The sequence below is a fragment of the Nocardia cyriacigeorgica genome (genome assembly GCF_010868145.1).
Lineage (GTDB): Bacteria > Actinomycetota > Actinomycetes > Mycobacteriales > Mycobacteriaceae > Nocardia > Nocardia cyriacigeorgica_D.
Window position 1 is genome coordinate 1 of the sequence record NZ_JAAGUY010000020.1, and the last position, 56,689, is coordinate 56,689.

The 56,689-nt window shown below is 67.5% G+C and carries 57 protein-coding genes (1 of these 57 cut by a window edge); 31 read left to right on the forward strand and 26 right to left on the reverse strand.

What is annotated here, in order from left to right:
* Positions 1-219: 219 nt before the first annotated feature.
* Complete coding sequence (locus GV792_RS20815) at positions 220-1,002, reverse strand: Fpg/Nei family DNA glycosylase (protein WP_163825963.1); 783 nt, start codon at positions 1,000-1,002, stop codon at positions 220-222.
* Positions 1,003-1,026: 24 nt separating this feature from the next.
* Complete coding sequence (locus GV792_RS20820; RefSeq protein ID WP_163825964.1) at positions 1,027-5,625, reverse strand: ATP-dependent helicase; 4,599 nt, start codon at positions 5,623-5,625, stop codon at positions 1,027-1,029.
* 68 nt (positions 5,626-5,693) lie between these two features.
* On the opposite strand from GV792_RS20820, the gene GV792_RS20825 reads away from it, so the two are divergent.
* Positions 5,694-6,239, forward strand: a complete 546-nt coding sequence (locus GV792_RS20825) for a histidine phosphatase family protein (protein ID WP_163825965.1) — start codon at positions 5,694-5,696, stop codon at positions 6,237-6,239.
* A gap of 42 nt (positions 6,240-6,281) precedes the next feature.
* On the opposite strand, the gene GV792_RS20830 is transcribed toward GV792_RS20825, so the two are convergent.
* A complete protein-coding gene (locus GV792_RS20830; protein WP_163825966.1) occupies positions 6,282-6,902 on the reverse strand; it encodes a TetR/AcrR family transcriptional regulator in 621 nt (206 codons plus the stop codon).
* A 68-nt stretch (positions 6,903-6,970) separates the two neighbouring features.
* Between GV792_RS20830 and GV792_RS20835 the strand changes: the two genes are divergently transcribed.
* Positions 6,971-7,918, forward strand: coding sequence for a patatin-like phospholipase family protein (locus GV792_RS20835; protein WP_163825967.1), 948 nt, complete (start codon positions 6,971-6,973; stop codon positions 7,916-7,918).
* 57 nt (positions 7,919-7,975) lie between these two features.
* Positions 7,976-8,812, forward strand: a complete 837-nt coding sequence (locus GV792_RS20840; RefSeq protein WP_163825968.1) for an SDR family oxidoreductase — start codon at positions 7,976-7,978, stop codon at positions 8,810-8,812.
* Between the two features lie 6 nt (positions 8,813-8,818).
* On the opposite strand, the gene amaB is transcribed toward GV792_RS20840, so the two are convergent.
* On the reverse strand, positions 8,819-10,348 hold the full coding sequence (gene amaB / locus GV792_RS20845) for an L-piperidine-6-carboxylate dehydrogenase (protein WP_163825969.1): 1,530 nt from the start codon (positions 10,346-10,348) through the stop codon (positions 8,819-8,821).
* Positions 10,349-10,458: 110 nt separating this feature from the next.
* Here amaB and GV792_RS20850 point away from each other — a divergent pair, with 110 nt between their 5' ends.
* The 3 genes from GV792_RS20850 to GV792_RS20860 all read left to right on the forward strand — a co-directional run bounded on the left by GV792_RS20850 (position 10,459) and on the right by GV792_RS20860 (position 13,640).
* Positions 10,459-10,911: an Lrp/AsnC family transcriptional regulator gene (locus GV792_RS20850; protein WP_163825970.1), complete on the forward strand. Its 453-nt coding sequence runs from the start codon at positions 10,459-10,461 to the stop codon at positions 10,909-10,911.
* A gap of 64 nt (positions 10,912-10,975) precedes the next feature.
* Complete coding sequence (lat, locus tag GV792_RS20855) at positions 10,976-12,325, forward strand: L-lysine 6-transaminase (protein WP_178124436.1); 1,350 nt, start codon at positions 10,976-10,978, stop codon at positions 12,323-12,325.
* Positions 12,326-12,449: 124 nt separating this feature from the next.
* A complete protein-coding gene (locus GV792_RS20860; protein ID WP_309139139.1) occupies positions 12,450-13,640 on the forward strand; it encodes a YVTN family beta-propeller repeat protein in 1,191 nt (396 codons plus the stop codon).
* Between the two features lie 73 nt (positions 13,641-13,713).
* Here GV792_RS20860 and GV792_RS20865 read toward each other — a convergent pair whose 3' ends face one another.
* From GV792_RS20865 to GV792_RS20880, 4 genes are all read right to left on the reverse strand, one after another.
* Complete coding sequence (locus GV792_RS20865; RefSeq protein WP_163825971.1) at positions 13,714-14,061, reverse strand: hypothetical protein; 348 nt, start codon at positions 14,059-14,061, stop codon at positions 13,714-13,716.
* 128 nt (positions 14,062-14,189) lie between these two features.
* A complete protein-coding gene (locus GV792_RS20870; RefSeq protein ID WP_163825972.1) occupies positions 14,190-15,131 on the reverse strand; it encodes a patatin-like phospholipase family protein in 942 nt (313 codons plus the stop codon).
* A gap of 286 nt (positions 15,132-15,417) precedes the next feature.
* Positions 15,418-17,220 (reverse strand): acetyl/propionyl/methylcrotonyl-CoA carboxylase subunit alpha, encoded by a 1,803-nt coding sequence (locus GV792_RS20875; protein WP_163825973.1) that lies wholly within the window; start codon positions 17,218-17,220, stop codon positions 15,418-15,420.
* A gap of 151 nt (positions 17,221-17,371) precedes the next feature.
* Positions 17,372-18,277 (reverse strand): sulfurtransferase, encoded by a 906-nt coding sequence (locus GV792_RS20880; protein WP_163825974.1) that lies wholly within the window; start codon positions 18,275-18,277, stop codon positions 17,372-17,374.
* A gap of 167 nt (positions 18,278-18,444) precedes the next feature.
* On the opposite strand from GV792_RS20880, the gene GV792_RS20885 reads away from it, so the two are divergent.
* Positions 18,445-19,200: a helix-turn-helix transcriptional regulator gene (locus tag GV792_RS20885; protein ID WP_163825975.1), complete on the forward strand. Its 756-nt coding sequence runs from the start codon at positions 18,445-18,447 to the stop codon at positions 19,198-19,200.
* Here GV792_RS20885 and GV792_RS20890 read toward each other — a convergent pair.
* From GV792_RS20890 to GV792_RS20900, 3 genes are all read right to left on the reverse strand, one after another.
* Positions 19,123-19,761 carry a nucleoside triphosphate pyrophosphatase gene (locus GV792_RS20890; protein WP_163825976.1) on the reverse strand — a complete coding sequence of 213 codons (639 nt, stop codon included), beginning with the start codon at positions 19,759-19,761 and terminating at the stop codon, positions 19,123-19,125. The genes GV792_RS20885 and GV792_RS20890 overlap by 78 nt on opposite strands.
* A 27-nt stretch (positions 19,762-19,788) precedes the next feature.
* On the reverse strand, positions 19,789-20,121 hold the full coding sequence (locus GV792_RS20895) for an acyl-CoA carboxylase subunit epsilon (protein WP_163825977.1): 333 nt from the start codon (positions 20,119-20,121) through the stop codon (positions 19,789-19,791).
* A gap of 128 nt (positions 20,122-20,249) precedes the next feature.
* Positions 20,250-21,890: an acyl-CoA carboxylase subunit beta gene (locus GV792_RS20900; protein WP_163825978.1), complete on the reverse strand. Its 1,641-nt coding sequence runs from the start codon at positions 21,888-21,890 to the stop codon at positions 20,250-20,252.
* 403 nt (positions 21,891-22,293) lie between these two features.
* Between GV792_RS20900 and GV792_RS20905 the strand changes: the two genes are divergently transcribed.
* The 4 genes from GV792_RS20905 (at position 22,294) to GV792_RS20920 (ending at position 25,888) form a co-directional block, all read left to right on the forward strand.
* The gene (locus GV792_RS20905) at positions 22,294-23,091 is read left to right on the forward strand and encodes a biotin--[acetyl-CoA-carboxylase] ligase (RefSeq protein ID WP_309138577.1); all 798 of its coding nucleotides are present in this window, start codon (positions 22,294-22,296) and stop codon (positions 23,089-23,091) included.
* 236 nt (positions 23,092-23,327) lie between these two features.
* On the forward strand, positions 23,328-23,858 hold the full coding sequence (locus GV792_RS20910) for a PH domain-containing protein (RefSeq protein WP_163825979.1): 531 nt from the start codon (positions 23,328-23,330) through the stop codon (positions 23,856-23,858).
* 40 nt (positions 23,859-23,898) lie between these two features.
* Positions 23,899-24,576, forward strand: a complete 678-nt coding sequence (locus tag GV792_RS20915; protein WP_036533618.1) for a response regulator transcription factor — start codon at positions 23,899-23,901, stop codon at positions 24,574-24,576.
* Position 24,577: 1 nt separating this feature from the next.
* A complete protein-coding gene (locus tag GV792_RS20920; RefSeq protein ID WP_163825980.1) occupies positions 24,578-25,888 on the forward strand; it encodes an ATP-binding protein in 1,311 nt (436 codons plus the stop codon).
* Between the two features lie 15 nt (positions 25,889-25,903).
* Here the strand turns inward: GV792_RS20920 and GV792_RS20925 are convergent, their stop codons facing one another.
* On the reverse strand, positions 25,904-26,449 hold the full coding sequence (locus tag GV792_RS20925) for a GtrA family protein (RefSeq protein ID WP_163825981.1): 546 nt from the start codon (positions 26,447-26,449) through the stop codon (positions 25,904-25,906).
* 39 nt (positions 26,450-26,488) lie between these two features.
* Here GV792_RS20925 and GV792_RS20930 point away from each other — a divergent pair, with 39 nt between their 5' ends.
* The 5 genes from GV792_RS20930 to GV792_RS20950 all read left to right on the forward strand — a co-directional run bounded on the left by GV792_RS20930 (position 26,489) and on the right by GV792_RS20950 (position 31,736).
* A complete protein-coding gene (locus GV792_RS20930) occupies positions 26,489-27,709 on the forward strand; it encodes a 5-(carboxyamino)imidazole ribonucleotide synthase (RefSeq protein WP_256668283.1) in 1,221 nt (406 codons plus the stop codon).
* Positions 27,702-28,211: a 5-(carboxyamino)imidazole ribonucleotide mutase gene (purE, locus tag GV792_RS20935; RefSeq protein ID WP_163825982.1), complete on the forward strand. Its 510-nt coding sequence runs from the start codon at positions 27,702-27,704 to the stop codon at positions 28,209-28,211. The genes GV792_RS20930 and purE overlap by 8 nt, the downstream gene beginning before the upstream one ends.
* Before the next feature lie 261 nt (positions 28,212-28,472).
* Positions 28,473-29,690: a hypothetical protein gene (locus GV792_RS20940; protein ID WP_163825983.1), complete on the forward strand. Its 1,218-nt coding sequence runs from the start codon at positions 28,473-28,475 to the stop codon at positions 29,688-29,690.
* 42 nt (positions 29,691-29,732) lie between these two features.
* Positions 29,733-30,416 carry a TetR/AcrR family transcriptional regulator gene (locus GV792_RS20945; protein ID WP_163825984.1) on the forward strand — a complete coding sequence of 228 codons (684 nt, stop codon included), beginning with the start codon at positions 29,733-29,735 and terminating at the stop codon, positions 30,414-30,416.
* Between the two features lie 159 nt (positions 30,417-30,575).
* Entirely contained in the window at positions 30,576-31,736 is a 1,161-nt protein-coding gene (locus GV792_RS20950) for an acyl-CoA dehydrogenase family protein (protein ID WP_163825985.1), read from the forward strand.
* Between the two features lie 177 nt (positions 31,737-31,913).
* Here GV792_RS20950 and GV792_RS20955 read toward each other — a convergent pair whose 3' ends face one another.
* Positions 31,914-32,345 carry an SRPBCC family protein gene (locus tag GV792_RS20955; RefSeq protein WP_218580051.1) on the reverse strand — a complete coding sequence of 144 codons (432 nt, stop codon included), beginning with the start codon at positions 32,343-32,345 and terminating at the stop codon, positions 31,914-31,916.
* Positions 32,346-32,595: 250 nt separating this feature from the next.
* On the opposite strand from GV792_RS20955, the gene GV792_RS20960 reads away from it, so the two are divergent.
* Positions 32,596-33,786 carry a serine hydrolase domain-containing protein gene (locus tag GV792_RS20960; protein WP_175583078.1) on the forward strand — a complete coding sequence of 397 codons (1,191 nt, stop codon included), beginning with the start codon at positions 32,596-32,598 and terminating at the stop codon, positions 33,784-33,786.
* A 23-nt stretch (positions 33,787-33,809) separates the two neighbouring features.
* Here the strand turns inward: GV792_RS20960 and GV792_RS20965 are convergent, their stop codons facing one another.
* The gene (locus tag GV792_RS20965; protein ID WP_369008994.1) at positions 33,810-34,148 is read right to left on the reverse strand and encodes a GNAT family N-acetyltransferase; all 339 of its coding nucleotides are present in this window, start codon (positions 34,146-34,148) and stop codon (positions 33,810-33,812) included.
* Complete coding sequence (locus GV792_RS20970) at positions 34,148-35,512, reverse strand: FAD-binding oxidoreductase (RefSeq protein WP_163826054.1); 1,365 nt, start codon at positions 35,510-35,512, stop codon at positions 34,148-34,150. The genes GV792_RS20965 and GV792_RS20970 overlap by 1 nt, the downstream gene beginning before the upstream one ends.
* Before the next feature lie 128 nt (positions 35,513-35,640).
* On the opposite strand from GV792_RS20970, the gene GV792_RS20975 reads away from it, so the two are divergent.
* Positions 35,641-35,961 (forward strand): hypothetical protein, encoded by a 321-nt coding sequence (locus GV792_RS20975; protein WP_256673861.1) that lies wholly within the window; start codon positions 35,641-35,643, stop codon positions 35,959-35,961.
* 58 nt (positions 35,962-36,019) lie between these two features.
* Complete coding sequence (locus tag GV792_RS20980) at positions 36,020-36,520, forward strand: GtrA family protein (RefSeq protein WP_163825988.1); 501 nt, start codon at positions 36,020-36,022, stop codon at positions 36,518-36,520.
* A gap of 1 nt (position 36,521) precedes the next feature.
* Here the strand turns inward: GV792_RS20980 and GV792_RS20985 are convergent, their stop codons facing one another.
* The 3 genes from GV792_RS20985 to GV792_RS20995 are packed head-to-tail and all read right to left on the reverse strand — an operon-like array spanning position 36,522 to position 38,501.
* Positions 36,522-37,160, reverse strand: a complete 639-nt coding sequence (locus GV792_RS20985) for a Type 1 glutamine amidotransferase-like domain-containing protein (protein WP_163825989.1) — start codon at positions 37,158-37,160, stop codon at positions 36,522-36,524.
* A gap of 4 nt (positions 37,161-37,164) precedes the next feature.
* Positions 37,165-38,001 (reverse strand): maleylpyruvate isomerase family mycothiol-dependent enzyme, encoded by an 837-nt coding sequence (locus GV792_RS20990; RefSeq protein WP_163825990.1) that lies wholly within the window; start codon positions 37,999-38,001, stop codon positions 37,165-37,167.
* Positions 37,998-38,501: an HIT family protein gene (locus tag GV792_RS20995; protein WP_163825991.1), complete on the reverse strand. Its 504-nt coding sequence runs from the start codon at positions 38,499-38,501 to the stop codon at positions 37,998-38,000. Before GV792_RS20995 ends, GV792_RS20990 begins: the two co-directional genes overlap by 4 nt.
* A 359-nt stretch (positions 38,502-38,860) precedes the next feature.
* Between GV792_RS20995 and GV792_RS21000 the strand changes: the two genes are divergently transcribed.
* From GV792_RS21000 to GV792_RS21010, 3 genes are read left to right on the forward strand one after another with little or no spacing between them, the layout of a single operon-like run.
* Positions 38,861-39,979: a Re/Si-specific NAD(P)(+) transhydrogenase subunit alpha gene (locus GV792_RS21000; RefSeq protein WP_175583079.1), complete on the forward strand. Its 1,119-nt coding sequence runs from the start codon at positions 38,861-38,863 to the stop codon at positions 39,977-39,979.
* Positions 39,979-40,293: an NAD(P) transhydrogenase subunit alpha gene (locus GV792_RS21005; RefSeq protein WP_163825992.1), complete on the forward strand. Its 315-nt coding sequence runs from the start codon at positions 39,979-39,981 to the stop codon at positions 40,291-40,293. Before GV792_RS21000 ends, GV792_RS21005 begins: the two co-directional genes overlap by 1 nt.
* A gap of 4 nt (positions 40,294-40,297) precedes the next feature.
* Positions 40,298-41,719: an NAD(P)(+) transhydrogenase (Re/Si-specific) subunit beta gene (locus GV792_RS21010; protein WP_163825993.1), complete on the forward strand. Its 1,422-nt coding sequence runs from the start codon at positions 40,298-40,300 to the stop codon at positions 41,717-41,719.
* Positions 41,720-41,809: 90 nt separating this feature from the next.
* Here GV792_RS21010 and GV792_RS21015 read toward each other — a convergent pair whose 3' ends face one another.
* The gene (locus tag GV792_RS21015; protein WP_163825994.1) at positions 41,810-42,352 is read right to left on the reverse strand and encodes a TetR/AcrR family transcriptional regulator; all 543 of its coding nucleotides are present in this window, start codon (positions 42,350-42,352) and stop codon (positions 41,810-41,812) included.
* Between the two features lie 90 nt (positions 42,353-42,442).
* On the opposite strand from GV792_RS21015, the gene GV792_RS21020 reads away from it, so the two are divergent.
* The 3 genes from GV792_RS21020 (at position 42,443) to GV792_RS21030 (ending at position 45,114) form a co-directional block, all read left to right on the forward strand.
* Positions 42,443-43,360, forward strand: a complete 918-nt coding sequence (locus tag GV792_RS21020) for a TIGR03620 family F420-dependent LLM class oxidoreductase (RefSeq protein WP_163825995.1) — start codon at positions 42,443-42,445, stop codon at positions 43,358-43,360.
* A 54-nt stretch (positions 43,361-43,414) separates the two neighbouring features.
* A complete protein-coding gene (locus GV792_RS21025; RefSeq protein WP_163825996.1) occupies positions 43,415-44,569 on the forward strand; it encodes a DUF5925 domain-containing protein in 1,155 nt (384 codons plus the stop codon).
* Between the two features lie 95 nt (positions 44,570-44,664).
* Entirely contained in the window at positions 44,665-45,114 is a 450-nt protein-coding gene (locus GV792_RS21030; protein WP_163825997.1) for a nitroreductase family deazaflavin-dependent oxidoreductase, read from the forward strand.
* Between the two features lie 23 nt (positions 45,115-45,137).
* Here the strand turns inward: GV792_RS21030 and GV792_RS21035 are convergent, their stop codons facing one another.
* Both GV792_RS21035 and GV792_RS21040 read right to left on the reverse strand, forming a co-directional pair.
* The gene (locus tag GV792_RS21035) at positions 45,138-46,352 is read right to left on the reverse strand and encodes an MFS transporter (protein ID WP_163825998.1); all 1,215 of its coding nucleotides are present in this window, start codon (positions 46,350-46,352) and stop codon (positions 45,138-45,140) included.
* A complete protein-coding gene (locus GV792_RS21040; protein ID WP_163825999.1) occupies positions 46,349-46,939 on the reverse strand; it encodes a hypothetical protein in 591 nt (196 codons plus the stop codon). Before GV792_RS21040 ends, GV792_RS21035 begins: the two co-directional genes overlap by 4 nt.
* A 117-nt stretch (positions 46,940-47,056) precedes the next feature.
* On the opposite strand from GV792_RS21040, the gene GV792_RS21045 reads away from it, so the two are divergent.
* Both GV792_RS21045 and GV792_RS21050 read left to right on the forward strand, forming a co-directional pair.
* A complete protein-coding gene (locus GV792_RS21045; RefSeq protein ID WP_163826000.1) occupies positions 47,057-48,010 on the forward strand; it encodes an AraC family transcriptional regulator in 954 nt (317 codons plus the stop codon).
* Complete coding sequence (locus GV792_RS21050; RefSeq protein WP_163826001.1) at positions 48,007-48,432, forward strand: acyl-CoA thioesterase; 426 nt, start codon at positions 48,007-48,009, stop codon at positions 48,430-48,432. Before GV792_RS21045 ends, GV792_RS21050 begins: the two co-directional genes overlap by 4 nt.
* A gap of 22 nt (positions 48,433-48,454) precedes the next feature.
* Here the strand turns inward: GV792_RS21050 and GV792_RS21055 are convergent, their stop codons facing one another.
* The 4 genes from GV792_RS21055 to GV792_RS21070 form a co-directional block, all read right to left on the reverse strand.
* Positions 48,455-49,270 carry an SDR family oxidoreductase gene (locus GV792_RS21055; protein ID WP_163826002.1) on the reverse strand — a complete coding sequence of 272 codons (816 nt, stop codon included), beginning with the start codon at positions 49,268-49,270 and terminating at the stop codon, positions 48,455-48,457.
* Positions 49,271-49,433: 163 nt separating this feature from the next.
* Complete coding sequence (locus tag GV792_RS21060; RefSeq protein ID WP_163826003.1) at positions 49,434-50,090, reverse strand: maleylpyruvate isomerase family mycothiol-dependent enzyme; 657 nt, start codon at positions 50,088-50,090, stop codon at positions 49,434-49,436.
* A gap of 147 nt (positions 50,091-50,237) precedes the next feature.
* On the reverse strand, positions 50,238-50,732 hold the full coding sequence (locus tag GV792_RS21065; protein ID WP_163826004.1) for an Lrp/AsnC family transcriptional regulator: 495 nt from the start codon (positions 50,730-50,732) through the stop codon (positions 50,238-50,240).
* A 125-nt stretch (positions 50,733-50,857) separates the two neighbouring features.
* A complete protein-coding gene (locus tag GV792_RS21070) occupies positions 50,858-51,079 on the reverse strand; it encodes a hypothetical protein (RefSeq protein ID WP_163826005.1) in 222 nt (73 codons plus the stop codon).
* 610 nt (positions 51,080-51,689) lie between these two features.
* Here GV792_RS21070 and pdhA point away from each other — a divergent pair.
* From pdhA to GV792_RS21085, 3 genes are read left to right on the forward strand one after another with little or no spacing between them, the layout of a single operon-like run.
* A complete protein-coding gene (gene pdhA, locus GV792_RS21075; protein WP_163826057.1) occupies positions 51,690-52,787 on the forward strand; it encodes a pyruvate dehydrogenase (acetyl-transferring) E1 component subunit alpha in 1,098 nt (365 codons plus the stop codon).
* The gene (locus GV792_RS21080; protein ID WP_163826006.1) at positions 52,784-53,758 is read left to right on the forward strand and encodes an alpha-ketoacid dehydrogenase subunit beta; all 975 of its coding nucleotides are present in this window, start codon (positions 52,784-52,786) and stop codon (positions 53,756-53,758) included. Before pdhA ends, GV792_RS21080 begins: the two co-directional genes overlap by 4 nt.
* 20 nt (positions 53,759-53,778) lie before the next feature.
* Positions 53,779-55,167 carry a dihydrolipoamide acetyltransferase family protein gene (locus tag GV792_RS21085; protein ID WP_163826007.1) on the forward strand — a complete coding sequence of 463 codons (1,389 nt, stop codon included), beginning with the start codon at positions 53,779-53,781 and terminating at the stop codon, positions 55,165-55,167.
* Here the strand turns inward: GV792_RS21085 and GV792_RS21090 are convergent.
* Positions 55,164-56,381, reverse strand: a complete 1,218-nt coding sequence (locus GV792_RS21090; RefSeq protein ID WP_163826008.1) for a benzoate/H(+) symporter BenE family transporter — start codon at positions 56,379-56,381, stop codon at positions 55,164-55,166. The genes GV792_RS21085 and GV792_RS21090 overlap by 4 nt on opposite strands.
* A 188-nt stretch (positions 56,382-56,569) precedes the next feature.
* Here GV792_RS21090 and GV792_RS21095 point away from each other — a divergent pair, with 188 nt between their 5' ends.
* Positions 56,570-56,689: the start of a sulfurtransferase gene (locus GV792_RS21095; RefSeq protein ID WP_163826009.1), read on the forward strand. 696 nt of this gene lie beyond the right edge of the window; the window shows 120 of its 816 coding nt (coding positions 1-120); its start codon is at positions 56,570-56,572; its stop codon lies off the right edge, out of view.

Below are 56,689 nucleotides of genomic sequence, written 5' to 3' on the forward strand. Positions count from 1 at the left end.
GGGGAGGGGGTCGGGCCGGTCGCGTGGAGCAGCAGATAGCTGAACAGCAGGGTGGCCAGAACGGCGAGCACAGTGGTCAGCACGCGCCCGGCGATGGCGGCCAGGCGCTGCCGCGTCGTCGGTGCCCGCATAAGGTGCTCGCTTTCGATCGGTCGGCGAAATCGACTACGCCGTCCTTGTCGTGCGAACTCGTTGAATCATTAGCAATTGAATGGCAAATCACAACGAAAGCGCAGGTTGGCAGCGCGGGCAGAAGTAGATACCGCGTTCGCGGTGTGAGACCCGATCCGACTCCGGTGCGGTCTCGCCGAGCAGCTCGACCCTGATCGGGGTGCCGCAGCGCTGGCATGGCCTGCGAGTGCGGCCGTAGGCCAACGGCCGCCACGGCGGTTGGTGCGCGGCCGCGGTGAGGACCCGGTGGGCCTCGTTGACCAGCGCGAGCAGGTCCGGCACGGCGGCGACCGGGGTGGCCGGGTGCACGCGGCGCAGGAAGCACACCTCGCTGCGATAGATATTGCCGATGCCCGCCAGATTGCGCTGATCGAGCAGGGCGATCCCGATGGGCTCATCGGGATGGTTCCGCAGCCGGGCCACTGCCTCGGCCGGATCCCAGTCGGGGCCGAGCAGGTCGGGGCCGAGATGGTCGATCGCGCGTTGCTCCTCGCCGCGGCGCAGCACCTCGACAATGCCGAGGGAGAATCCGACCGCCTCCACGTCCGCGGTGGCCAGCACCACGCGCGCGGTGACGCGCGGCTGGGTCCATCGCTGGCCACAATGGAACACCCGCCAGCTGCCCTCCATCTTCAGATGGGTGTGGATGCTGACCGTCTCGGTGCGGATGAACAGGTGCTTGCCGTAGCTGCCCACACTGTCCACCGTCTGTCCACGGAGGTCGACCGTCGCGTAGCGGGGGACGCGGAAATCGCTGCGCGTCAATACCTCGCCGTCCAGCGCGGCACGCAGGCGTTGTGCGGTGAGGTAGACGGTGTCACCCTCGGGCATCGCCCGCACCGGAGGGTTCGGTGGTCACGGGCGCCCTCGCAGGCGCAGGCCGCGCGGTGTGGCGGCGAAGCCGGCCTCGGTGAGGAAGGTGGCAAAGGTATTGCCGTGCACGGATTCACCATCGACCCGGTCGATCACCAGTGAATCGACCCTGCGCTCGTGTACAAGGGCGGCCAGCGCCCGTGTCGCTCGTTGCCGGGCGGCCGGGTCCTCGGTGAAGGTGAGCAACGTCTTGCCGCCACGTTCCAGATACAGCACCAGTTCGCCGTCGACCAGCACCACCAGTGCGCCCGCCTTACGACCCGGGCGGTGCCCGGACTCGCCGTCGCCCTTTGGCCAGGGCAGTGCGGCACCATAAGGATTGGCCGGATCGCAGGCCGCCAGTGCCAGGGCCTCGCTCTCCGCTCCGCGCCCGGTGCGGTCGGTGTCGAAGGACCGCAGGCGGTCGACCACATCGGTGGTGGAGAACTGGGCGCCGCCGAGCGAATCGATGAAATAGCCGCGACGACACCGGCCGCGGTCCTCGAATTCGGTGAGCACCCGATACATCAGCGCGAAACCACCGGGCACGCCTTCGCTCTGTACCGAACCCCTGGTCAGGACCCCGTAGCGCTCCAGGAGCAGATCGGCGGTGGCGTGCGCGCGGATCGTATTGTCGGTCAGCCGGTCCGGCAGCAGCGACCAGCGGCCGGCGACCGTCGGAGGCCCGGAGCGGGTGGGCAGCGTTTGACGCGGGAGGTAGGCCCGGCCACGTGGGGTGCGACGTGGGGAGCGGTGCGCGGTCGGTGTGCGAGTGGAGCCCGCCAGTCGAGCCCGGACCGGGGCGTAGGTATCGCCGGAGACGAGTCCGGCCCACACCAGCTCCCACAGGGCGTCGGCGACGGCGGCGTCGTCGAGAAGGCCGGTGGAGTCCGACAGCTGCCGGAAGAAGTAGGCGCCGCCGCCGTGCAGCATCTGCGGCACCCGCATCACGGGTGGTCCGGGCCGCATCGCGGTATCCGGTGCCGTCCCGTCGGCAAGTGGCAGCGCTGCGGGTGTCCACGCCGGCAGCTGTGCGCCGAGCGCGGTGAGCAGACGTAGGTGTGGCTCGGTGAGTTCGATGTCGTCGGCCGGAGGCAGGGTGACAGGTGCCTGGTCGGCCGGATGTAGCGCGATCCAGCCGTCCTTGGCATTGATCGCGCCGTGCCCGGACCAGCGCACCTCACCGGTGGCCATGAGTTCGTCCAGCATGGCGGGGGAGTAGTCGCGCACCCGGGCGGGAAGCACCAGTGACTCCAGCGCGGACGCCGGCATCGGTACGCCCGCAAGCTGTTCCACCGCCGCGGCGACGCCGTCGATGCCACGCAGCTCCCCGGTGCCCAGATGCTGCCAGGCGGGCAGGAAACGACCGAAGGTGGCGGTGGACACCGGCTCCACCTCGTGCCGTGCGGCGGCGAGGCTGCGTCTGCGCAACCGGCGAAGCACCTGGGCGTCGCACCATTCCGAGCCGGCGGCGGCGGGCGTGAATTCGCCTTCCACCACCCGTTTTTCGGTGGCGAGCCGATGCAGGGCACCACCGGCGACGGCGATACCGAGACCGAACCGGGCCGCGACCGCCTCCACTGCGAACGGTCCGTGGGTGCGGGCGTAGCGCGCCACCAGGTCGCCGAGTGGGTCGGCGACCGGCTCGATGAAAGCCGCGGGGGTACCGATGGGCAGCGGTACACCGAGTGCATCACGCAACCGCGCCGCGTCCTCGACGGCCGCCCACCAGGTACGCCCGGCGAAGGACACCTCCAGCGCGCGCCGGGCCAGCACCAGCTCCGCGGCCCACGGCGCCGGATCCTCGCGGCAGCGTTCGGTGGCCTCTGCGGCGGTGAGCGGGCCGAGCAGCCGCAGCAGATCGGCAAGGCCCTCGGCATCGCGCGCCAGCCGTTCCGGTGTGAGCCGCTGCAATTCGCGTTCGGTCTGCTCGATGACCGAAGCGTCGAGCAGTTCGCGCAGTTCCACTCGGCCGAGTAGTTCGGCCAGCAGGCTCGAATCCAGTGACAATGCCGCCGCACGCCGCTCGGCCAGCGGACTGTCGCCGTCGTACATGAACTGGCCGATGTAATCGAAGAGCAGCGCATTGGCGAACGGTGACGGCGTGGCCGTCTCCACCTCGATCAGCCGCACCTGCCGCCGCGCCAGCCGGCCGAGCAGATCGCTCAACGCCGGCAGGTCGTAGACGTCGCGCAGGCATTCGCGCACCGTCTCCAGCAGGATCGGGAAATCCGGGAACTTGCGCGCCACGTCCAGTAGCTGCGCCGACCGCTGGCGTTGCTGCCACAGTGGTGCGCGTTTTCCGGGATCGCGCCGCGGCAGTAGCAGCGCGCGGGCCGCGCATTCACGGAACCTGGCGGCGAACAGCGCGGAACCGCCGACCTGTTCGGTGACGATCTCGTCGATCTCGTCCGGTTCGAAGGCGAACAGTTCGGCACCGGGAGGGTCGTCGGTGGTGTCCGGTAGCCGCACCACGATGCCGTCATCGGAGGCGTTCGGCGCGACGTCGACCCCGAATCTTTCCCGCAGCCTGGCACCGACCGCGAGTGCCAACGGCGCGTGCACCGGGAGCCCGTAAGGAGAGTGCAGCACAAGGCGCCAGTCGCCGAGTTCGTCGCGGAATCGCTCAACGATCAGGGTGCGGTCGGTCGGCAGGCGGCCGGTCGCGGCGCGTTGATCATCCAGGAGCGCAATGAGATTGGAGGTGGCGTTCGCGTCGAGCCCGGCCGTGCCGACCAGCTCCGTGACACCGTCGTGCGCCGGATCGCTCCCCTGCCCTGCCCGCCGGATGAACTCTCCGAGCGCCGCACCCAATTCGGCGGGCCGCCCGAGGCCGTCGCCGTGCCAGAATGGCAGCCGCCCCGGCAAGCCGAACGCTGGCGTCACCAGCACCCGGTCGAAAGTGATCTCCTCGATGCGCCAGCTGGTCGCGCCGAGGGCGAAGACATCGCCGACGCGCGATTCGTAGACCATCTCCTCATCGAGTTCGCCTACACGGGAAGCCTTTTCGCCCACCATGTACACCGCGAACATGCCGCGGTCGGGAATCGCACCGCCCGAGGTGACCGCCAACCGCTGCGCACCCGGCCTGCCGGTCAGCGTGCCCGCGTCGCGATCCCAGACCAGGCGCGGACGCAACTCGGCGAATTCGTCGGAGGGGTACCGGCCGGACAGCAGGTCGAGGACCGATTCATAGGCCGAACGCGGCAGCGTCGCATAACTTCCGGTGCCGCGGACAACCTCGAACCAGGTGTCGACGTCGACCGGGTCGAGCGCGCACATCGCGACCGTCTGCTGGGCCAGGATGTCGAGCGGATGGGCCGGGATCTGGATGGCCTCGATCTGCCCGGTGGTCATGCGTTGCGCGGCGACCGCGCAATGGATGACATCGGTGCGGTGTTTGGGAAACAGCACCCCGCGCGAGATCTCGCCGACCTGATGACCGGCTCGCCCGATTCGTTGCAGCCCACTGGCCACCGACGGCGGCGCCTCCACCTGAACCACCAGATCGACGGCACCCATATCGATGCCGAGCTCGAGGCTGCTGGTGGCGACAACACAGCGCAGCCGCCCGCTCTTCAGATCGTCCTCGATCAGCGCCCGCTGTTCCTTGCTGACCGAGCCGTGGTGTGCGCGGGCCAGTAGCGGTGCCGCACCGTGGACCACCTCGGTGGACGGTCCGAGCTGCGCGGGCGGCGCGTGTTCGGTCTCGACCGGATCGCCGGTGCGTTCGGCGAACGTCTCGTTCAGACGCGCGGTGAGCCGTTCGGCCAGCCTGCGAGAATTGGCGAACACGATCGACGACCGGTGTGCGAGCACCAGATCCACGATCGCCTCGTCCACATGCGGCCAGATCGACCCCGGCTGATCCGATTCGCCGGGCTCGGTCATATCCGTGACCGGCACCCGCACCGATAGGTCGAAGGTCTTGGGTGCGGGTGGGGACACGATGGTGAGCGGCGCGTTGCCGACCAGGAAGCGCCCGACCTCCTCGGGTGGGCGCACGGTGGCCGAGAGCCCGATCCGTTGCACCGGGCGTTCGGTGAGCAGGTCGAGCCGGGCCAGCGACAACGCCAGATGGGAGCCGCGCTTGGACCCGGCGATGGCGTGCACCTCGTCCACGATCACCGTCCGCACCGTCCGCAGTGTGTCCCTGGCGGCGGAGGTGAGCATGAGGAACAGCGATTCCGGCGTGGTGATCAGGACGTCGGGCGGCGTGCGCTGCATGGAGCGGCGTTCGCTCGCAGTGGTATCGCCGGAACGCACGCCGACGCTGATGTGTGGCGGGTCGAGGCCGAGCCGTTTCGCGGTCTGGGTGATGCCGACCAGTGGGGCACGCAGATTGCGCTCCACATCGACGGCGAGCGCCTTCAACGGCGACACATACAGCACCGTGGTGCCCGGCTCGTCCGATTTCTCCCCGGTGGCCAGCTGATCGATCGCCCACAGGAACGCGGACAATGTCTTACCCGAACCCGTGGGCGCGATGACCAGGGTGTGCTCACCGGCCGCGATCGCCCGCCAGGCGCCGAGCTGGGCCTCCGTCGGCGCGGGGAATGCGCCGTCGAACCACTCCCGGGTCGCGGTGGAGAACTCGGTCATGAGATCAGTGTGCACCCCGGCACCGACACGGACGCCGCGACCAGCATCGATCCCCGTACCCTGCACCTGTGCCCGGCGTCCTGAGACTCGACCTCATCGGCCACGGCGTGACCGAGGCCATGCGCCGCGCGCGCTTCCCCGACGACGAACCGCTCACCGAATCCGGTCGCAATGCCCTCGAGCCGTATCGGCCGCCCGCTGAGGCGAGGGTTCTGATCGCCCCGGAGCGCCGTGCCGTCGGCACGGCGCAGCAGCTCGGACTGTCGGGCAGTACGGAGCCGGCCCTGCGTGATCTCGATGCGGGACGCTGGCGGGGTCGCGAGCTTGCCGCTCTCTCACCCGACGAGGCGAAGGCCTGGCTCACCGATCCGGGGTTCCGCGGGCACGGCGGCGACTCGATCAGTGACGTGATCGACCGTGTCGGGTCATGGCTCGGCGTAGTCGCCGACAGTGGCCGATCCACGGTCGCCATCACGCATCCGGCGGTGATCCGGGCCGCACTGCTGGTGGCACTGGATGCACCGGCGGCGTCCTTCTGGCGACTGGACGTCCCGCCGGGGCAGGCTGTTCGGCTGCACCATCGCGGCGCCTGGACGGTGCGATTCGGCCGTTGAACCGCGCGAACGCCAGTCGGTTGGTTTCCTCCGCGCGAGGTGTCAGCCGTGGCTGCGCACCGGTGTCGACGGTGTTCCCGCGGTGAGCAGCATTCGCACCGCATCGGTGATCAACCGCGCCGACAGGGACGGATCGACGGCGCGCTGGATGCCGAGGCCGATCCCCATGCTCAGCACCGCGCCCGCGGCTTCCTCCGCGGACAGCGGCAATTCGATGCCAGCGGAATCGGCGAGGATCTGGACCTGTGCGGCGACCGCGCCGCGCACGGCATCGAGGCTCGACACCAGCTCGGCGCGCAGTTGCGGATCATCCCGTGCGACGATCGCGAACTCGAATTCGAGCATGGTCCACCCGACATCGCCCAGCGTGCGTTCGGCCCATTCCTGTAGCCGTTCGAGCTGGTCGTCCAGGCTGGTCCCGGCCGCGAGCAGGGTGGTGATCTCGCCGAACTTCGTCTCGTGGATCAAGTCGAGTACTTCGAGGCACAGCTGTTTCTTGGTGCGGAAGTTCGAATACACCGCTCCTTTGGAGAAACCCGCTGCCTCGGCGACCCGGTCCAGGCTGGTCCGGGCATAGCCGTCGGTCAGGAAGAGATCGCGTGCGGTCGCGATCAGGTCGGCGCGGGTGCGCGCCTGACTTTCGGACCGGGTCAGTCGTGCCATACCCCGATTCTAGATACCCCAGGAATTCGGATACCGACAGTATCTGAAATCTGCTAGTGTCTGAAAATATGAGTAACAACAACAGGTCACAACGCCGTGGCCTGGCCATCGGATGCGGTGGCACGCTCGGCGCCGCCTGGATCGTCGCCGCGCTCGCCGCGGTACGGGACACATTGGAGTGGGATCCGCGCACCGCGGATGTCCTGATCGGCACGTCGGCAGGTGCCGAGCTGGTCACCATGCTCGGCAGCGGCATCGGCGTCGACGAACTGGTGTCGATGCAGCGTGGCGCCACCTCGAATCCGATCCTGGCCGCGCACATGCGCGATGAGCCCGGCCGTTTTCCGCCCTTGCCACGGCTTCGGTGGCATCCCTCACGACTGGCGGTGCGCGGCCCCGACTCCGGGCAGCGGCTGCTGACCGCGGGCAGCACGCTCCTTCCGGTCGGTGGGGGTGATGCGAGCTGGTTGCAGCGCCTCGCCGAGGCCGTCGCACCGAATCAGAATTGGGTGTCACATCCGGCGACCTGGCTCGTGGGTATGGACACCGCGACCGGCGAGCGCGTCCCCTTCGGCGCCCCCGATGCGCCCGCCGCCACATTGGGCGAGGCATTGCGTGCCTCCTGGGCGATTCCCGGCTGGTACCCGCCGGTGACGATCGGCTCCCGCCGATTCGTCGACGGCGGCGCGGGATCCACCGCCTCGGTGGATCTACTCGCCGGACAGCAGCTCGACGAAGTGATCGTGCTCGCCCCGATGGCGTCGGCCGAGCGCATCCCGGCCGCTGGCCCCTGGCATCTGCTCGAACGCCAATTGCGCGACCGGATGAGCGCTCAGCTCGCCGCCGAGATCGTCACCCTGCGCGCCACCGGGACCAGGGTGCTGCTGCTCGGCGCGACCGCCGACGATCTCGCGGTGATGGGTCCCAACTTCATGGACGGCCGTCGCCGTCTCGCCACCTTCGAACACAGCCTGCGCAGCACCCGCCGCGCTCTGGAACACGCCGCGCTCGTCTGAGCGATCGGGCCGTCAGGCGGTTGCGCCGCCGATAGACACATTCTGAGGAGAACAGAGATGGGAATTCTCGGCCACGGATACCCCGGCATCGACCTGTCCGCCGCGACGGTACTGATCACCGGCGCCGGTCGCGGCATCGGCCAGGCCACGGCAGAAATGTTCGCCGCCAAGGGATCCGACGTGGTGATCGCCGACGTCGATCTCGTCGCGGCCGAGGCGGCGGCGGCCGCGATCGGTGCGCGCGCCTTCGGCCTCGATGTACGGTCGCGGCCCGACTGGGACGCTGTCGTCGCCGAGGTCGGTGCGGTCGACATCCTCGTCAACAATGCCGGTGTCATGCCCGCGGGCGCCTTCCTCGACGAATCCGACGAGGTCGGCCACGCCACCATCGACATCAATGTCTGGGGCCTGATCCACGGCATGCGTGCGGTGGTACCAGGCATGATCGAGCGCGGTCGCGGCCATGTGGTCAATGTGGCCTCTCTCGCAGGCAAGATCCCGGTGCCGGGCCTGGCGGTATACAACGCCAGTAAGTTCGCCGCGGTCGGGCTCACGGCCGCCACCCGGTTGGAATTCGCCGAGCACGGCATCAGCGTCAGCGCGGTGCTGCCCTCGGCGGTGCGGACCCGCCTGTCCTCGGGACTCACCCTCGGCCGCGGTATGCCCACCGTCGATCCGACCGACGTGGCCGAGGCGATCGTGCAGACCTGCCGCACCCGCCGTGCCGAGGTCGCCGTGCCCAACTATCTCGGCCCGATCGATATCGCGCTGGCCGCGGCGCCGGAACGGGCGGTCCGCTTGGTACGCAACCTCTTCGACGGCAACCGCGCCCTGCACCCGTCCGACGAGCAGACCAGGGCCGCTTATGAGGCCCAGGTCCGTTCGATCACCTGAGCGGGCTCAGCCGAACTCGATGCCCTGTGCCAGCGGCAGGTCGTCGGAGTAGTTGATGGTGTTGGTGGCGCGGCGCATATAGGCCTTCCAGGAATCGGACCCGGATTCGCGCCCGCCACCGGTCTGCTTCTCGCCGCCGAAAGCGCCGCCGATCTCCGCGCCGGATGTACCGATATTGACATTGGCGATGCCGCAGTCGGAGCCGTCGGCGGCGAGGAAGCGTTCGGCCTCGCGCTGGTCGGTGGTGAACACCGACGACGAAAGCCCCTGCGGCACTGCATTGTGCAGTTCGACCGCGCCATCGAAATCGTGGTAGGTGAGCACGTACAGGATCGGCGCGAAGGTCTCCTCCCGCACGACCGCAGTCTGGGTGGGCATGCGGATGATCGCCGGGCGCACGTAGTAGGCGTTGTCGCCGAAACCGTCCACTCGTTCACCACCACAGATCAATTCGCCGCCGTCGGCCAGCGCGCGATCGATCGCGGCGGTCATACCCGCATAGGCCTTCCCGTCGATCAGCGGCCCGACCAGTACACCGGGCTCGAGCGGACTGCCGACGCGCAGTTGTAGATACGCGCCCTCCAGCAGGTCCAGCAGCGGGCCCGCCACATCGGCGTGCACGATGAGCCGTCGGAGCGAGGTGCACCGCTGTCCGGCCGTGCCCGCTGCCGCGAAAACGATGCCGCGCGCCGCGAGCTCGAGATCCGCCGACTCGGTGACGATGGCCGCGTTGTTGCCGCCCAGCTCCAGCAAGCAGCGACCGAGGCGCGCCGCGACTCGGGGCGCGACCGTGCGGCCCATCCGCACCGAACCCGTCGCGCTCAGCAGCGCCACCCGTTCGTCATCGACGAGCCGTTCGCCCGCCTCCGTGCCGCCGAGGATCAACTGATGGACCTGCGGATCGGCGCCGACGTCCGCTGCGGCGCGGCGCAGCAGTGCGTGGCAGGCCAGGCCGGTCAGCGGGGTGGTCTCCGACGGCTTCCAGACGACGGTGTCACCACAGACCAACGCGATCGCGGTATTCCAGGCCCACACCGCGACCGGGAAGTTGAACGCCGAGATCACCCCGACCACGCCCAGCGGATGCCAGGTCTCCATCAGCCGGTGGCCGGGACGTTCCGACGGCATGGTCCGTCCGTAGAGCTGGCGGGACAGCCCAACGGCGAACTCGCAGACATCGATCATCTCCTGCACTTCACCGACCGCCTCGGCGCCGATCTTGCCCGCCTCCAGCGTGACAAGCTCGCCCAGCAGCTCCTTATGGGCTTCGAGGAGAACGGCCAGCCTGCGGACCAGTGCGCCGCGCACCGGTGCGGGCACCGTGCGCCAGGTCCGAAACGCCGTGGCGGCCCGGTCGATCGCGGCCGCGACGTCGTCGGGGGAGTCCGGGCGCAGGGTGGCCAGCTGGCCGCCGGTGATGGGGGTGCGAGCCACCAGTGTGCCGGGGATGGGCGGTTCGGCGCCGAGCGCGTCGAGCAGTGCTTCGGCGCGGCCGGGAAGTACGCGGGCCGAATGTTCGCCGACGATATAGGTCATCTGGGTCCTCCGCTTCGACGTGGGTGACCGGTGGGCTCGGCGCTCCGGTCGCGGAATGAACGATTACAAGTTTTCTGCACGGGCCGCGTTGGCTGCGTTAGCCTTCGCTGATGGCGGAAACACCGGCAAAACCCGTTCTCGACGATATCGATCGGCTACTGATACGCGAGCTGATGGCCGATGGCCGGGCCACCCTGTCGAATCTGGCCGAGAAGGCGAGCCTGTCGGTGTCGGCCGTGCAGTCGCGGGTGCGCAGGTTGGAAGCGCGGGGCGTGATCCGGGGCTATACCGCGAACGTCGATCCCGAGGCGCTCGGTCATCTGCTGTCGGCATTCGTCGCGATCACTCCTCTCGACCCGTCGCAACCCGATGACGCGCCCGCATTGTTGCAGCAGGTGCCCGGAATCGAGGCGTGCCACTCGGTAGCGGGCGATGAGAGTTATGTGCTGCTGGTTCGAGTGGCTTCGCCCCGTCATCTGGAGCAGCTGTTGCAGGAGATCCGGGCGACCGCCAATGTCCGCACGCGAAGCACGATCATCTTGCAGACATTCTACGACAGGTAGCGCTTGACCGGAGTTTCTCCGTTTTGTTGTAGCGATTTCGCTAAATCTTTCGTACCCTGCGGATGTGACCATCGAACTGGAGCGCACCCGCTCGGATGGTGACGAGGTATCGGTCACCACCGCCACCCGGGTCCACGAGATCTTGTCGGCGAGCATCCTCGCCGATGGCTTCGAGCTGGTTCTCGACCTGCGACGATCGCAGGGCCGCCACCTCGTCGACGAACGCGACGGCACCACCTACCTGGACATGTTCGGCTTCTTCGCCTCCAATGCCCTCGGCATGAACCATCCGGCTCTCGCCGAGGACGAGGCATTCGTCGCCGAGCTCGCCACCGCCGCCCTCAACAAGCCGAGCAACTCCGACATCTACACCGTGGCCATGGCCCGCTTCGTGGAGACCTTCGTCCGGGTGCTCGGCGACCCCGGGCTCCCGCATCTGTTCTTCATCGACGGCGGCGGCCTCGCGGTGGAGAACGCGCTCAAGGTGGCCTTCGACTGGAAGAGCAGACATAACGAAAGCCACGGCCGGTCACCGCGACTGGGCACCAAGGTGATGCATCTGACCGGCGCCTTCCACGGCCGCACCGGCTACACCCTGTCGCTGACCAATACCGACCCGGCCAAAACGGCACGTTTCCCTGCCTTCGACTGGCCGCGCATCGACGCGCCGTATCTGGGTGCGGGCCGCGATATCGCGGTCGCGGAGCAGCACGCGCTCGACCAGGCTGCCAGAGCCTTTGCCGAGAACCCGCACGACATCGCGTGTTTCATCGCCGAACCCATCCAGGGCGAGGGCGGCGACCGGCATCTGCGCCCCGAGTTCCTCCAGGCGATGCAGCAGTTGTGCCACGACAACGACGCGCTGTTCGTGCTCGACGAGGTACAGACCGGGGTCGGTATGACCGGAACGACCTGGGCCTACCAGCAATTGGGGCTCGCACCCGACGCCGTGGCGTTCGGTAAGAAGACCCAGGTCTGCGGCGTGATGGCCGGCGGCCGCGTCGACGAGGTACCCGACAACGTGTTCGCCGTCAGCTCCCGGCTCAACTCCACATGGGGCGGCAATCTCACCGATATGGTGCGCACCCGCCGCATCCTCGAGGTGATCGAACACGACGGGCTCGTCGACCGATCCAGGCTGCTCGGCACCCATCTGCTGGACCGGCTCACCGCCCTGGCACAGCGACATCCGGCCCTCACCGAACCGCGCGGTCGCGGCCTCATGTGTGCGATGGACCTGCCGGACACCCGGTTCCGTGACGACGTGCTGACCCAACTGCGCGAACGCGAACATGTGCTCATCCTCGGCACCGGTGAACGCGGCATCCGGTTCCGTCCGCCGTTGACGGTCACCGCCGAGGAGCTCGACGCCGCGGTAGCGGCTGTGGACCGGGTGCTGACCGACCTCGACTGAGCACGATTCGGCTCGAACGGGTTTCGGCCTGTTTCGGCGCGGATAGCTGCGCTACCGGCTGGTTATCCTTAGGGTCGCTGCCATGTCCTCCCGTCAGCACTTCATTCAGTCGCGGGTACCGTGCGTGAATCGTCGTCGGGCACCCCTGGCCGCCTCGCTCGCGGTGGTTGCCGCCGTCGCCGGCTGCTCCACCAGCGAAGCGGGCTCCGTTCAGCACATCGACACCCCCACCGGCGCCACGACCTCGGCGCCGCCGCCACCCCATCTGGCCAACCTGCTACCGGGTATGCCGCCGCCGCTGTCGGATACCGACGTCTACGCGGCCAACCGGGAACTCGATCCGTCGGTCGCCGACCACCGGCCGCTGGTTTATGTGCCCAACAGTGAATCGAATTCGGTCACCGTGATCGACCCGGCGACCTTCCAGGTGGTCGATAGCTTCTCCGCGGGCGGGCTTGAACCGCAGCATGTGGTCCCCTCCTATGACATGCAGACGCTGTATGTCACCAATGATCTGCCCATCGGCGGCGGCAGCCTGCTGCCGATCGACCCGCGGACCGGTACACCGGGGCAACCGATTCCGGTGCGCGATCCGTACAACATGTACTACACCCCGGACGGCAAGTTCGCTCTCGTCGTCGCCGAGGCGGACAAGTCGCTGGACTTCTACGACCCGAAGACCTGGCAGAAGCTGCACGGCGTCCCGGTGCCCGACTGCGCGGGCGTCGACCATATGGACTTCACGGCCGACGGGCGGTTCGCACTGGCCAGCTGCGAATTCATCGGCCGGATGCTAGTTTTCGACATCGCCGAGCGCAAGCCGATCAGGACGATCGATTTGCCCGGCGGCCGGTCCGGCAAACCACAGGACGTGAAGCTCTCGCCGGACGGCACCCAGTTCTTCGTCGCCGATATGGTGGCCAACGGTATGTACGTCTTCGACGCCCTGACCTTCGAGAACACCGGTTTCATCCCCACCGGCCACGGTGCACACGGGCTGTACATCACCCGTGATTCGAAGCAGATGATCATCACCAACCGGCACGAGGGCAGCATCTCGGTCTGGGATTTCGCCGAGGACAAACTGGTCAACACTTGGTTCCTGCCCGGCGGCGGCAGCCCGGATATGGGCAACATCTCCGCCGACGGCCGCGTCTTCTGGGTCTCGGGCCGCCACCATGGCGAGGTCTATGCCATCGACATCATCGACTGGAAGCTGCTGGCCCGTATCCCGGTGGGCAAGGGCGCGCACGGGCTGACGGTGTGGCCGCAGCCGGGGCGCTACTCGACCGGGCATACGGGTGTGATGCGCTGAACCCTCGATCGAACGGGCAGAGCCGGGCCGGGACGGATGCTTCGGCAGTCCCGGACTCGGCGTGGCACGTTGTTCAGTCGGCCGGGCGCGGGTTCAGCCCGAGCGCGCCCTCGGTGAACCGCCGCACCGCTGTCAGCCCGGCGTCGAGGGCCTCGTCGTAGCCGCGCCGGGACCAGCCGGTGATCTGGGCGGAACCGTCGGTGCCGGGCGTGACGCCGATTTCGGCGACGAGTTCGGCGGTCGTCGGCTCGCACACAGCCCATGAGTAGTGCGTTTCGTCGTCCCACTGCCCGTTGCGGCGATGCACGTACTCGGCATCGGTGATCCCGCCCTCGGCCAGCGCCGGACGATCGTCGATACGTTCATCGGCCCGGAGTGCGCGCAGGTACCAGGAGCCCGCGTTGATCTCGATCGGTTCCATCAGCTCTCTTCGGTCTCGGGCGCCGAGCAGCGGCGTCGGCGGTATCGGTCGCGACCACCGTCGGCGACCCGTGCAAGGTTAGCCCCGGGACATCAGCGGCTGTCCGATGGCAGCCGTCCGCACACCGGTCAGCCGCGATCGAGCTGTGCCACCACATCGGCCAGCGCGACGTGCGCTGCCCGCCGCCCGATCTCGAGCGCGCGTGCCAGTAGCTCGGTATCGCGGGCCGCGCTGTCGACGGCGGGCGAGCCTGCGGGCGGGTGGATCTGCAGGACGGCATCGCCCAGGCCGGTCAGCACTCGATCTTCCACCGATTGCTGCTGCGGGCGCTCCAGCCAGGCCCGGTAGGCGCCCGGCGCACGCACCCGCAGATAGGTGCCACCGACCACGGAGTGGATCCGCGATGCGGCCGGACGTCGCTCGTCCACGCGCCGGGTGCGCAGCACCACCGCGTGGGTCGCGCCCGAACGCAGTGCGGTGCGGATCGGCACGGTCTCGGCCAGTCCGCCGTCGAGGTAGCACGCATCGCCGAGCGGGACCGGTGGCCCGGCCAGGATCGGTAGCCCCGCGGAGGCTCGCAGCGCGGTCATGAGGGTGCGCTTGTCCACGATGTGGCGGCTCAGATCGACCGCGAGCCCGGTGCGGACATCGGTGGCCACCGGATGAAAGGTGGTGGGGTTGGCCAGGATCGCGGGGAAATCCATCGGCTCGATCCCGTCGTAGACCTGATGCACCAGATACCGCAGATCGAAGGCCGGACGTCCACGCAGCAGCCTGGCCGGGTCGATGGCGCGGCGCATGATCGCCGGATCGGTCCACGACCGCATACCGGGCTCGGCCCGTCCGCACAGCAGCCACGCGCCGTTGATGGCGCCGGCGGAGGTGCCATAGACGGCGTCGAACACCGCGGCCAACCCCAGTTGTTCGAGCCCGTGCACCATGCCGCTGGAATACACACCGCGGCTGCCGCCGCCCTCGACGACGAGCACCAGCCGGTGCCCGTCGGTACGGCTACCGGACTCGACGCGGGTACGAATGACCTCCGCGACGGCGGGGGTAGAGCTGGTCACCCGACCACGATACTGTGTTCATTTGCCGCTGGCGCGGCGTGTTCGCGGCCCCCTTGTGTCTCGCGTTTGCGCGACCGCTGCTTGCCTACGGCGTGCGCAGCGGCCGCACAAACGCGAGACGGGCCGCGAACGGGGCTCCCTCGGGGTCGCCCCTCCGTTGCCCACAGCTTGGTTGCGTTTTGCCGCGTGCTGCTCAGATTCGGTGGTGTGGTTATTACAGAGACGGGCCGCGAACGGGGCTTCGACGTCGCCCGCTCGCGGCCCGGTGTTCTCGGGTCCCTGAGTCTTACTTGATCTCGGCCAACACGGTGCCCTGGGTGATGGCGGCGCCGGCTTCCACGGCCAGCCCGGTGACAACACCGGCCTTGTGCGCGTTGACCGGGTTCTCCATCTTCATGGCCTCGAGCACGACGATCAGGTCGCCCGCCTCGACGGTCTGGCCTTCCTCGACCGCGACCTTGACGACGGTGCCCTGCATCGGCGCGGTGACCGAGTCACCCGATGCCGCGCCGCCGCCCGTGCCGCCACGCTTGCGCGCCTTCGGCTTCTTGCGGATCACGCCTGCGCCGTTACCGCCCGCACCGGCCGCACCCGCACCGACGGTGAAGTTTCCGGGGAGCGAGACCTCGACACGACGGCCACCGACCTCGACGACCACCTTCTGCCGCGGGCCTTCCTCGTCCTCGTCGAGAGGAGCACCGCCGGTGTAGGGCTCGACGGTGTTCTTCCACTCGGTTTCGATCCACTTGGTGTAGACGTCGAACTTCTCACCGTCACCGATGAACGCCGGATCTTCGACGATCGCGCGGTGGAACGGGATGACGGTGGCCAGGCCCTCGACGTGGAACTCGGCCAGCGCGCGCCGTGCCCGCTCCAGCGCCTCGGTGCGGTTCGCGCCGGTGACGATCAGCTTGGCAAGCATCGAGTCGAACTGACCGCCGATCACGCTGCCCTGCACCACACCGGAGTCCACGCGCACACCCGGGCCGGTGGGCTCGGAGTACACGGTGACCGGGCCGGGGGCGGGCAGGAAGCCGCGACCGGCGTCCTCGCCGTTGATCCGGAACTCGAACGAGTGTCCGCGCGGGGTCGGGTCTTCCTTGATCGACAGCTCTTCGCCGTTGGCGATGCGGAACTGTTGGCGCACGAGATCGATGCCAGCGGTCTCCTCGGTGACCGGGTGCTCGACCTGCAGGCGGGTGTTGACCTCGAGGAACGACACGGTGTCGCCCTGCACCAGGTACTCCACTGTGCCCGCGCCGTAGTAGTGGGCTTCCTTGCAGATGGCCTTGGCCGAGGCGTGGATCCGCGCCCGCTGATCGTCGGTGAGGAACGGCGCGGGCGCCTCCTCGACCAGCTTCTGGAACCGGCGCTGCAGCGAGCAGTCACGGGTACCCGCGACCACGACATTGCCGTGCTTGTCGGCGATAACCTGTGCCTCGACGTGGCGAGCCTTGTCCAGGTACTGCTCGACGAAGCATTCACCACGACCGAAGGCGGCGACCGCCTCGCGGGTGGCCGACTCGAACAGCTCAGGGATCTCCTCGATGGTGTGGGCGACCTTCATGCCGCGGCCACCACCACCGAAGGCGGCCTTGATGGCCACCGGGACGCCGTACTTCTTCGCGAACTCGACGACCTCGTCGGCGTTCTTGACCGGGTCCTTGGTGCCCGCCGCCATCGGCGCCTTGGCGCGCTCGGCGATGTGGCGTGCGGTGACCTTGTCACCGAGGTCCCGAATGGACTGCGGCGACGGTCCGATCCAGATCAACCCGGCGTCGAGGACTGCCTGGGCGAAGTCGGCATTCTCGGAAAGGAATCCGTAGCCGGGGTGGATGGCGTCCGCACCGGACTTGGCGGCGGCATCGAGGATCTTGTCGAACACCAGGTACGACTCTGCCGACGTCTGTCCACCGAGGGCGAAGGCCTCATCGGCGAGCTTGACGAACGGGGCATCGGCATCGGGTTCGGCGTACACCGCGACGCTCCCGATACCGGCATCCTTGGCCGCCCGGATCACGCGCACGGCGATCTCGCCTCGATTAGCTACGAGTACCTTCGTGATCTGCGCGCTGGCATGGCTGGGCACTGAGCCTCCTGTGCAATCTTCTCTGTGGTCGCCCCTGGTCGACAACTTTTCGTCTGGAGCGAGTGTAGGCAGTCTGCCAATAGACGCCGAACTCGGATAGTCCTACCGAAGAGTAGGTCGTGGATCACACCCGCCGCGAGGCGGGGCTGTTCTACCTGGTGCGAGCACGTCGACCGGCTCCAGCCGGCGCGGTTCCCGGCTCGGATCCGCGGGCGATCGGCATGCGCACCGAGTTCCCCCATTCGGTCCACGACCCGTCGTAATTACGCACCGATTCGAAGCCGAGCAGATACTTCAGCACGAACCAGGTGTGACTGGAGCGCTCGCCGACCCTGCTGTACACGACCAGCGCGTCTTCGGCGGCCAGGTCGCGGTAGAGCGCGTCGAGCTCGGCGCGGGGGCGGAAGCGCCCGTCGGAGTTGAACGCTTCGGTCCACGGGATGTTCATCGCGGTCGGGATATGGCCGCCGCGCAGGGCGAGATCATCGGGTTCCGACAACGCCTCGCCGCTGTACTCCTCCGGTGACCGCACATCGACCAGCGGCTTGCCGAGGTGGCCGAGCACATCCGAACGAAACGCGCGGTCGGTGTCGTCGTCGCGGCGCACCGTCGGGTACTCGCTGCGTCCGATGCGGGGCGGTTCGAAGGTGGTGTCGCGTTCCTCGCCGATCCAGGCCTCACGGCCGCCGTCGAGCAGCCGGACGTCCTCGTGGCCGAACAGCGTGAGCACCCACAGGGTGTGCGCGGCCTGCGCGTTGCCGCGATCGCCGTAGACGACCACGGTGTCGTCGCGGTCGATGCCCTTGGCGCGCATGAGTTCGGTGAACCGGGCGCCATCGATGTAGTCGCGGGTGACGGGGTCGTTGAGGTCACCGCGCCAGTCGATCTTGGTGGCTCCGGGGACGTGCCCGATGTCATAGAGCAGGATATCTTCGTTCGACTCGATGATCTTCAGCCCGGGAGCGCCGATGTTTGCCGACAGCCACTCCGTGGTTACTAGTCGTTGTGGGTGTGAATAGGCACCGAATGCGGAAGTTGGGTCCGGGGCAACGGGCACGTCGAGGATCCTTCACGCGAGGTAGGCGGCGGTAGGGCGGTTTCGGGTCGCACAGTGCATGCTATGTGTGACCCGAAGATGAATCTCGTTTCAGATCACAAATCGGCTGAATGGGCGAATAAGTCGCACGAGCATCCGATAAAGTCTCTCGGGAGGAGGGGTGAGCTATGTCCGATTCATGGCCGCGGCGGCGACTGCTCGCGATCCTACGTGGCGCAAGCGAGCCCCTCGACGCCCAGGAGCTGGCCAAGATCACCGGACAGCACGTCACCACCGTCCGCTTCCACCTCGATGTGCTCACTCGCGAGTCCCTGGTTCGCCAGTTCCAGCAGCCCCCACGAGGCCGTGGACGCCCCCGGATCGGCTACCGCGCTGTGCAGCGAACGGTCGGTTATCAAGAACTGGCCCAGGTGCTCGCCGATCAGCTCGGTCCCGATGCGCGCCGCCGTGCCGAAGCCGCGGTTGCGGCCGGGCGAGCGTGGGGCGCCAGGCTCGATGTGGTGGAACAACCTGCCGAAACGCTGGCCGATGCCAAAGACCTGGCCATGTCATTGATGTCGGAACTCGGGTTCGCGCCCGAACGCGATCCCGCGGGCGACACCGACGAGAAGGTCACCATCCGGCTGACCGCGTGCCCGCTGCGCGAACTTGCCCGCACTCACTCCGAGGTGGTCTGTGGTGTGCATCAGGGGTTGATTCAGGAAGTGCTCGACCGCAACGGCGCACGGGAGCGGGTCGAGGTCACGCTCGATCCATTCGTGGAGGCCGAGGTCTGCGAGCTGCGGCTGGCCCTGTTCGCTGTCGGGCGTGATCGCTACGACGACGGCCCGCGCCCCGAGCCGTCGTCAGTACTCGGACGGCTGACGCCACAGGTCCGCGACACCGACCCCGACGTCGTCGAGCAGCCTGCGCAGAAGTGGTAGCCCGATCCCGATCACGCTCGATGGATCACCGTCGATACGGTCGACGAACCAGCCGCCGAGTCCGTCGAGGGTGAACGCACCCGCGACCTGCAGCGGCTCACCGGTGGCGATATAGGCGTCGAGCGCCTCGGGTTCGGGCTTGGCGAAATGAATCGTGGTGGAACTACAGTCCACCGCCTCGGCCGTCACGGCCCCATCGAGCAGCCGTAAAACGCAATGTCCAGTGATGAGATCGGCACTGCGCCCGGCCATGGCATTCCAGCGGGCCCGTGCGACCTCGGGCGTGTGTGGTTTGCCCTGAAGCAAGCCGTCGATCAACAGCATGGAATCGCAGCCGACCACCACACAGTCGGCCGCGAACTCGGGAACCGTCGCGGCGACGACAGCGGCCTTCGCCTTGGCCAATTCGACGACCACACCCTGCGGCGGGGTATCGGCGGGCAGTGCGTCGGCCACGGCGTCTTCGTCCACGTCCGAGATTCGGACGATGGGGTCGATACCCGCCGAACGCAACACCGTGCGCCGGGCAGGGGACGCTGACGCAAGGACCAGTTCGGTCACGGTGGATCCCCTCCCGGCACCGGTAGGTCAGCGCAGATGCGACAGCTGCGGGAACGCGTACGGCGAGAACGGCGAGGTGCCGCGGTGCATCATGGTCGGCCTGCCCCAGAAATCATTCGGTCCCTGCGGGCCCTCGGCCGAGCCGCTACCCGCCGCCGCGGTCAGCACACACACCAGCGCCGCGATCTCCTCATCGGTGGGCGCACCCTTCTCGATGATCAGGAAGGGCTTGTCGCCTGCGACCGCAGCCAGGGCAGCATCGACGTCGGCGCCGACCACCGCGGCGTCATCGGTAAGCGAGTCGACAGCGAGGTCGAGTTCGGCGGCGGTCAACACATCTTCATCTGCCACAATCGTCACGGTGCCAGATCCTCTCTCTTTTCTTGACCAGACGGGGGTGGTGTCCGGTCAAGAGACGCAATCATCGTCGGATTCACTCATTGCATCAATGCAACCAGTGTGCGCGGCTCAACGAGGGTATCGCTGATTCACAGCGGAATGTTGCCGTGTTTCTTCGGCGGGAGGGTCACCATCTTGCGTTCGAGCAGTCGCAGCGCGGAGACGATCTGACCGCGAGTGTGCGACGGCGGGATGACCGCATCCACGTATCCGCGCTCGGCGGCGACGTACGGGTTCACCAACGTGTCCTCGTACTCGTTCTGGAGCTCGAGCCGCAGCGCATCGACGTCGGCGCCCTCTTTGGCGGCCTCCTGCAACTGCTTGCGATAGACGAATCCGACGGCCCCCGAGGCGCCCATGACGGCGATCTGCGCGGTGGGCCACGCCAGGTTCACATCGGCACCCATATGCTTGGAACCCATGACGTCGTAGGCGCCGCCGTAGGCCTTGCGAGTGATGATCGTGATTTTGCCCACAGTGGCCTCACCGTAGGCGTAGAGCAGCTTCGCGCCGCGCCGGATGATGCCGTTGTATTCCTGTCCGGTACCGGGCAGGAAGCCGGGAACGTCGACCAGCGTGATGATCGGAATGTTGAACGCGTCGCAGGTACGCACGAAGCGCGCGGCCTTCTCCGAGGCATCGATATCGAGGCAGCCGGCGAACTGGGTCGGCTGGTTCGCGACGATGCCGACGCTGCGGCCGTCGACCCGGCCGAAGCCGACGATGATGTTCATCGCGCGCTCGGCCTGCACCTCGAGGAACTCGTCGTCGTCGAGCAGGCGACGGATGACCTCGTGCATGTCGTAGGGCTGATTCGGCGAGTCCGGGATCAGCGTGTCCAGCTCGAGGTCTTCTTCGGTGAGCGAGTCCTCGATGGCGCCGTCGATCGGATCGGTGGCGGGGAAGCGCGGTGCCTCGGCGCGGTTGTTGCTCGGCAGGTAGGACAGCAGATCCTTGACGTAGTCGAGGGCGTCCTGCTCACCGGAGGCGACGTAGTGCGCGACACCGGACTTGGTCATGTGGGTGTGCGCGCCACCCAGCTCCTCCATGGTGACTTCCTCACCGGTGACCGTCTTGATGACGTCGGGGCCGGTGACGAACATCTGGCTGGTCTGGTCGACCATCACCACGAAGTCGGTCAGTGCGGGGGAGTACACGTGGCCACCGGCGGCGGGGCCCATGATCAGCGAGATCTGCGGGATCACGCCGGAAGCCTGGATGTTGCGGTGGAAGATCTCGCCGTAGAGGCCGAGCGAGACGACGCCCTCCTGGATGCGGGCGCCCGCGCCCTCGTTGATACCGATCAGCGGACGGCCGGTCTTGATCGCCAGGTCCATGACCTTGACGATCTTTTCGCCGTAGACCTCGCCGAGGCTGCCACCGAAGACGGTGACGTCCTGGCTGAAGATGCACACGTCGCGGCCGTCGATGGTGCCGTAACCGGTGACGACGCCGTCGCCGAGCGGACGGTTGTTCTCCAGGCCGAAGTTCACGCTGCGGTGCCGTGCCAGGGCGTCCAGCTCGACGAAGGAGCCCTCGTCGAGCAGGGCGATGATGCGTTCGCGGGCGGTCATCTTGCCCTTGGCGTGGACCTTGTCGACTGCGGCCTCACCCATCGGGTGCTGGGCCTCTTCGAGCCGATTCCGCAGGTCAGCCAGCTTGCCGGCGGTGGTGTGGATATCTGGGGCACCCGCCGGACCCGGCGAAGGCTGCTGCTGGACACTCGTCATGGGTCGGAGTGTAACCAGTACCAGGACCGGCTGTTAACCCAGGACGGTCTACCAGTCAGTAGAAAACCGCAGGTGGGCGCGGGTCGGTACAGAAAATCGGTTTCTTTCCCGATGGGCTTCGCAATACCCTGTGAGCGTTCGTTTTTCGAGCTCAGGGGAGGAGATCGAGCATGTGGGAATGGGGTAGAACCGTGGCCGAACACGCCGCGGTGGCAGCGTTCACCCAACCGGTCGCGGAGCCGGAGCCGAAGTACACCCAAGGCGAGGCCACCGCAGAATCCGGATTCACCGAGGAAGCCTCGGAAGCCGAGATCGAGGGCCGGCGCGCGCTGCCGCGGGCCGGCGCGTCCGGCCGATTTCGACCTCGCGAGGTAGAGCCGTCTTCTACGAGTAGCCTGCGGTGGTGCAGAGGCCACCGTTGGATGCAGAGCAGTTGCGGCGCAGCATCGCCGGTAACGCGGAGTTGTCGTTCTACCGTGGAATCGAGGTGGTGGAGACGACCGGATCGACCAACGCGGATCTGATCGCCAGGGCCGCCGATCCGCAGGTCGACCGGATCGCGCTGCTGGCCGAAACACAGGAGCACGGACGCGGCAGGCACGCCCGGGTCTGGGTGAGTCCGCCGCGCGCGCAGATCTCCCTGTCGGTGCTGGTGCGGCTGCGGGGTATCGATCCGAATGCGCTCGGCTGGCTACCCCTGTTGACAGGTGTCGCCGTGGTGGATGCGCTGCGGACGACCGCGTCGGTGCCCGCGATGCTCAAATGGCCCAATGACGTCCTGATCGAGGGCCGCAAGGTCGCGGGCATCCTCGCGGAAGTGGCGGCGAGCGGCGCGGACCCCGCGGTGGTGGTCGGCGTCGGGGTGAACGTGAGCCTCACCGAGGACGAGCTTCCGGTACCGAACGCGACCTCGCTGGCACTGTCGGGTGCCGCGGCCACCGACCGCACCGCACTGGCGCGGTCGATGCTGACCGAGTTCGCCCGCCGGCTCACGGCCTGGCAGGGCGCGGGATGGGCGGTGGACGGGCTCGCCGCCGACTATCGCGAACGGTGCGCGACTCTCGGCGCCCGGGTACGCGCCGACCTGCCAGGAGGGCGGGCGCTGACCGGAATCGCGACCGATGTCGACGCGGCGGGCCGGCTGCTCATCGGCGATCAGCCGGTCTCGGCAGGCGACGTCACCCACCTGCGGCCGGAATAGCCGGCCCCTCACACCCGTCTTGGTCACACGCGCCTCCAGTGTGATTGGGGGGCAGACGTATCCGATCCATCTACCGGGTTCTATACGCCGTCGGGCGGGCAAGAGGTGTGAGGCGGGGGAAACCGGGTCGAGCGGCTCGATCACGGTGTGCGCCACCGTGCGTCGGCTGACGTTCGTGCAGCACAACGACGTTGCGCGTCGGTCATTTCGGCATCTCGAGCGGTAGGGTTCGGCATATGGGTTATCCGGAGGACGTCCTGGCGCCCGACGAAGAGCTGATTCTGCATCGTCATCCGCATTGGAAGATGCTGTTCTGGCCGGTTGTGACGTTGATCGTCGCCACCGCGCTCGCCGGCTTCGCCGGTGGTCTCGCCTGGCGCAACACCGAGTCGCCGGGCCGGTCGATCCTGCTGCTGGTGATCTTCCTGCTGTGGTTGTTCATCATCATATGGCGTTGTGTCGTACCGCTGATCAGCTGGAAGTCGACGCATTTCATCATCACCCAGCGCCGGGTGCTCGTCCGTCAGGGCGTGATCACCCATACCGGCATCGATATCCCGATGAGCCGGATCTCCAGCGTCCAGTTCCGGCACGGATTGTTCGATCGGCTGCTCGGCACCGGCACCCTGATCATCGGATCGTCGTCGGAGGAACCGCTCGAGTACGACGACATCCCGGCGGTGCAGCAGGTGCATGCCCTGCTCTACCACCAGGTGTTCGAGGTCGAGCGTCGTGGCCACCACGACGATTCGCACGGCTATCGGTGAGCTGCGCGTCGGTTGCCGCGCGGGTCCGTAATCTTGCTCTATGACCGCTGTACTGCTGGCCGAGGACGATGAGGCCATCGCCGCACCGCTGTCGCGGGCACTGGGCAGGGAAGGCTATTCGGTCACCGTCGAACGCTTCGGTCCCGCAGTGCTGCGCCGCGCACTCGAGGGCAACCATGATCTGCTGATCCTCGACCTCGGATTGCCGGGTATGGACGGTCTAGAGGTGTGCCGTCAGGTGCGGGCGCGCGGTGCCGACCTGGCGGTGTTGATGCTGACCGCCCGCACCGACGAGGTGGACTTCGTCGTGGGACTCGACGCGGGCGCCGACGACTACGTCGGGAAACCGTTCCGTCTGGCCGAACTGTTGGCCCGGGTGCGAGCCCTGCTGCGGCGCAGCGGAATCGGTGACGATACCGTCGAGGTCGGCGGTATCCGGCTGGAGCCCGCGGCCCGTCGGGTATTGGTCAACGGGGTCGAGGTCGGCCTGGCGAACAAGGAGTACGAGCTGCTCAAGGTGCTGATCGACCGGGCCGGGCAGGTGGTCTCGCGCGAGACGATCCTGCGTGAGGTCTGGGGTGATGCCGAACTGCGCGGTTCCAAGACGCTCGATATGCATATGTCCTGGCTCCGTCGCAAGATCGGCGACGAGGGCCCGATGGCCGAGCGGCGCATCGTCACCGTGCGCGGTGTCGGCTTCCGGCTGAATACCGACTGACGTGCGGCGTCGGATTCTGCGGTCGATGCTGACCGTGCTCATGCTCACCACGGTGGCACTCGGTGTTCCACTCACCTACACCGCGTGGCTGTGGGTCGAAGACATCACCAGAAACGATCTGCAGAGCCGTCTCGAGCGGATCGCGGTCGAGGTCATCGCCCAGGAGCGCGACGACGGCCGGGTCCACGATGGGCTCGATCTGCGCACGGTGCGGCCGCTGGTGCCCGAGGACGGCCGGCTCACCATCGTCTACCCGGCGCCGCACGACAACGCCTCACAGGTCGATATCGGGGCCGAGCGGGTCCGCGACCCATTGCTGGAATCGCTGTCCATGGGTGCGTCCGGATCGTTGCGGCTCGAGGTGCCCTCCGCGCCGATGCATGCCAGACAGCGTCAGGCCGTTGCCGTCGTCGGGCTGGCCGTGCTGGCCTCCCTCGGCGCGGCGGTGGCGGTGGCGGTGGTGACCGCGCGCCGGGTCGCCGACCCGTTGCGCGATGTCGCGGCGCGCGCGGCCCGGCTGGCGATGGGCGATTTCCGGCCCGATCCGCGCAGGCACGGCATCGCCGAGCTGGATCGGGTGTCCGATGTGCTCGATTCGGCGACGGTCGAGATCGCCGGGCGCCTGCAACGTGAGCATGCGCTGGTCGCCGATGTCTCTCATCAGCTGCGCAGCAGGTTGACCGCGGTGCGGTTGCGGCTGGACGAGCTGTCCGCCCACCGTGACCCGGATGTGGTGCACGAGGCCGAGGAGGCGATGGCGCAGGTCGACCGGCTGACCGAGGCGATCGACGATCTGGTGCGGGCCTCACGCGACGAGGACGCCACCGAACGCGATCCGGTCCCGGTGATGGATGAACTGCGCGGCATCGTCACCGAATGGACTCATCCGTTCACCGAGGCCGGGCGCACGCTCGAGCTGACCGGTGACCGACAACTGCGCGCCCCCATTACCGGTTCCCGGTTGCGGGAGGCGGTGGCGGTGTTGATCGACAACGCGCTGATGCACGGCGGCGGCACCTGCACGGTGTCGGTGCGTACGGTGCGGCCGGGCGGGGACCGGGAGCCGTTGGTGTGTGTGGAGATCGCCGACGAGGGCGACGGTGTCAGCGACGAGCTGGCCCCGCACATCTTCGACCGCGGCTTCTCGGGTGCGGGATCGACCGGGGTGGGGCTCGCGCTGGCGCGTGCGCTGATCGAGGCCGACGGTGGGCGACTGGAATTGCAGCGGCGCAGGCCCGCGTTGTTCGCGGTGTTCCTCGGAGCGCCGCCGACGACGCGTCAGGCGAATGGAGTGGTTGGGGAGCCGCGGTAGAGCAGTGCTCGCAGGTCAGCTGTGGCCGAGCCGGCGTTCTTCTTCGACGAGCTCTTCGAACTCCTCCATGATCTGTTCCATCTCGTCCGGGAAGACCCAGCGGCGCATGGCCCAGAAGCGGAATGCCATCTGTAGCAGGTTGCCGATGATGAACGCGCTGACGAAGTCGGCGATGTTCTCGACAAGGAAGCTGACATCGGGCTGGCGCAGGTGGAAGACGTAGCTGGAAATCCACAGCGGCACGAAACTCAGCACCACGCCGACGCCGCTGACCGCGAAGAACAATGCCGCCTCGTGGTGGCGTTCCCGGCCACCGCGGTTCTTGAACGACCATTCGCGGTTGAGGATGTAGGAACAGATCACCGCGATCACACCGGAGATGATCTTCGCGGTGACCGGCTTGGGCTCGAGAACCGTCCACTTCAGCAGGTAGAAGATTCCGCTGTCGATGACGAACGTGGTGGCGCCGACGATCGCGAACTTGATCAGTTCGCGGTGACGGTACGCGATGTCCTGCGCAGGCTTGGGAAGGACGTTGACCACGCCGTCGACGAATGACACAAGGCACGAGTGTACCGGTAGCGGTCATTCGCAGCGGACATGACAGTATTGACCGACGTGAGCGCACGTTCCTTCGATCCCTCGGCGATGCCGACCGTCACCATGATCGGCGGTGGCCAGCTGGCGCGCATGACGCACCAGGCCGCCATCGCACTCGGCCAGCGCCTTCGGGTGCTCGCCGAGCAGCCAGGCGACCCTGCTGCGCAGGTCAGCCCCGATGTCGTCCTCGGTAGCCACACCGACCTGGCCGCGCTGCGTACCGCAGCCGTCGGCTCGCACGCGCTGACCTTCGATCATGAGCACGTGCCGACCGAGCATCTCGAGACGCTGGTCGCCGAGGGCGTTAACGTCCAGCCGCCGCCGTCGGCGCTGCTCTATGCACAGGACAAGCTGTCCATGCGGACGAAGCTGTCGAGCATGGGACTGCCGGTGCCCGCTTTCGTGGCGGTCTCCGAACCCGCCGACGCGCTGAAGTTCGGTGCTGAACAGGGTTGGCCCATCGTCATCAAGGCGGTGCGGGGCGGTTACGACGGGCGCGGGGTGTGGATGCCCGAGGACGCCGAGGAGGCCGAGCGGATCGTCGCCGATCAGCTCGCCCACGGTGTGCGGTTGCTGGCCGAGGCGCGGGTCGATCTGAAGCGGGAACTGTCGGCGATGGTGGCGCGCTCGCCCTTCGGCCAGGCCGCGACCTGGCCGGTGGTGGAGACCGTGCAGCGCAAGGGGCAGTGTGCGGTGGTCATCGCGCCCGCGCCGGAGCTGCCCGAGCAGGTGGGCGCCGAGGCCGAGACCATGGCGCTCGCGCTCGCCAACGAACTCGGTGTGGTCGGAGCCATGGCGGTGGAGCTGTTCGAGACCCACGACGGCACCCTGCTGATCAACGAGCTTGCGATGCGCCCGCACAACTCCGGGCACTGGGGGATGGACGGCGCCCGCACCGGTCAGTTCGAACAGCATCTGCGTGCGGTGCTCGATTATCCGCTCGGCGATACCAGTCCGCTGGCGCCGGTGACGGTGATGGCGAACATTCTCGGCGCGCCCGAGGCGCCTGCCATGTCGATGGACGAGCGTCTGCATCACCTGTTCGCCCGGATGCCGGATGCGAAGGTGCACCTGTACGGCAAGGGGGAGCGCCCGGATCGCAAGATCGGGCATGTGAACGTGCTTGGCGAGGATGTCGCCGCGGTGCGGGAGAAGGCCGAGCGTGCGGCGCATTGGATGTCGCACGCCGTATGGACCGATGGATGGGATCCGCATGAGTGAGCACGAGGGCCCCGCGGTCGGCCTGATCATGGGCAGCGACTCCGACTGGCCGACGATGGAAGCCGCCGCCGAGGCGCTTGCCGAATTCGGTATCCGCTTCGAGGTCGGCGTGGTCTCCGCGCACCGCACCCCGCAGCGCATGCTCGACTACGCCCGTGACGCCGCCGGACGCGGTATCAAGGTCATCATCGCCGGCGCCGGCGGCGCCGCGCACCTGCCCGGCATGGTTGCCTCCGCGACCCCGCTCCCGGTCATCGGCGTCCCCGTCCCGCTGAAATACCTCGACGGCATGGACTCCCTGCTGTCCATCGTGCAGATGCCCGCGGGCGTCCCGGTGGCCACCGTCTCCATCGGCGGCGCCCGCAATGCGGGCCTGCTCGCCGCCCGTATCCTCGGCGCGCACGACCCTGCGCTGTTGGCGCGCATGGCGCAGTTCCAGGCGGGTCTGGAGCAGATGGTGCTGGACAAGGATGAGGCGCTGCGTCAGAAGCTGCTCGGCTGATCGGCGATCGGATCAGGTTTGCTCGAGTGCGCACGCCGGACAGCGCACCGGGGCGACAGCAACTCGGCGGTGCCGTACTGGATCGAAAGCGTAAGCGCTGATGCCGCTGTGGTTCTCGGCGACGCAGTCGGTTGCGAACGATCCCGCGAATCTGCGCGTGGCGCCACGAATCTTGACTTGGCACGATTGCCAGTCGCGGGAAACGTTTCGTTGGCGCGTTAGGGTCTGTGCCGAATCGTCGCCGGGACCAGGGAGCGCGAGGTGGAGTTTCCGTTCGAACGGGTGACCGCCAACGAGTTGACGTTCGACGAACGGGATGAGCGGTATCGACGGCTGCACGAATGGCCGGAGGTCACCCACAGGCATTCCTCGGGTCTGACGCTGGTGTGGAAATACGACGACGTCCGCGAGCTGCTGGAGTCCGCGTCGCCGGGTGTGACGAACGCGAACTCGCTCGATCCGTTGGTCGGCTACCCGCGGATCGCGGCCACGCCTCGGGCGATCCCGCAGATGCTGCGTCATTTGGTGCCGCTGCCGGCGAAGGCGACCGCGAACCTGGCCGATGACCGTTTGCATAAACAGGTGTGGGACACGATGGCGGGACCGGCGGGGCATTTCACCATCGCACCGACCGACAGACCGCGTGAAGCCGAGCAGATGGCCGCGCACTTTCGGGAAGCACTCGACGAGCAGGTCGCCGTCCGAGATGGGCTGGACGTGACGGCATTGTCGATCGCCTTTGCCATGCGAATCACCGGATCGGCCGTCGGGTTGCCCTCGACCGACTGGGACCGGGTCGCGGACTGGAGCGGCGCGCAGTCCGGGTTGCTCGGCAGGACTATGCGCGGACGCGAACTGGCCGATGCGGTCGGGGCGCTCGGACAGCTGTTCACCGTGAGCGGCCGGGTCGTGCGCGACGGCGCGGGCGGTTTTGCCGCACGGCTGCGCGAGGCCGGGATCCCACGCCGGGTGGCGACAGCCGCCCTGGCGAACTCGCTGGCCGCCGGTGTGCACACGATCAGTGGCAGCATCCAGCAGGGCGTCCAGCGGCTGCTGAGTGATCCGGACCGGCGGTGGTGGAAGCTGCTCGGCGATGAGCGTGCCGCAGGACAGGTCGCGGCGAAGGTACTGCAACTCGATCCCGGATTGGTGGCGTGGAAACGTCTGGCGACAGAGCCGGTCACGCTCGCGAGCGGCACCGAGCTCGCACCCGGCCCGGTGCTGGTGATGTTCGCCGCCGCCAACCGGGATCCGGCGGCGTTCTCGGAATGCTTGAGCCTGCGCGGCACCGGCAAACGGCCGCTGACCTTCGGGTTCGGCCGACATATCTGCCCGGGCAGGCAACTGGCCACACTCGCGGTCGAGGTGTTCCTGCGGGAGCTGTACGAGTTCGTCCCCGCTGCCGCGCTCTCCCGTCGACCTGCCGTCACCCGACCGGCTGACCTGCTGTTCAGCGGTGCGGACGTGATGCTGGAGTGAGGATCGGCGCTCGGCCGTACCGCCGCTGACTACGGTGAAATGATGGCAACCGACGAGACCGCGCGGGACAAGACCGGCGATGACACCGTCCGCTTCCGGCTCGCTGTGGTGGATGTGGCATTGCGCCTGTTCGCCGAACAGGGGTATGAGGCGACGTCGGTGGACGAGATCGCGGAGGCGGCCGGGATTTCGCGGCGCACGTTCTTCCGGCAGTTCCGGTCGAAAGAGGACGTCATCTTCGCCGATCACGAGGCGCAGCTGGCGGCGGCGGGGGAGTATCTGGCCGAGTCCGAGGAGGATCCGTGGGATGCGGTGTGCTCGGCGGTGGTGCAGGTGTTCGAGCGGTTCACCCAGTGGCGCGACATCGCTGCGCGGCGCTATCGGGTGGTGCGGCGAGCGCCCGCGTTGCGCGAACGCGAGATCGTGACGGTATTCCGGTACGAGCGGCTGTTCACCGATTTCTTGCGCCAGCGGCTGCCGAATACTTCGGATCTGGCCAGGGTGCAATTCACCGCGGCAGTGACCGCGACTCACAACTATCTGTTGCGGCGCATGGTGCGTGGCGAATCCGATGCGGGTGCGGCCGACCTTCGGGTCGAGCTGGCCGCTATACCGCGCGGTGCGGCTCGGACCGGCTCCGATGAGCTGGTGCTCGCGGTGTTCCCGCGCGATCTGCCCCCGCGCCGGGTCGCCGATCTGCTTCAGCGCCGTCTCGGTAGCCTGTGACCGGCGACACATCGGAGATCTGACACTGAGTGCCAAATGGTTCTCGCAAGTGATGCGAGATGGGCGCGTATACTCGGCAACGACGTGGCACTGAGTGCCGGACCAACTGTGTGTCCGGAAAGGACCGCAGCTTTTCACACACGATCAGGAGCGTGCCCGATGGCGGGAAACCCCGATTTCGACCTGTTCAAGCTCGAGGACTTCCACGATGAGCTGCGTGCGGCCATCCGTGGCCTGGCCGAGAAGGAGATCGCGCCCTACGCCAAGGATGTCGACGGCAACGCTCGTTTCCCGGAGGAGGCGCTGACCGCCCTCAACGCGGCAGGCTTCAATGCCGTGCACGTGCCGGAGGCCTACGGTGGCCAGGGTGCGGACTCGGTCGCCACCTGCATCGTCATCGAAGAGGTCGCCCGCGTTTGCGGTTCCTCCTCGCTGATCCCGGCGGTCAACAAGCTGGGCACCATGGGCCTGATCCTCAACGGCTCCGAGGAGCTCAAGCAGAAGGTGCTGCCCGACATCGTCAACGGCGAGATGGCCTCCTACGCGCTGTCCGAGCGTGAAGCCGGCTCCGACGCCGCGGGCATGCGCACCCGCGCCAAGCAGGACGGCGACGACTGGGTCATCAACGGCTCCAAGTGTTGGATCACCAACGGCGGCAAGTCTTCCTGGTACACCGTGATGGCGGTGACCGACGCCGAGAAGGGCGCCAACGGCATCTCGGCGTTCATGGTGCACAAGGACGACGAGGGCTTCGTTGTCGGCCCGCTCGAGCACAAGCTCGGCATCAAGGGCTCGCCCACCGCTGAGCTCTACTTCGAGAACTGCCGGGTCGCCGGCGACCGGATGATCGGCGCGCCGGGCACCGGTTTCAAGACCGCCCTCCAGACCCTCGACCACACCCGTCCCACCATTGGCGCGCAGGCCGTCGGCCTGGCCCAGGGTGCGCTGGACGCGGCCATCGCCTACACCAAGGACCGCAAGCAGTTCGGTAAGGCCATCGCCGACTTCCAGAACACCCAGTTCATGCTGGCCGATATGGCGATGAAGGTCGAAGCGGCCCGCCTGATGGTCTACACCTCGGCCGCCCGCGCCGAGCGTGGCGAGCAGAACCTCGGTTTCATCTCCGCCGCCGCCAAGTGCTTCGCCTCCGATGTGGCCATGGAGGTCACCACCAACGCCGTCCAGCTCTTCGGCGGCGCCGGCTACACGACCGACTTCCCGGTCGAGCGCATGATGCGTGACGCGAAGATCACCCAGATCTACGAAGGCACCAACCAGATCCAGCGGCTGGTGATGAGCCGCGCCCTGCTCAAGGGGTAGGTCGTCCGATCGCGAGGTGTTCCGGCGCTTGTTTCGCCAAGGCCTACCGTCAGCGCTCTCAGTCTGCCGGGCACCTCGTCGACCGTTCTCCGTGCGTGTTCGTAGCCGGAGGTGCTGGATGTGCGTGTGAGGCAGGGGAAACTGGGGCCGAAGCGCATGCGGATGTCCGAGGCTCGGCTACGTGAATCGGCGTGCGAACCCGCGCAGCAGTCGGACGTAGCGGTCGTGCTGGGCCGGTTGCTCGGGAGGTCTCCCGGTCAGCTCTTGTTCGGCGCGGTCGAGGCTGTCCTCCAGGAGTGCGTCGTGTAGTCGCCGGTATACGAGTGGCCACGTGAGGCGGGCCGGACCGCGGGCATGCATTGCCAGCAGGTGGCGCAGGGTCGCCGTATCTCCCTCGTCGTGGACGGTGAATTCGTGAAACCCGTCGAAGCCGCGCGGACCGGTGAAACGGAATCGGATCCAGTGGCCGGGCTGGTAGCCCTCGATGACGTAGCGGACCGGGCCGTGCCCGCCTATCGCACCGACCGCGAGGTGTCGATCGAACCGCATAGGCGGCCAGTCATGGGTCGGCCACAGGCGATCGGCGTCGCCGGCCAGACTATCGATCAAGGCCCCGACCTGCGATGACGGTGCGGCTAGCGCTCGACTGTGGATATTGAGTATTGCCATGAGGGCTCCAATTGGAAGGATTGCTCTATAACAATATAGAGCATATATTCCAATAGGTTCGATGAGCCCTGCCGGTCGATCGGGTACACGCCGACGAGCTCGCAATGCGCGTCCTGGATACGATGATCGAGGCGCTCTTGGCCGCAGTGAACACCGGTCTCGCCGAAGAACTGGAGAGCGAGGACCGTTCATGAACGCGTCGGTATCGCAGCCGTCACGCAGACGTAAGTATTTGCTTCGCACCGCCATCGGACTCGTGGCAACGGTGGTGGTCCTGATCGCCGCCGCGTTCGGGGCTACCGCGATCATGTCGCTGCCGTCGCCGCCGACGCTGGTCCAGCTGATGTTCGATCCGCCGTCCACGCAGGGTGAGCTGTTCGCGTCGCGGACCGTGCCCGCGTCGCCGAATCCGCGGCCGCTGCCGACAGCGGACCTGCCGATGCCGGAGACCGTGCCCTGGAAGGGCTCACAGATCACCCTGGCCGAGTTCCTGGACACGACCAAGACGAATTCGTTCGTGGTGCTGCGGGACGGTGCGGTGGTCCACGAGTGGTACCGCGACGGCGTCGATGCGACTACGAAGCAGTCGTCCTGGTCGGTCGCGAAATCGGTGGTGTCGTTGCTGATCGGCCGCGCCATCGACGCGGGGCAGATGCGTGAGGACGACCGGCTCGTCGATCTGCTGCCCGAACTCGCCACCGGCGGCGACTACGACAAGGTCACCATCGGCGATCTGCTCGATATGAGCTCCGGTGTCGATGTGTCGGAGAACTACAACAAATGGGCGCCGTTCACCGGCACCGCCCGCATGTACCTCACCACCGACCTCTCCGAATTCGTCTACCAGCACCGCACGCTGATCTTCCCGCCCGGCAGCACCGGCGACTATCGCAGCGTCGATACCCAGTTGCTCGGTATGGCGTTGGCGCGGGTCACCGGTACACCACTGGGTGAGCTGCTGGCCCGCGATATCTGGGCGCCGATCGGCGCCGAGCACGACGCGCTGTGGAATCTCGATCGCAGCGGTGGTCAGGAGAAGGCGTTCTGCTGCCTCAATGCCACGGCTCGCGATTTCGCCAGGATCGGGCAGCTGGTGGCCGACGGCGGACGCGTCGGGGACAACCAGATCATTCCGCCGGCCTGGATCGAGCGCATCAGCACGCCGTCACCGCACCGGATCTCCGACGAGGGCTATGCGGCGCAGTGGTGGCATCCCGACGGCGGTGACGGCGCGGACCTGTCCGCGATCGGTGTCTACGGTCAGTACATCTATGTCGACCCGCCAAGCGGCACCGTCATCGTGAAGCTCAGCGACTACGGCACCTCTCAGGACGAGATCGAAACCTTCGAGGTCTTCCGCACCATCGCCCGGACAGGCTGAATGCTCGCGCCCGGCGGCAGCCCTCAGCCGACGAGCGCGGCGAACTCCGGGTGCGAGCCGATGTACTGGTCGACATACCAGCAGGTGGGGACCACGGAGAAGCCGTTGTCCCTGGAATCGGCGAGGGCATACTCGACCACCTGGGCGGCCACACCACGGCCACGGAATTCCGGGAACGTCATGGTGTGGTGGAAGTCGCGGACCTTGGCGTCTTCACGTTCGGCGTAATCGGCGTACCCAGCGAGGGTGTCGTCGATGTAGATCTCGAAGCGAGTATCGGCGACGTTGTGTTCGAGCCTGGTGGTCATATCTGGGTGGAACTCCTTCTCCGGTGCGGTTGTTCCGGATGTGGTCGATTCGATCACAGGATGGCGCCGGGGTTGAGAATGCCGTGCGGGTCGAGCGCGTCCTTGATGCGGGAGGTCAGGGCCATCACGTCGGGACCGAGCTGATCGGGCAGCCACGCCTTCTTGAGCCTGCCGACGCCGTGTTCGCCGGTGATGGTGCCGCCGAGTGTGATGGCCAGATCCATGATCTCGCCGAAGGCGCGGTGGGCGCGTTCGGTCATCTCCGGATCGGTGGGGTCGTGCACGATCAGCGGGTGGGTGTTGCCGTCACCTGCGTGCGCGATCACCGAGACCAGCACATCGTTGCGTTCGGCGATGTCCGCGATGCCGTTGACCAGGTCGCCGAGGCGTGGCAGCGGTACACCGACGTCCTCGAGCAGCAGCGGCCCGAGCCGTTCGACGGCAGGAATCGCGAAACGCCGTGCCGCGGTGAAGGCCTCACCTTCCTCGGCGTCCTCGGTGTGGAACACCTCCGTGGCGCCCGCCTTCTCGCACGCCGCGACCATGACCTGGGCCTCATGGGCGGCGAACGCGCCGGGCGCGTCCGAGCGTGCGACCAGCAGCGCGGCGGCCTCGCGGTCAAGGCCCATCCGCATCTCGTCCTCCACCGCGTTGATCGCGACGGTGTCCATGAACTCGAGCATTGCCGGGCGCAGCGCACCGGTGATCGACAGGATCGCCTCGGTGGCCGCGGTCAATGTGCCGAACGAGGCGACGACGGTGCTCTGCGGCGGTTGCGCGGGCAGCAGTCGCAGGGTGAGTTCGGTGATGACGCCGAGCGTGCCCTCGCTACCGACGAACAGCTTGGTCAACGACAGACCCGCGGAATCCTTCAACCGTGGCCCGCCCAGCCGCACCGGCGTGCCATCGGCGAGCACGACCTCCATACCGAGCACGTAATCGGTGGTCACGCCGTATTTCACACAGCACAGCCCGCCCGCGTTGGTCGCGGCATTGCCGCCGATGGAGCACATCTCGAACGACGACGGGTCCGGTGGATACCAAAGCCCGTGTTCGGCCACGGCGCGTTTGACCTCGGCATTGAGCAGACCGGGCTGCACCACCGCCGTGCGCGTCACCGGGTCAACGGTGATGTCGCGCATCCGTTCGGTGCACAGCACGATCCCGCCGTTCACTGCGGTCGCCCCACCGGACAGTCCCGATCCCGCCCCACGCGGCACCACCGGCACCCGATGCGCGTTCGCCCACCGCAGCGTCGCCGCGACATCGGCGGTGCTGGTGGCCCTGACCACGGCCAGCGGGGTGCCGGCATCGGGATCGCGGGCCCAGTCGTGCCTATAGCCGTCGAGCAGATCGGGGTCGGTGACCACCGCGCCCTCGGGCAGGGATTCGATCAGTTCATGCAGGTCCACGTCGATAACACTAGGGCCCGCGCCGTACCCGCAAGCCACCGAATGTGATGTCGCGCGCCGGAGTGGCCTGCGGCGGGCCGGCGGGAGACAATTCACTGTCGGGGTTGTGCACTGGTCGGGCGGAAGGATGGGCGTTGAAGCAAGTCGAACCGCAGAATTGCCGAGAGCTGGTGGCCGCGATGTTCTCCGCCGAATTCGTCGACGGCGGAGTCGATCCGGCGGCGCTGCGCCGGGTACACGCGGGTGAGCACGCCGAATGGGCGGACGCGCTGGATCGGTCCGGAATGTTCGGTGTCGATACCGTCGCCGCGGTCACCGCGCAATGGCGGCAGGATCCGCGGGTGCTGCTCGACGCCTTGCTCACCGAGGCCGACGACGTCACAAGGCGCCGCTGCCTCACCGCATGGACGGCACTGGACGAGGGGTCGGCGGGCACCCAGGCGCAGATGGCCTGACCTGCGCGTTCGCCGGGTGATCACCTGGCGGACATCTGCCGCTGGCACCCTGGTCGCCGTGCATGATCTGGCCGTCGCCACCGATACCCTGGCCGACCGTTTCACTCGCGTCTGCGAGGCCGTGGTGGCGCGGCTGCCGTGGAGGCTGGACCGGATCGTCGCGCCGACGTTCCTGGGTTTTGCGCTGATCAACAGCTTCACCTTCGGTGTCGACCTGCTGCTGCTCACCACGTTGCACAGCGGGGTCGGGCTGCCGCTGTGGTTGTCGGTGACGATCGGTTATGTGTGCGCGTTCGGTCTGGCCTTTCTGCTCAACCGCACCGTCAACTTCCACTCGCACGCACCGATCGGCCGCCAGGCCGCGGTGTACGTGGCGGTCGTTGTGGTCAACTATCTGGCGTTCATCCTCGGTGTGAGTACCGGTCTGACCGCGCTCGGACTCGACTATCACCTGTCCAGGCTGGCGGCGGGGGCATGCGAGGCTGTCTATATGTACAGCGCGATGCGCTGGGTGGTCTTCCGGCGTCGCGCCAACCCCGCCTTGTGCTCGGAGAATTGAGTCATCCGTAGCGGTGCACGGTATCCCCGTCGATGACGATGACGTCGTCATCGGTGAGCGCCCAGTGCGCGACGCCCGCGGCCCGGTAAGCAGCGGACAGTCGATTGCCGTCGCCGTCGGGATCGGTCGCGGAATCGATATGCGGGACGATCGGCCGATCGATGAGGCCGAGCCCGTCCCAGCGCGGCTCGATTCCGCAGGCGGGCCGGACCTCGGCGGGATCGTCGGCGGTTTCCAGACCGTGGAGATCGGGCGCGAGGACACAGGCTCCGGCGCTATAGCCCGCGTACACAAGCGCGTCGGTGGCGAGTAGCTCCGATATGACGAGATCGGCTCCGCTGCGGGCGAATTGGGCACGCAACACGAAGGTGTTGCCGCCGCGCACCCAGAGCAACGGGAACTCCGACAGCTTCGCCGCCAACTGCTCGGTCCGCCCGGCGTACTCCCGAAGATCGACTTCCTCGGCCTGATACCCCAACCGGCGCAGCGGAACCAGATCGCTGGTCATCGCCGCATCGCGCGCGGCAGGCCAGGCATCGCAGGCGTTGCCGATCACCGCGACCCGCCCCGGCGCACCGGCGAGGGCGGCGAGCCTGTCGTAATGCGCGCCGAATCGGTAGGAGGCAAGGAACAGCCGCACCGGATCAGATGGTGAAGGCGAGGGTCCGCACCAGCCGCCTGCCCAGCTCGTCGTCGCCGGTGATGCCGATCTCGCTCATGCGCGAATCGGCGGTGACGCGACCGCCACCGAGTCGAACCAGCAGCCCGGAATCCAGGGTGATGGTGGTGGTGGGCGGGCCGTCGATGGTGTCGACGTAGCGGGCCCGGCCATCGACCGCGATGTGGAGAGTTCGCGCCAGTGGCCCGGTCAGTTCGAAGGTGATCCGCGATCCCTCGGGCGCCTTGCCGACCTTGGCGATCACCCGAGGCACGGTCTGCAGGAACTCGGCCAAGGCGAGCTCGCCACGCGCACCGCCTTCGTCGACCCGCACACCGAGCGCATCGGCGATATCGAATTCGTGCATCCAGCAGTCGAACAGCCGCACCCGCATGAACCGGCCATAGCTCACCGGCCCGATCGGCGACGGACCCTGCGCCTGCCACCGCGCGTCGTCCATCTCGGTCAGCGCTTTGCGCCTGCGCTCGGTGACGTCCAAGAACCGTTGCCGCAGTGCGGATCCGGTGAGCGGGCGCAGTCGCTGAATCCAGATCTCGTTGAACACCGCGGTTTCGTTGCGTACATGCGGCAGGGTGTGCACATCGATATCTGGCTGGGAGCGATCGCGCGGCGGTGGCTTCTCCCCGAGCAGAAAGGACTCGGTGCCAACGACATGGGCGACCACGTCGAAGACCGTCCAGCCCGGTAGCGAGGTCGGTGTACGCCAGACATGCTCGTCGAGTCCGTCGACGAGCGCGGCGATGGCCTCCCACTGTTCGGGCAACAGTGCCGTGAGTTCGGCTTGATTCGGCGTCTCGGTCATCGTAGTGCGGTTCCTTCCCCCGTGCCGGGCTGATCGGAATCGAGTTCGGTTGCGGCGGGCTCGGTTTCCGCCGTCTCGTCGAGTGCGGCAAGGCCGGTGCGGATCGCGTCGGCGGTGGACTCGGGTTCGTGCGGGCGGCGCAACAGGAACCCGGCCGCGAAGCGCAGCTTGTCACCGTGCCTGCGTGGCACGACGTGTAGGTGGACGTGCGGCACGGTCTGGAAGGCCGCGGTGCCGTCGTTGAGGATGAGGTTGGCGCCGTCGGCGGCCAAGTCGCCGCGCCGGATCGCCAGCGCCAGCCGATGTCCGGCGCGGAACAGTTCGGCACCGGTCTCGGGATCGAGGTCCTCGAGTTCGGTGGCATGGCGTTTGGGCACCACCAGCGTGTGGCCGCGAGCGATCGGACGGATGTCGAGGAACGCGCACAGGGTGTCGTCCTCGTACACCTTGGTCGCCGGAGCTTCACCCGCCACGATGCGGCAGAAGACGCAGTCGTTCACACGGCGACCATACGGCGTACGAGTGGCCTGGAACACCCCGCGCCCGGCTATCGGCGTGATGCGTGTCACGGTGGGCCGCCTTCGCGGCGGCCCGACCGGGCAACCTACCCATAGGTATGTAACCGACCCGGACGTACGCTCTTGTGTCGTTTGCCCTGGTTCGTCACGATCTGAGTCCGATAGGGCAACCTAACCCGGCCGCCCGTGTGTGACGGGACTCTCAGCTAAGCTCACCGCGAGCCGGGTACAGTTGCGAGGATTTGGTGGAACTTACTCTTCAGTAACTTCGTTCGGCCGTCGTTCAGCGGCGCTGAGTCGATTCGGTGGAGCTAAGCCAGCACGAGAAGGAAGTCTGACAGGTGGAGACAACGCAAAACGTGGGCGAGGAGTCCCCGCGCGGAGCGCGTGTCGGAGTCGTTCGCGAAACCGGCGCGGGCGAACGACGTGTCGCATTGGTGCCCAAGATCATTCCGGCTCTGGTGAAACAGGGCGTGCAGGTGGTCGTGGAATCCGGTGCCGGACTCGGCGCGCTCATCCCCGACGAGGCCTATGCCGAGGCCGGTGCGACCATCGGTGATCCGTGGTCGGCCGAGGTCGTGGTCAAGGTCGCGCCGCCGAGCGACGCCGAGGTGGCCAAGATGAACTCCGGTCAGACGCTGATCGGGTTCCTGGCCCCGCGCAATGCCGACAACCAGATCGGTGCACTGAAGTCGGCCGGCGTGCAGGCCTTTGCGGTGGAGGCGATTCCGCGTATTTCGCGTGCGCAGGTGATGGATGCGTTGTCGTCGCAGGCGAATGTGGCCGGCTACAAGGCCGTGCTGCTCGCGGCATCGGAGTCGACCCGCTTCTTCCCGATGCTCACCACTGCGGCGGGCACCGTGAAGCCGGCGACGGTGCTGGTGCTCGGTGTCGGTGTGGCCGGCCTGCAGGCATTGGCCACGGCCAAGCGCCTCGGCGGGCGGACCACCGGCTACGACGTGCGTCCCGAGGTGGCCGATCAGGTGCGTTCGGTCGGCTCGCAGTGGCTCGATCTTGGTATCGACGCCGCTGGTGAGGGCGGGTATGCGCGTGAGCTCACCGATGAGGAGAAGGCCAAGCAGCAGCAGGCCCTCGAAGACGCGATCAAGGGCTTCGACGTCGTGATCACCACCGCGCTGGTGCCGGGACGCCCGGCGCCGCGTCTGGTCACCGCCGCCGCCGTGGAAGGTATGAAGCCCGGCAGCGTGATCGTGGATCTGGCCGGTGAGACCGGTGGCAACTGTGAGCTGACCGAGCCCGGTGAGACCGTGGTCAAACACGGCGTCACCATCTGCTCGCCGCTGAACCTGCCCGCGACCATGCCCGAGCATGCCAGCGAGCTGTACTCGAAGAACATTGCGGCACTGCTGGAATTGATGCTGGTTGACGGCAAACTCGCCCCTGATTTCGACGATCAGGTGCTCGCCGATTCCTGCGTGACGCGCGAGGTGGAGAACTGATGTACACCGAACTGCTTGCCAATATCGCGATCCTGGTGCTGTCCGGCTTCGTGGGATTCGCGGTCATCTCCAAGGTGCCCAACACCCTGCACACCCCGCTGATGTCGGGCACCAACGCCATTCACGGCATCGTCGTGCTCGGCGCGCTGGTGACCCTTGGCAAGGTCGAGGACCCGTCGGTGGGGATGCAGATCATTCTGTTCGTTGCCGTGGTGTTCGGAACCCTGAACGTCATCGGTGGTTTCGTGGTGACCGACCGCATGCTCGGCATGTTCAAGGGCAAGAAGCCGGCCGCGCAGAAGGCGAGCGAGTAAACCGATGGACAACCTGGTCAATATCCTCTATATCGTCGCGTTCTCGCTGTTCATCTACGGTCTGATGGGCTTGACCGGCCCGAAGACCGCGGTGCGCGGCAACTGGATCGCCGCGGCCGGTATGGGCATCGCGGTGGTCGCGACCCTGATCGCGGTGCGCGACACCGGTAACTGGATCCTCATCATCGCCGGTCTCGTGGTCGGTGTGGTGCTGGGTGTGCCGCCGGCCAAGTTCACCAAGATGACCGAAATGCCCCAGCTGGTGGCGGCATTCAACGGTGTCGGTGGTGGCACTGTCGCGCTGATCGCCTGGGCGGAATTCCTGGACACCACCGGGTTCTCGAACTTCCAGCACGGCGAGGAACCGACCGTGCACATCGTGATCGGTTCGCTGTTCGCGGCCGTCATCGGTTCGATCTCGTTCTGGGGTTCGCTGATCGCCTTCGGTAAGTTGCAGGAGATCCTGCCCGGTCGTCCGATCGGGTTGGGCAAGCTTCAGCAGCCGTTGAACCTGCTGTTGCTGGTCGGTGCGATCGCGGCCGCTGTGTTCATCGGCGTGAAGGCCGCCGACGGTGGCGCTTCGCAGTGGTGGATGGTCGCGGTTCTGGTGCTCGCGGGCATTCTCGGCCTGATGGTCGTGCTGCCCATCGGCGGCGCCGATATGCCCGTGGTGATCTCGCTGCTCAATGCCCTCACCGGTCTGTCGGCCGCGGCGGCGGGTCTGGCGTTGAACAACACCGCCATGATCGTGGCGGGCATGATCGTCGGCGCGTCCGGCACCATCCTGACCAACCTGATGGCCAAGGCGATGAACCGGTCCATTCCGGCGATCGTGGCCGGCGGGTTCGGCGGTGGCGGCGGTGCCGCGGCCGCCTCGGGTGGCGGCGAGCAGAAGCAGGCCAAGGCCACCTCGGCTGCCGATGCCGCGATCCAGATGGCCTACGCAAACCAGGTCATCGTGGTGCCCGGCTACGGTATGGCCGTGGCCCAGGCCCAGCACGCGGTCAAGGAGATGGCGGCCCTGCTCGAGGCCAAGGGCGTCGAGGTCAAGTACGCCATCCATCCGGTCGCGGGTCGTATGCCCGGCCATATGAATGTGCTGCTGGCCGAGGCCGAGGTGTCCTACGACGCGATGAAGGAAATGGACGACATCAACGGCGAGTTCTCCCGCACCGATGTCGCCCTCATCATCGGCGCCAACGACGTCACCAATCCCTCGGCCCGCGAGGATGCCAACAGCCCGATCTACGGCATGCCCGTCCTCAACGTCGACCACGCGAAATCGGTCATCGTGCTCAAACGCTCGATGAACAGCGGCTTCGCCGGCATCGACAACCCGCTGTTCTACGCCGACCACACCTCCATGCTGTTCGGTGACGCCAAGAAGTCCGTCGGTGAGGTCACCGAAGAACTCAAGGCCCTGTAGGACCGCCCGCTTCACCAACACGTCGGCCCCCGCTCGGAATCGAGCGGGGGCCGACGTGTTGCGGGAACCGTCGCCGACGGGTCGGTGACGCTACGTCGACGGACCCCTGTACAGCCCGTCGATGACGATCTCGAGCAGTCGGTGCGGTTCGTCGGGGGCGGCATCGGATCGCGCCGGGGCCAAGGCGATACCGACGACGAGCTGAATCACCTGGCTCGGTGTGACATCCGCGCGCGCCCCACCCTCGCGCTGGGCCCGCGCGAGCATATTCGCGGCCGCATCGTGAATTCTGGCGTGGCAATCGAACCCGAGGTCGTCGCCGGCGAGCGTGGCGCCACCGAGACCGTGGTCGGTGCGGGCGTGGACGAGGAACGCGTGCAACCACTGGCGCAGCGCCGAATCCGGGTCAGCGGCGGCCAGCTCGTCCGCGCGGGCGCACAACGCGTCGACCCGGTCGCCCACGATAGCGGCCTGCAGCGCCTGGCGATTCGGAAAATGCCGGTAGAGCGTGCCTGGGCCGATGCCCGCACGCCGGGCGATGTCGTTGAGCGAGGCCTCGGGTCCGTCCGCGGCGAACGCATCGGCCGCGGCGGCAAGTATCCGCTCGTAGTTTCGCTGCGCATCGGCTCTCATACCTGTCCCTTGTTATCCGGAGAAGTTCTCCGTAATGTACTCCCAGATAAGTGGAGAACCTCTCCAGAAAAGTTTGGCGGGAGTTGTGAGATGACAGAGCGACAGCTGGGGCCTCTCGGTATCTGGACTTTCGCCTTCGAGTATCAGTCCGCGGGGCGGGTGCGTGAGACGGCGGCCGAACTCGAGGACCTCGGTTATGGCGCGGTGTGGTTCGGTGAGGCGATGGGCCGTGACGCGGTGGGGCAGGCGTGGCTGCTGCTCTCGGCGACCGAGCGCATGGTCGTAGGGAGTGGGATCGCCAATATCGCGTTCCGGGATCCGATCGCGATGGCGACCGCCGAACGCACCCTCGGGGATGCTTTTCCGGGCCGTTTCGTGCTCGGGCTCGGCGGCCAGCGCGTCGGCGGGCAGACCGGAGCGCTGGACGGGTATCCGATGCCACCGATCGGAGCCAAGCCGCTGACCGCGGTGCGCGAGTACCTGAACGCCATGGACGCGGTACCGAAACATGGTCCGGTTCCCGACCCGGCGCCGCGTCGGATGCTTGCCGCGCTCGGCCCGAAGATGCTGGAACTGGCCGCCGAACGAACGTGGGGCGCGCACCCGTACTTCGTTCCCGTCGAACACACCGAGCTGGCGCGCCGGATCATCGGCCCCGATTCGGCGCTCGCGGTCGAGCAGGCTGTGGTGCTGGATACCGATCGCAGTCGTGCCAGGGAGGTCGCCCGTGCGCATGTCGCCGGATATGTCACAACGGCGCCACACCAGCAGGCGAACATCCGGAGGTTCGGCTACGGCGATGCCGATATCGACGGCGGGCCCAGCGACCGCCTGGTGGACGCGATCGTGGCCTACGGCGACCTCGACGCCATCGATCGCCGTATCCGCGCCCACCTGGACGCGGGCGCCGACCATGTGTGCCTGCAGGTCCTGACGGCCGAGCCCGGCATGCTGCCGTTGCCCCAGTGGCGAGAACTCGCAGGGCTCATCCCCGTCAGGGCCGCATGAGAAATTCATCACCGCGCCGATAATCGCTGGACGATCATCCTCCGAGCGCGAAGCATGGTGGCGGTGTTCGACCACAGTGAAGCCCTGCGGCTGGTCGGTCCACCGGCGGCGTCATCGGATGCCACCGGCGGTCTCGACTGGTCGGTCCGGCTCGATTCCTACTATTCCGCCCGCGACGTCCTCGACGTGCTCGCGTTGACGCCGTTCGCGCGGGGTGCCCTGCCCTGCTACCGGAAGGTGCATCTCGAACGGGTCCGCCCGCAGGCCTTGCTGCGTCCCGCTGGCTCGACCGTATCGCGGATGATCAACGACGGCGGCAGCGTCTCGGTCCTCGTGCACGGCGATGGATGGACATTGCGCTCCGATCGCTGGGAGGACCGCAGCGGCGTCGTCGAGGTGGTGGCGGTCGACGACGAGCTGGCCGAACGGATCATGACCGAGTCGACCAGGGACGCGGTCGAGGAGGCGAGCTCCGACGATGTGATCAAAATGGGGTTCTGGCATCTCGATGACCAGCAGGGCCCGCGCAGGCGGGTGCTCGATGTCTCCACCCCGGCGTGGTCCGATATCCGGGATAACTATGCGGCGCCGGTGGCGGCCACGCTGGATCGGCTGATGGCCCTTGGTTCGGCCGACATCCGTGGTCGGCTTTTGCTGCTGCACGGCCCGCCCGGGACCGGCAAGACGACCGCACTGCGGGCGCTCGCGCGCTCATGGGGGCAGTGGTGTCAGGCCGACTGCGTACTCGACCCGGAGGTTTTGTTCTCCCGGCCCGGGTATCTGATGTCGGCGACGATGGGCGCCGACGGCGGCGAGCAGGGCGCGGGACGCTGGCGGCTGCTAGTGCTGGAAGATTGTGACGAGCTGATTCGCGCCGAGGCGAAAGAGTCTGCGGGGCAGGGCCTTTCCCGGCTGTTGAATCTGACCGACGGCATGCTCGGCCAGGGCAGGGATGTGCTGGTCGCGATCACCACCAATGAGGATCTGTCGCGGTTGCATCCCGCGGTCACCCGGCCGGGCCGCTGCCTGGCTCAGCTGGAGGTGGGGCGGCTGAGTCATTCCGAATCGCGTACCTGGCTGGGCGAGCATGCCGATCGGGTCGAGGTGCCTTCCGGTGGTGCATCGCTGGCCGAACTGATCGCCTTGCGCGACGGCGCCGAGCGGATCGCAACGTTGCCTGCACCGGTGGAATCCGGTCTCTACCTGTAGGCACCGGCATCGGATAGTGCGAAGGCGCACCGGCTTTCGCGCGATACCACGAGTCGCAGGCCGGGATCGCCGACCACCACTGTTACCGTCTCTGCATGCCGAGTATCGGAGCGAAGCTGTTGCGGACGCGGTGGTTTGTGCGGGCACCCATCTGGGTGTTCCGGGCGAGACTCGGTTTCCTGTTCGGCGGTCGGCTGATGATGCTCGAGCACGTCGGCCGAAAGTCCGGTCAGGTGCGGTATGTGGTGCTGGAGACTGTCGACCGGCCCGACGCCGAAACCGTCGTCATCGCCTCCGGATTCGGCGCGACCTCACAGTGGTACCGGAATCTGCTGGCCGAACCACGGTGTCGGGTGAGCGTCGGATGGCGGTACCGGCGGGCCGCGATGGCGCGGATACTCGATATCGAGGAGACCGCGGCGGTGCTGGCCGGATATCAGGTCCGACATCCCAAGGCCTATCAGGAGCTGGGCGGCATCATCGAGGAGACCACGGGCCAGGGCATCGATACGGTGCCGATGGTCGAGCTGTCGATGCGGGGCTGATCAGGCGAAAGCAGCCCGCCAGGTCACTCGACTGCGCTGTGCCCCGATCGGGGAGCAGATCCTGATGGGGCGACGACCCCCGCGAACACGCAGCACAACACCACGATCGCCAACGGCACCACAAATGTCGCGGTGAGCGGGACCAATGCCGTCAGCCAGCCGATTACCGCGGGTCCGGCGAGCAAACCCACATAGCCGATGCTGAACACCCGCGACATATCCGTGGCCGCACTGCCCGAACCGAGATTGCCCGCGGCGGTGAAGATCTGCGGGATGCCGCCGGACAGCCCGAGCCCGCACAATGCCCACCCGAGCAGCGTCAGCACCACCCACGGCGACACCAGGATCAGCAGCAGTCCGATGGCCGCGAGCAGTGAACCGTAGCGCACCACCGCGACCCGGCCGAATGCCCCGCTGACCCGATCGGCGGTGAAACGGCCGACCGTCATCGTCACCGAGAAGGCACCGAAAGCCAATGCGGCGGTGGCCTCATCGGTGCCAAGGTGTTCACGCATCTGCAGGGTGCTCCAGTCATTGGCAACACCTTCGGTGAGCAGCAGTCCGAAGGCCAGCGCGGCCAGCGCCCACACCTTGCTCGGACTGCGTCGCGTAGTGGACGCGTCGGTCTCGTGCTGTGCGGGGGCGTGTGGCAGCAGCCGCGGCAGGCAGGCAAGCACGATGACGACACCGCAGGCCGCGGCTAGTGACATCGTCAGCCACGGCGACCAGCCGATCCGCAGGGTCAGCGCGCCGACCAGCGCACCCACCAGCCCGCCGCCGGAGAACAAGGCGTGGAACGCGGACATGATGGGACGGCGATACTCCCGTTCCACATGCACCGCTTGGGTATTCATCGACACATCGAGTGCGCCGTTGCCGAAACCGAAGGCCGCCAACGCGATCGCCAGCGATACCGGCCCGGTCGCCACCCCCGGCCCGACCACGCACACCGACGCCGTCAGCCCGGCGACCCCGACCAGCGCCCGGCTGCCGAACCGATCCGCGAGCGGCCCGGCCAGCCGCATTCCCACGATCCCGGCGCCCGCCATCAACAGAATGAACATGCCGAGCGTGGAATGAGAGACGCCCGTCCGCTCGGTGATCGCCGGAATGTGCACCACCCACATGGCGAGCAAGAAGCCGTTGAGCCCGAATACGGTGAACACCGCCGCGCGCGCGATCCGCACCATCGGGTCGATCGTCGATGTGACCACCGGGTCGACGGTACCGCCGCTCATCGGGTCTGCCCGGTCGGATCGTCGCCGGTCGCGCGGTCGACGGGACGGTCGGCGACTGTCATCGTCCAGGCGCGGAACTCTGTGAGGTCACCGAGTCCGGCACGCAGATGCTGCGGCACGAAACGGGTGGTGGCGGCTTCGAGCAGGTCGGGAAGGCCGAGGTGGACCCATTCCCAGACCTTCACGTTGTACGCGTGGACGACCGGACCGACCCGCTCGCGGATGTGGGCGACCTCGTCGGCGGGGATGCCCGCTAGTTCGAGCCTGGCGATGGTGGCGCGGTGCTCATCGTCGGCGAACTCGGTGTCGAGATACGGTTCGAGCAGCTCGGCCCACACGTCGAAGCGACGGCGGATCGGAATCGAATGTGCCGCGCAGAAGCCGTCGAGTTCTTCACGCTGGGTCGCGGAGACGAAGAGCGTGACGCCGGCGCGGGTGCGGATCTCGGGTGAGATGGCGGTGGGGTCGGCATCGCGAATCTCGGTGGCGAGCACCTCGCGATCCGCGGCGGGTAGATCGGCGGCGGATAGATGATCGTCGCCGAAGCAGACCCGGTCTCCGGTGAATGTGGCTTGGAGAGTCATCATCGATCGTCCCCCCGTCGTCTCATTCCATAGTGGCATCTCCCCGGTGCGATGGCCCGAGACCTGTCTCACCATCTCGACCGTGCGGTAGCGGCTGTCGTCACGTCGTACAGTGAGGGAATGGACGCGCTCGCCGGTTTGCTCGAGGGTCCTCGGGCGCGCGGAGCTTTTCTCATGCGGTCGATCTTGGAACCGCCGTGGTCGCTGCGGATCGAGGACGAGGCACCGTTGACCGTGCTCGCCATGATCCGCGGCAGTGCGTGGATCATGGCCGATGGTGCCGATGCCCGGCGCACGAGTGCCGGTGACGTCGTCGTCTTCAGCGGCGCAAAGCCCTACACCGTCGCCGATGATCCGGCCACCGAACCGCAGATCATCATCAAACCCGGCCAGGTCACCATGACCCCGGATGGTGAAATCCTCTGCGAGACACTGAGTCTCGGTGTGCGGGAATGGGGCACCGACCCCGACGGCGAGACCGTGATGGTGACCGGGACCTACGAATCGGCAGGTGCGGTCAGCCAAGGGTTGTTGCGCGCCCTGCCCCCGGTCATCGTGCTGCCCCGCGGCGAATGCGACACCCGGCTGCTCGAACTGCTCGTCGACGAGATGTCCAAGGATCAGCCCGCCCAGGGCGCCGTCCTGGACCGGCTGCTCGACCTGCTGCTCATCGCCGCGCTGCGCAGTTGGTTCGCCCGCAACGACGCCCCCGCGTGGTACCACGCCTATAACGACCCGCTGGTCGGCAAGGCACTGCGGTTGTTGCAGCACAATCCCGCCCACGGTTGGACGGTCGCCGGCCTGGCCTCGGCGGTCGGGGTGTCGCGGGCAGCGCTGGCCCGCCGGTTCACCGATCTGGTGGGGGAGCCGCCGATGGCCTTTCTCACCGAATGGCGGCTGGCACTGGCCGCCGACCTGCTCCAGGACTCCGACGCCACGATCGAATCCATCGCACGACAGGTGGGATACGGCAGCGCCTTCGCGCTCAGCTCGGCGTTCAAACGCCAGTTCGGTGTGAGCCCCCGTGACCACCGCCGAGGCGCGGCACCGGCGCCGGTATCGTCGGCCGGGTGACGCAGCAGCAGTATCCGGTGCTCTGGCCGGTGCCCACCCGGTGGGCCGACAACGACCACTACGGGCACGTCAACAACGTGACGTACTACGCGTACTTCGACACCGCGGTCAACGCATGGTTGATGCACGCCACCGGCACCGATATCCGCGATCTGCCCGCCCTCGGTGTGGTTGCGCAGACCTCCTGTCAGTACCTCGGCTCGATCAGCTTCCCCGACCAGCTCCAGGTCGGCCTGCGGATCTCGCGTCTCGGCCGCTCCAGCATCACCTACGACCTCGCGATCTTCCGCGAAGCCGACGGGGAACTCGAACTGGCCGCCACCGGCAATTTCGTGCACGTCTACGTCGACTCCGAGACCCGCGAACCGGTCGAGATCCCCGACGTCATCCGTACCGCGGCCGCCAAGCTCGTCACGGACTGAACGCGCCGCAACGCCGGCTCGATCAGGACGTCGGTGCCTGCAACGCGGCCTGGAACCGGCGCATACCGTCGATCCAACGGTCGTAGTCGCTGCCCTTGTACCGGTACATCTTCAGCACCTCCGGATGCGGGAGGATGAGGAAGGTTTCGGCCTCGACGCCCGCGATCACAGCGTCGGCCACCTGCTCCGGCGTGAGTACGGCACCGGCCGTGGTCACCGCCTTGATCGCCAGTTCCGCTGCCTCGGCGTTCTCCGGCGGCATCATCCCGCCGTGCAGCAGCTGGGTGTCCACACCCATCGGGCACAGACAGCTGACGCGAACACCCTTGTCCCCATAGGTCACCGATAGCCATTCGGCGAAGCCGACCGCCGCATGCTTGGACACCGAATACGGTGCCGACCCGATCTGGGTGAGCAGCCCCGCCGCCGACGCCGTCGTCACGAAGTACCCGCTACCGCGCTCCACCCAGCCGGGCATCAGCCGGCGCGCCGCCCGCACGTGCGCAAGCACGTTGACCTCGAGTGCGGCCGTCCACTGCGCGTCGGTGCTGTCGAGCCCTGGCCCGCCACCGATCCCCGCGTTCGCGAAGAACATGTCGACCGGTCCGAATTCGGCCTCGGCCCGTTCGACGAGGGCGGCGATCACCGCGTCATCGGCGACATCGCCGCCGACGGCGACAGCGTCAGCCCCGAGCGAACCGGCCACCGCCTCGGCGGAACCGACATCCAGATCCGCGACCACGACCCGCGCGCCACCCGCAACCAGCCGTCGCGCCAACGCCGCCCCGATCCCGGCTCCTGCTCCCGTCACAATGGCGACTTTGCCCGAAATATCCATGCCCGCACCCTATGCTCACCCCCGCCCTCCGTAGCCCTCTGCGCGGATTTCGGGCGGAACCCGTCCGGCATACTGCTGGGGCGATACGGGTGAGCTGCTCGGTGTGGTCGGCTCAGGAACCGGCGGGCTGGATATCGACACCTCGGCTATGCGAACCGGGCGGTTATTCGTCGTCGGCAGGTCCGCACCGGGCGCGCAGGATGGGCGCACCGGGCCCGGTCAATTCATCGCAATAGACCGCTCGCCCCGCCATCGCCATCGTCAATGCGAGCGTTGTCCCTCGAACCAGCTCACCCGCGCCTGCGGTGAAGGGGCCGTCGGACGCCTCGAGCCGCAAGCCCCTGATGGCGCTGTGGCCGGAAACGGTGAAGTCACGACCGGCGAAGAAGCGAGCCACCTCGGTCGTGGCCTCGAGCGATGGTGTGCGCGTCAGCCCGAGCGGATACCGGATGTCCTGCCCGTGCACTATCACCTCGCCGAGCCACGCGGCGGTATGTCCGGAAGCCGCGGTGGTGCTCGTGACGACCGCGCGGAAGCGCTCGAGGGTTTCGGCCGGCGTTGTGCCGCGATGCTCAGCCAGGCGCCGGGCATTGTGCAGATCGAAGTCGAAGCGGGCGCCGAGGACGCTCAGCAGCCAACGCACCCTGCCGATGCTCGCCGCCGCGGTGAGATGGGCGACGACCTCTTCGACCGTCCACTCGCCGCACAGCGACTGCCGCGCCCACCGGGCTTCGTCCAGTCCGGCGAGATCGTCGGCCAACTCCGTGCGTTCGGTATGGGTCATCTCCCAGAGTTGTTCGCGGGATACGAGCTTCGGCACCGTCTTCCTTTCTCGATCAGGCGTCGGATCTGTGCTCCGGCGCCGCCCTCCTCGCCTGCCGGACAGTAGGCGCGCCGCAGGCTGGGCTTCGGAGGTGCAGACGATCGAACCGACTCGAATTCATCGGTGCCGCATGATGCCGAGTGATCAGCCCGACTCGGCGATGCGCTCCAGCAGCGGCGAGATCCGCGGTCCGACCAGTTCGCGCATCACCAGGGCCATATTGGTGCGCTCCACCCCGGGAATCTTCAGAATGCGGCCGGTGATGCGGTAGAGGTCGTCGGCATCGCGGGCCACGACCCGGACGGTCAGGTCGGTGGCGCCGGTCATGCCGCACACCTCGGTGACTTCGGGGACCTCCGCGAGTTCGTCGACCACGGGATCGAGTTTGTGCTGATCGACGACCACCGCGACGAACGCGGCCAGCGGATAACCGAGTGCCCGCGCCTCGACCCGGCGCTCGAAACTGGCGAGCACCCCGTTGGCCTCCCAGCGCGCCAGCCGCGCCTGCACGGTATTGCGGGACAACCCGAGTCGCGCGGCCAGCTCGACGCCGGTCGCCCTCGGGTTGTCCACCAGTTCCAGCAACAGCCGCGCGTCGGTGCCGTCAACGGCCGGATCGACGAGTTCTCGACTGGTCATACAACGCATGATGGCACGTGCCGGGTATCGGGCATGGGCGATCAGTGCGCGCGGCCGCACCGCGGCGGCCATCGGAGACCGGCACGGGCGGAGCGATCCGCCCGTGCCGTCGACTCGGGCCGGGCTCAGTAGGGGCAGGTGATCGACGAGCCGCACATCAGGCGCTCGATCAGCGAGATCACTGCGCTACCCGACGACGTCCCGCCCGGTGCGGGCTCACCAGGGGCCACGACCGGGGTGACCTCCGGCGTGACGGCGAGCGGTTCGGCGAGTGCCGGACCCGCGGTGAGGACTGTCCCGACAGCCAGTGCCGCGATGCCTGCGCCGAGCAGCTTGGTGAACGACATGATGAATCCTTTGTTCGGTGATGGTGGAGTCATCGCCAGAGCCGGCATCTCGACGGCGATGTGGACGGAACCGGAGCCGATACCGGTGCCGACGTCGACCACTTCCCTGGTCGGAGTCGATACGCTCGGCGGGAAGACCGAGGACACCGGTGGTGCGGACTGCGATACCTCGGGCTACGCGATAGCGGCGGGTGGCGCCACAGCGCGGAGCAGCGATCGCGATGCTCGGCGCGTGATTCGAGACATCTCGAATGTGCCTTTCTGCTAACAGGTTTGGTCCGCCCGCGCGGCCCACGGAGACTATCGCGGCGCCACCCGGGCCGTTACAGACGAATCGCGCGGCACGAGGGAAGCGAATTCCGCGGTCGGCACAGGAGCTGGTATTACCTGCTCGGCAAACTATGTGACGTGACTCGGGCCTGGCCCCCGCAGCATCGGCACACCGAGGCGATGACCTGTCACAACGTGCAATATGAATCTCCGGCTAGGGGGGAAATCGAGCACTCTGCTCAGTTTCGTGTCGATCGCTTGCGCACATCGTTTAATCGTGGATGCTGTGTGGTACAGGACACAATCCTGGCGCGCTGACCTCGAGGAGGCGATGAAGGAGATGCTCGGCAAACCCAGCTATCCGGTGCAACTGATCCAGCCCGACGGCCGTCGCGTTCTCGATCGGGAACACGCCGCCGTGGTCGCCGATATCGGCCCCGATGAACTGCGGGACCTGTACGAAGACCTGGTGGTGACCCGCAGGATCGACACCGAGGCCACCGCATTGCAGCGTCAGGGCCAGCTCGGGCTGTGGGCTCCCTTGCTGGGCCAGGAGGCCGCCCAGGTGGGCTCGGCGCGCGCCCTGCATCCCGACGACTACGTGTTCTGTAGCTACCGGGAGGCCGCGGTCGCCTATTGCCGCGGCGTCGACCCGGCCGAACTGACCCGGATGTGGCGCGGTGTTGCTCATTCGTGCTGGGATCCAGATGTCATCAATATGACCAATCCGGCCATCGTCGTCGGCGCACAAGGCCTGCATGCCACCGGATACGCCTTCGCCGCGCATCTGGAAGGTGCGGATATCGCCACCATCGCCTATTTCGGTGACGGTGCGACCAGCCAGGGCGATATCGCCGAGGCGCTCGGGTTCGCGGCGAGCTGGAGCGCGCCGGTGGTGTTCTTCTGCCAGAACAATCACTGGGCGATCAGCGAACCGGTCCGCTTGCAGAGCGCCACGCCCATCGCGCAGCGCGCCCTCGGCTACGGCATCCCCTCGGTCCAGGTCGACGGCAACGATGTGCTCGGGGTGCTTTCTGTCACCAGGCAGGCGCTGGCAAGGGCACACGCCGGCGGCGGCCCATCGTTTATCGAGGCGATCACCTACCGCATGGGTCCGCACACCACCGCCGACGACCCGACGCGCTACCGGTCCGCCGCCGAAACCGAGGAATGGAAGAAGCGCGACCCCATCGACCGGGTGCACCGGCTGCTCGAACGCGAGAACCTGCTGAACGCACAGTTCGAGCAGCGGGTCCGCGCCAGGGCCGACGAGGTCGCCGCTGTGGTCCGTAGTGCCACCATCGACATGGCCGATCCCGCGCCGATGGAGCTGTTCGACCACGTCTACAGCACCGAGCATCCGCTGATCGCCGCACAACGGCGTGAATACGCGGAGTATCTGGCAGCCGATGCGCCAACGGAAGGAGTTCCGTCATGATCACCACCTTCGCCGCCGCACTCAATTCCGGGCTGCGCCGGGCGCTGGAGGACGACCCGAAGGTGCTGCTCATGGGCGAGGACATCGGCCGTCTCGGTGGTGTGTTCCGGGTGACCGACACGTTGCAGAAGGACTTCGGTAACAATCGCGTCATAGATGCGCCGCTGGCCGAATCCGGCATCATCGGTACGGCTTTCGGTATGGCGCTGCGCGGATTCCGTCCGGTGTGTGAGATCCAGTTCGACGGATTCGTCTATCCCGCCTTCGACCAGATCGTTTCCCAGGTGGCCAAGATCCACTACCGCACGCAGGGAAAGGTGAAGGCGCCCATCACCATTCGCATCCCGTTCGGCGGCGGCATCGGCTCGGTGGAGCATCATTCCGAATCGCCGGAGGCGTATTTCGCGCATACCGCCGGACTCCGGGTGATGACGCCGAGTAATCCAGCCGACGCCTTCGTTATGATCCGGCAGGCGATAGCGCTGGATGATCCGGTGATCTTCTTCGAACCAAAGCGCCGCTACTGGGACAAGGCCGACGTCGACTTCGAGGCGCAGGCCCCGCTACCGCCCGATCGCGCCCGGGTCTGCCTCGACGGCGTCGACGCCACCGTCGTCGCATACGGCGGTACGGTCGCGACCGCGCTTGCCGCCGCGAAAATCGCTGCCGAGGAGGGGCATTCGCTCGAGGTCATCGATCTGCGCAGCCTCTCGCCCATCGACTTCGACACCGTGGCGGAGTCGGTGGCCAAAACAGGCAGGCTGGTGGTGGTCCACGAGGCGCCGGTTTTCGCCGGGCTCGGCGCCGAAATCGCCGCCCGCATCACCGAACGCTGCTTCTATCACCTGGAGGCGCCGGTACTGCGCGTTGGCGGCTTCGACATCCCCTACCCCCCGGCTAAGCTCGAAAAGCACCACCTGCCCGATCCGGACCGTATTCTCGCGGCGATCGACCGTTCATTGGCCGCCTGACCCAGAGCCGAGGTGCCTTCGTGGATGACCCGCGTGCCGACGTCCCGAATCACGTGCTGGAATTCCGGCTGCCGGATCTGGGGGAGGGCCTCACCGACGCCGAACTGCAGTCCTGGTCGGTAGCCGTCGGCGACACCGTCGAGCTGAACCAGACCATCGCCGAGGTGGAAACCGCCAAGGCAGTGGTGGCATTGCCATCACCGTTCGCGGGCACAGTGGTCGAACTGCTGGCCGAGCCGGGGCAGACCGTGCCGGTCGGCGCGCCGCTGATTCGTGTGCGCACCACCGCACCCGCTATGCCCGAGGCGCCCTCGATCGCGGAATCGTCCGAGCCGCCTGCGCCCGAACGTAAGTCGGTGCTCGTCGGGTACGGCCCGGAAGACGAGGCTGTATCGCGACGTCGTCGGCCCGCCGCGAAAAGCGCACAGCGGCAGGCGGAGTCGGGCAACGGGACTCACGTTCCGAACGCAACCGCGTCCCCTGGCGCTCGCGCCGCCGCGACACCCGGTGCCAGGAAGCTGGCCGGAGAGCTGGGCATCGACCTGTGGTACGTGGCGGGATCCGGTCCGGAGGGTGCCGTCACCGTCGAGGATGTGCGCTCGGCGGTGCCGGTCTCACCACCCCGGATCCGCGCCGTCGCACCTGCCGCGGCCGAATCCGAGGCGCAGCCCGAGGCCGGTACGGAATCCGGTGTCGTGCGCCCACCCGCGCGCGAGGAGCGCACCCCGATCACCGGAATCCGCAAACGCACCGCGGCCGCCATGGTTGCCAGCGCGCGCACCATTCCGCAGGCAGGCGCGTCGATCACCGTGGACTGCACGGCGTCGATGGAACTGCTCGACCACCTGCGCACCACCGCGTCCTTCACCGGGCTGACGCTGACCCCGCTGGCCTTGGTCGCCAAATCGGTGCTGGCCGCGCTCGCGGAATTCCCCGGGATGAACGCGTACTGGGATGAAGCCAACCAGGAGATCGTCACCAAGCACTACGTCAATCTCGGAATCGCCGTGGCCACCGAACGCGGGCTGCTGGTGCCCAACATCAAGGACGCGCACGCGTTGAGTCTGCGTGATCTGTGCCGCGATATCGGCTGGCTGGTCGATGTGGCCCGCACCGGGAACGCCGCACCCACCGATCTGCGCGGTGGCACGTTCACCATCTCCAATGTCGGCGTCTTCGGAGTCGACACGGGGATGCCGCTGGTCAACCCCGGTGAGGCCGCGATCATGTGCCTCGGCGCGATCAGCAGACGCCCCTGGGTCGTGCGCGACGAACTCGCCATCCGCTGGGTCACCACCCTCACCCTCAGCTTCGATCATCGCATGATCGACGGCGAACAGGCCGCCCGTTTCCTGGCGACGGTTGGCAGCCTGATCGAGGATCCGATCACCTTGCTCAGCCGTCTCTAGCCCGCGGCCCGGCTCCGCAACGCCTGCCGCACGACCAGCCCTGCCACCACGGCCCAGAAGGCGGCTCCGATTCCGAGGAATCCGATGCCGGCCGCGGCGACGAGGAATGTGACCACACCTGCTTCGCGATGCTGTTCCGAGGCCAGCGCCCCCGCGAGGACCGCGGCCAGAGTGGGCAGCAACGCGAGGCCCGCAACGGTTTCCAGCGTTCCCGCGGGCGCTGCGGCGATCACAGCGACCAGCGCGGCCGAGCCGAGTCCGAGCAACAGATAGCACACGCCCGCCGTACATCCGGCGATCCAGCGACGTTCGGGGTCCGGATGTGCGGTGGGCGCGGCCGATAACGCGGTACTGATGGCCGCCAGATTGATCGCGTGGCCGCCGGCCGGAGCACCGGCAATCGTGCCGATCCCGGTGACGGCCATCGCGGCCCGCCACGGTGCTCGATAGCCGAAGGAACGCAGCACGGCCGCGCCCGGAATGTTCTGCGAGGCCATCGTGACGAAATAGAGCGGGACCGCGATGCTGATCATCGCCTGCCAGCTCCACTGCGGCAGGACCAGCGCGACCGTCGGGATCATCGCGGCGGTGTCGAGATGTTTGTGCCCGGCCACGATGCCGACTCCCACACCGGCCGCGGCCGCACCGAAAGCGGCGATCACCGCCCAGCGTGCGGCGATTCGACGCATGATCAACCACACCAGGATGACCGGCACCACCACAGCGGGACTCGTCTGCAGCGCGCGCACCGGCGCCAGACACACCGGCACCAGGACACCGGCAAGCATGGCCTGGGCGATCTCCACCGGGATCGCCGTCACCAGGTCGGCGAGCCGCCGCGACAGTCCGGTGCACACGATGAGCACCCCCGTGATCACGAACGCGCCGATGGCCGCGGCCCAGCCACCGGAGACCAGTCCAGCGCCCGCGAGCAGCGCCGAGCCGGGGGTGGACCAGGCCACGATGATCGGCATCCGGTACCGATAGCTCAGCACGATCATGCCGATGGCCTGGGTCACGCACAGCGCGAGCAACCCGGACGCGGCCTGCGCTGTGGACGCGCCGACCGCCGTGAGTCCGCTGAGCACCACCGCGAACGTGCTGGTGAAACCCACCAGCGCGGTGATCACGCCCGCGCCGATCGGCTGCGCGATATCGCGTGCGCCCTGGTCGGCGGTGGGGATGGCGGCGGCGGGCGGCGAATTCGACGACATTGGGGCGATTGTGCGCTGGTCAGGACGCATTGTCCCGATCCAGTCGGGCGGAACTGGCCTGAATCCGGCGTGGCCGACCGCTCTTCGGACCGCATGGCGGCTTTGCCCGGTCCGGGGACGGGATCGCGCCCGGATGCGTAGGGTAGGGGAGACGGGCTCGAGGATGCGGATCTCAACGAGGAGCTGGAGTGCGGCCGGTACTCATTTCGGCGGATGAACTGCGGGAAGCGTTGTCGGACAATCGGGTACGGCTACTCGATGTGCGGTGGGCGCTCGGCGACCCGGATGGGCCGCAGCACTATCTTGAC

Bases quoted from the DNA above. Each gene is read 5' to 3' on its own strand.
- GV792_RS20930 (WP_256668283.1), top strand. From the start codon at position 26,489: ATGACAGTATTGACCGACGTGAGCGCACGTTCCTTCGATCCCTCGGCG.
- GV792_RS21055 (WP_163826002.1), bottom strand. From the start codon at position 49,270: ATGGATATTTCGGGCAAAGTCGCCATTGTGACGGGAGCAGGAGCCGGG.
- GV792_RS21005 (WP_163825992.1), top strand. From the start codon at position 39,979: ATGTACACCGAACTGCTTGCCAATATCGCGATCCTGGTGCTGTCCGGC.
- GV792_RS21020 (WP_163825995.1), top strand. From the start codon at position 42,443: ATGACAGAGCGACAGCTGGGGCCTCTCGGTATCTGGACTTTCGCCTTC.
- GV792_RS21010 (WP_163825993.1), top strand. From the start codon at position 40,298: ATGGACAACCTGGTCAATATCCTCTATATCGTCGCGTTCTCGCTGTTC.
- GV792_RS20835 (WP_163825967.1), top strand. From the start codon at position 6,971: ATGAGTAACAACAACAGGTCACAACGCCGTGGCCTGGCCATCGGATGC.
- GV792_RS21030 (WP_163825997.1), top strand. From the start codon at position 44,665: ATGCCGAGTATCGGAGCGAAGCTGTTGCGGACGCGGTGGTTTGTGCGG.
- GV792_RS20915 (WP_036533618.1), top strand. From the start codon at position 23,899: ATGACCGCTGTACTGCTGGCCGAGGACGATGAGGCCATCGCCGCACCG.
- amaB (WP_163825969.1), bottom strand. From the start codon at position 10,348: ATGACCTATATCGTCGGCGAACATTCGGCCCGCGTACTTCCCGGCCGC.
- GV792_RS20950 (WP_163825985.1), top strand. From the start codon at position 30,576: ATGGCGGGAAACCCCGATTTCGACCTGTTCAAGCTCGAGGACTTCCAC.
- GV792_RS20815 (WP_163825963.1), bottom strand. From the start codon at position 1,002: ATGCCCGAGGGTGACACCGTCTACCTCACCGCACAACGCCTGCGTGCC.
- GV792_RS21090 (WP_163826008.1), bottom strand. From the start codon at position 56,381: ATGTCGTCGAATTCGCCGCCCGCCGCCGCCATCCCCACCGCCGACCAG.
- GV792_RS20945 (WP_163825984.1), top strand. From the start codon at position 29,733: ATGGCAACCGACGAGACCGCGCGGGACAAGACCGGCGATGACACCGTC.
- GV792_RS21035 (WP_163825998.1), bottom strand. From the start codon at position 46,352: ATGAGCGGCGGTACCGTCGACCCGGTGGTCACATCGACGATCGACCCG.
- GV792_RS21015 (WP_163825994.1), bottom strand. From the start codon at position 42,352: ATGAGAGCCGATGCGCAGCGAAACTACGAGCGGATACTTGCCGCCGCG.
- GV792_RS21045 (WP_163826000.1), top strand. From the start codon at position 47,057: ATGGACGCGCTCGCCGGTTTGCTCGAGGGTCCTCGGGCGCGCGGAGCT.
- GV792_RS21080 (WP_163826006.1), top strand. From the start codon at position 52,784: ATGATCACCACCTTCGCCGCCGCACTCAATTCCGGGCTGCGCCGGGCG.
- GV792_RS20900 (WP_163825978.1), bottom strand. From the start codon at position 21,890: ATGACGAGTGTCCAGCAGCAGCCTTCGCCGGGTCCGGCGGGTGCCCCA.
- GV792_RS20960 (WP_175583078.1), top strand. From the start codon at position 32,596: ATGAACGCGTCGGTATCGCAGCCGTCACGCAGACGTAAGTATTTGCTT.
- GV792_RS20865 (WP_163825971.1), bottom strand. From the start codon at position 14,061: ATGGAACCGATCGAGATCAACGCGGGCTCCTGGTACCTGCGCGCACTC.
- pdhA (WP_163826057.1), top strand. From the start codon at position 51,690: ATGCTCGGCAAACCCAGCTATCCGGTGCAACTGATCCAGCCCGACGGC.
- GV792_RS21070 (WP_163826005.1), bottom strand. From the start codon at position 51,079: ATGTCGTTCACCAAGCTGCTCGGCGCAGGCATCGCGGCACTGGCTGTC.
- GV792_RS20910 (WP_163825979.1), top strand. From the start codon at position 23,328: ATGGGTTATCCGGAGGACGTCCTGGCGCCCGACGAAGAGCTGATTCTG.
- GV792_RS20990 (WP_163825990.1), bottom strand. From the start codon at position 38,001: ATGACCGAGACGCCGAATCAAGCCGAACTCACGGCACTGTTGCCCGAA.
- GV792_RS21025 (WP_163825996.1), top strand. From the start codon at position 43,415: ATGGTGGCGGTGTTCGACCACAGTGAAGCCCTGCGGCTGGTCGGTCCA.
- GV792_RS20820 (WP_163825964.1), bottom strand. From the start codon at position 5,625: ATGACCGAGTTCTCCACCGCGACCCGGGAGTGGTTCGACGGCGCATTC.
- GV792_RS20830 (WP_163825966.1), bottom strand. From the start codon at position 6,902: ATGGCACGACTGACCCGGTCCGAAAGTCAGGCGCGCACCCGCGCCGAC.
- purE (WP_163825982.1), top strand. From the start codon at position 27,702: ATGAGTGAGCACGAGGGCCCCGCGGTCGGCCTGATCATGGGCAGCGAC.
- GV792_RS21065 (WP_163826004.1), bottom strand. From the start codon at position 50,732: ATGACCAGTCGAGAACTCGTCGATCCGGCCGTTGACGGCACCGACGCG.
- GV792_RS20840 (WP_163825968.1), top strand. From the start codon at position 7,976: ATGGGAATTCTCGGCCACGGATACCCCGGCATCGACCTGTCCGCCGCG.
- GV792_RS21040 (WP_163825999.1), bottom strand. From the start codon at position 46,939: ATGATGACTCTCCAAGCCACATTCACCGGAGACCGGGTCTGCTTCGGC.
- GV792_RS20885 (WP_163825975.1), top strand. From the start codon at position 18,445: ATGTCCGATTCATGGCCGCGGCGGCGACTGCTCGCGATCCTACGTGGC.
- GV792_RS20850 (WP_163825970.1), top strand. From the start codon at position 10,459: ATGGCGGAAACACCGGCAAAACCCGTTCTCGACGATATCGATCGGCTA.